The 55552-nt window shown below is 69.2% G+C and carries 54 protein-coding genes (2 of these 54 cut by a window edge); 35 read left to right on the plus strand and 19 right to left on the minus strand.

What is annotated here, in order from left to right; genetic code table 11:
- Nucleotides 1-224 carry the 5' end (the start) of a flavodoxin domain-containing protein gene (locus ACZ5QD_RS18135; RefSeq protein ID WP_045536613.1) on the minus strand. The gene continues 229 nt to the left of window position 1, outside the view, so 224 of the gene's 453 nt are visible here — the first part of the coding sequence; the start codon lies at nt 222-224; its stop codon lies beyond the left edge, outside the window.
- A gap of 270 nt (nt 225-494) precedes the next feature.
- On the opposite strand from ACZ5QD_RS18135, the gene ACZ5QD_RS18140 reads away from it, so the two are divergent.
- The 3 genes from ACZ5QD_RS18140 to ACZ5QD_RS18150 all read left to right on the plus strand — a co-directional run bounded on the left by ACZ5QD_RS18140 (nt 495) and on the right by ACZ5QD_RS18150 (nt 2464).
- Complete coding sequence (locus ACZ5QD_RS18140; RefSeq protein WP_006894423.1) at nt 495-884, plus strand: SHOCT domain-containing protein; 390 nt, start codon at nt 495-497, stop codon at nt 882-884.
- A 162-nt stretch (nt 885-1046) separates the two neighbouring features.
- Entirely contained in the window at nt 1047-1922 is an 876-nt protein-coding gene (locus ACZ5QD_RS18145) for a DUF3558 family protein (protein WP_006894424.1), read from the plus strand.
- Nucleotides 1919-2464, plus strand: coding sequence for a DUF3558 domain-containing protein (locus ACZ5QD_RS18150; protein ID WP_006894425.1), 546 nt, complete (start codon nt 1919-1921; stop codon nt 2462-2464). The genes ACZ5QD_RS18145 and ACZ5QD_RS18150 overlap by 4 nt, the downstream gene beginning before the upstream one ends.
- A 29-nt stretch (nt 2465-2493) precedes the next feature.
- Here ACZ5QD_RS18150 and ACZ5QD_RS18155 read toward each other — a convergent pair whose 3' ends face one another.
- Nucleotides 2494-3315, minus strand: coding sequence for an acyl-[acyl-carrier-protein] thioesterase (locus ACZ5QD_RS18155; RefSeq protein ID WP_006894426.1), 822 nt, complete (start codon nt 3313-3315; stop codon nt 2494-2496).
- A 131-nt stretch (nt 3316-3446) separates the two neighbouring features.
- On the opposite strand from ACZ5QD_RS18155, the gene ACZ5QD_RS18160 reads away from it, so the two are divergent.
- The 5 genes from ACZ5QD_RS18160 to ACZ5QD_RS18180 are packed head-to-tail and all read left to right on the plus strand — an operon-like array spanning nt 3447 to nt 9067.
- Complete coding sequence (locus tag ACZ5QD_RS18160) at nt 3447-5129, plus strand: FAD-dependent oxidoreductase (protein WP_222111200.1); 1683 nt, start codon at nt 3447-3449, stop codon at nt 5127-5129.
- Nucleotides 5129-6367, plus strand: coding sequence for a glycosyltransferase family 4 protein (locus ACZ5QD_RS18165; protein ID WP_006894428.1), 1239 nt, complete (start codon nt 5129-5131; stop codon nt 6365-6367). Before ACZ5QD_RS18160 ends, ACZ5QD_RS18165 begins: the two co-directional genes overlap by 1 nt.
- Before the next feature lie 3 nt (nt 6368-6370).
- Nucleotides 6371-7102, plus strand: a complete 732-nt coding sequence (locus tag ACZ5QD_RS18170; protein WP_006894429.1) for a class I SAM-dependent methyltransferase — start codon at nt 6371-6373, stop codon at nt 7100-7102.
- Nucleotides 7103-7104: 2 nt separating this feature from the next.
- Entirely contained in the window at nt 7105-8160 is a 1056-nt protein-coding gene (locus tag ACZ5QD_RS18175; RefSeq protein WP_278126161.1) for a prenyltransferase, read from the plus strand.
- A 55-nt stretch (nt 8161-8215) separates the two neighbouring features.
- Entirely contained in the window at nt 8216-9067 is an 852-nt protein-coding gene (locus ACZ5QD_RS18180; RefSeq protein ID WP_006894431.1) for an LLM class F420-dependent oxidoreductase, read from the plus strand.
- Nucleotides 9068-9069: 2 nt separating this feature from the next.
- On the opposite strand, the gene ACZ5QD_RS18185 is transcribed toward ACZ5QD_RS18180, so the two are convergent.
- Nucleotides 9070-9729, minus strand: coding sequence for a class I SAM-dependent methyltransferase (locus ACZ5QD_RS18185; protein WP_006894432.1), 660 nt, complete (start codon nt 9727-9729; stop codon nt 9070-9072).
- 44 nt (nt 9730-9773) lie between these two features.
- Between ACZ5QD_RS18185 and ACZ5QD_RS18190 the strand changes: the two genes are divergently transcribed.
- Entirely contained in the window at nt 9774-10739 is a 966-nt protein-coding gene (locus ACZ5QD_RS18190; protein WP_197462931.1) for an NADPH:quinone oxidoreductase family protein, read from the plus strand.
- Here ACZ5QD_RS18190 and ACZ5QD_RS18195 read toward each other — a convergent pair.
- Nucleotides 10684-11718 carry a TIGR03617 family F420-dependent LLM class oxidoreductase gene (locus tag ACZ5QD_RS18195; protein ID WP_464366993.1) on the minus strand — a complete coding sequence of 345 codons (1035 nt, stop codon included), beginning with the start codon at nt 11716-11718 and terminating at the stop codon, nt 10684-10686. The two genes, ACZ5QD_RS18190 and ACZ5QD_RS18195, sit on opposite strands and share 56 nt — an antisense overlap.
- A 43-nt stretch (nt 11719-11761) precedes the next feature.
- Nucleotides 11762-12670, minus strand: a complete 909-nt coding sequence (locus tag ACZ5QD_RS18200) for an amidohydrolase family protein (protein WP_464366994.1) — start codon at nt 12668-12670, stop codon at nt 11762-11764.
- Nucleotides 12671-12863: 193 nt separating this feature from the next.
- Here ACZ5QD_RS18200 and ACZ5QD_RS18205 point away from each other — a divergent pair, with 193 nt between their 5' ends.
- The gene (locus tag ACZ5QD_RS18205; RefSeq protein ID WP_464366995.1) at nt 12864-14174 is read left to right on the plus strand and encodes an ion channel protein; all 1311 of its coding nucleotides are present in this window, start codon (nt 12864-12866) and stop codon (nt 14172-14174) included.
- Nucleotides 14175-14181: 7 nt separating this feature from the next.
- Entirely contained in the window at nt 14182-15885 is a 1704-nt protein-coding gene (locus ACZ5QD_RS18210) for a SulP family inorganic anion transporter (protein WP_464366996.1), read from the plus strand.
- An 8-nt stretch (nt 15886-15893) separates the two neighbouring features.
- Here the strand turns inward: ACZ5QD_RS18210 and ACZ5QD_RS18215 are convergent, their stop codons facing one another.
- The 5 genes from ACZ5QD_RS18215 to ACZ5QD_RS18235 all read right to left on the minus strand — a co-directional run bounded on the left by ACZ5QD_RS18215 (nt 15894) and on the right by ACZ5QD_RS18235 (nt 20257).
- Nucleotides 15894-16568 (minus strand): PaaI family thioesterase, encoded by a 675-nt coding sequence (locus tag ACZ5QD_RS18215; protein WP_006894438.1) that lies wholly within the window; start codon nt 16566-16568, stop codon nt 15894-15896.
- Nucleotides 16569-16617: 49 nt separating this feature from the next.
- Nucleotides 16618-16980, minus strand: coding sequence for a carboxymuconolactone decarboxylase family protein (locus tag ACZ5QD_RS18220; protein ID WP_039866654.1), 363 nt, complete (start codon nt 16978-16980; stop codon nt 16618-16620).
- A gap of 72 nt (nt 16981-17052) precedes the next feature.
- Complete coding sequence (locus tag ACZ5QD_RS18225) at nt 17053-17925, minus strand: NAD(P)-dependent oxidoreductase (protein ID WP_006894440.1); 873 nt, start codon at nt 17923-17925, stop codon at nt 17053-17055.
- Nucleotides 17922-18653: an SDR family oxidoreductase gene (locus ACZ5QD_RS18230; protein WP_006894441.1), complete on the minus strand. Its 732-nt coding sequence runs from the start codon at nt 18651-18653 to the stop codon at nt 17922-17924. The genes ACZ5QD_RS18225 and ACZ5QD_RS18230 overlap by 4 nt, the downstream gene beginning before the upstream one ends.
- Before the next feature lie 122 nt (nt 18654-18775).
- A complete protein-coding gene (locus ACZ5QD_RS18235; RefSeq protein WP_045536635.1) occupies nt 18776-20257 on the minus strand; it encodes an aldehyde dehydrogenase in 1482 nt (493 codons plus the stop codon).
- Nucleotides 20258-20320: 63 nt separating this feature from the next.
- Here ACZ5QD_RS18235 and ACZ5QD_RS18240 point away from each other — a divergent pair, with 63 nt between their 5' ends.
- From ACZ5QD_RS18240 to ACZ5QD_RS18275, 8 genes are all read left to right on the plus strand, one after another.
- Nucleotides 20321-20917 (plus strand): TetR/AcrR family transcriptional regulator, encoded by a 597-nt coding sequence (locus ACZ5QD_RS18240; RefSeq protein ID WP_006894443.1) that lies wholly within the window; start codon nt 20321-20323, stop codon nt 20915-20917.
- A 34-nt stretch (nt 20918-20951) separates the two neighbouring features.
- Nucleotides 20952-22199, plus strand: coding sequence for a cytochrome P450 (locus ACZ5QD_RS18245; protein WP_045536666.1), 1248 nt, complete (start codon nt 20952-20954; stop codon nt 22197-22199).
- Complete coding sequence (locus tag ACZ5QD_RS18250) at nt 22196-23029, plus strand: SDR family oxidoreductase (protein ID WP_045536637.1); 834 nt, start codon at nt 22196-22198, stop codon at nt 23027-23029. Before ACZ5QD_RS18245 ends, ACZ5QD_RS18250 begins: the two co-directional genes overlap by 4 nt.
- On the plus strand, nt 23026-24426 hold the full coding sequence (locus tag ACZ5QD_RS18255; RefSeq protein WP_006894446.1) for a cytochrome P450: 1401 nt from the start codon (nt 23026-23028) through the stop codon (nt 24424-24426). Before ACZ5QD_RS18250 ends, ACZ5QD_RS18255 begins: the two co-directional genes overlap by 4 nt.
- Entirely contained in the window at nt 24426-24617 is a 192-nt protein-coding gene (locus tag ACZ5QD_RS18260; protein WP_045536639.1) for a ferredoxin, read from the plus strand. Before ACZ5QD_RS18255 ends, ACZ5QD_RS18260 begins: the two co-directional genes overlap by 1 nt.
- 1 nt (nt 24618) lies before the next feature.
- Nucleotides 24619-25209, plus strand: coding sequence for a nuclear transport factor 2 family protein (locus ACZ5QD_RS18265; protein WP_006894448.1), 591 nt, complete (start codon nt 24619-24621; stop codon nt 25207-25209).
- Nucleotides 25206-26456, plus strand: a complete 1251-nt coding sequence (locus tag ACZ5QD_RS18270) for a hypothetical protein (RefSeq protein ID WP_156150426.1) — start codon at nt 25206-25208, stop codon at nt 26454-26456. The genes ACZ5QD_RS18265 and ACZ5QD_RS18270 overlap by 4 nt, the downstream gene beginning before the upstream one ends.
- 169 nt (nt 26457-26625) lie before the next feature.
- The gene (locus tag ACZ5QD_RS18275; RefSeq protein WP_045536642.1) at nt 26626-27570 is read left to right on the plus strand and encodes a hypothetical protein; all 945 of its coding nucleotides are present in this window, start codon (nt 26626-26628) and stop codon (nt 27568-27570) included.
- Nucleotides 27571-27636: 66 nt separating this feature from the next.
- Here ACZ5QD_RS18275 and ACZ5QD_RS18280 read toward each other — a convergent pair whose 3' ends face one another.
- A complete protein-coding gene (locus tag ACZ5QD_RS18280; protein WP_045536644.1) occupies nt 27637-28521 on the minus strand; it encodes a PaaI family thioesterase in 885 nt (294 codons plus the stop codon).
- 137 nt (nt 28522-28658) lie between these two features.
- Between ACZ5QD_RS18280 and ACZ5QD_RS18285 the strand changes: the two genes are divergently transcribed.
- The 8 genes from ACZ5QD_RS18285 (at nt 28659) to ACZ5QD_RS18320 (ending at nt 38828) form a co-directional block, all read left to right on the plus strand.
- On the plus strand, nt 28659-29447 hold the full coding sequence (locus tag ACZ5QD_RS18285) for a TIGR03084 family metal-binding protein (RefSeq protein WP_062367396.1): 789 nt from the start codon (nt 28659-28661) through the stop codon (nt 29445-29447).
- 48 nt (nt 29448-29495) lie between these two features.
- Nucleotides 29496-31217, plus strand: coding sequence for an acyclic terpene utilization AtuA family protein (locus ACZ5QD_RS18290; RefSeq protein WP_062367421.1), 1722 nt, complete (start codon nt 29496-29498; stop codon nt 31215-31217).
- Nucleotides 31218-31220: 3 nt separating this feature from the next.
- A complete protein-coding gene (locus ACZ5QD_RS18295) occupies nt 31221-32381 on the plus strand; it encodes an acyl-CoA dehydrogenase family protein (RefSeq protein WP_045536648.1) in 1161 nt (386 codons plus the stop codon).
- Nucleotides 32378-33979, plus strand: a complete 1602-nt coding sequence (locus ACZ5QD_RS18300; protein ID WP_006894455.1) for an acyl-CoA carboxylase subunit beta — start codon at nt 32378-32380, stop codon at nt 33977-33979. The genes ACZ5QD_RS18295 and ACZ5QD_RS18300 overlap by 4 nt, the downstream gene beginning before the upstream one ends.
- Before the next feature lie 11 nt (nt 33980-33990).
- On the plus strand, nt 33991-36009 hold the full coding sequence (locus ACZ5QD_RS18305) for an acetyl/propionyl/methylcrotonyl-CoA carboxylase subunit alpha (protein WP_464366997.1): 2019 nt from the start codon (nt 33991-33993) through the stop codon (nt 36007-36009).
- Between the two features lie 47 nt (nt 36010-36056).
- Nucleotides 36057-37214: an acyl-CoA dehydrogenase family protein gene (locus tag ACZ5QD_RS18310; RefSeq protein WP_006894457.1), complete on the plus strand. Its 1158-nt coding sequence runs from the start codon at nt 36057-36059 to the stop codon at nt 37212-37214.
- 223 nt (nt 37215-37437) lie between these two features.
- The gene (locus ACZ5QD_RS18315) at nt 37438-38229 is read left to right on the plus strand and encodes an enoyl-CoA hydratase family protein (protein WP_062367394.1); all 792 of its coding nucleotides are present in this window, start codon (nt 37438-37440) and stop codon (nt 38227-38229) included.
- Entirely contained in the window at nt 38229-38828 is a 600-nt protein-coding gene (locus tag ACZ5QD_RS18320; protein WP_006894459.1) for a TetR/AcrR family transcriptional regulator, read from the plus strand. Before ACZ5QD_RS18315 ends, ACZ5QD_RS18320 begins: the two co-directional genes overlap by 1 nt.
- A 17-nt stretch (nt 38829-38845) precedes the next feature.
- Here the strand turns inward: ACZ5QD_RS18320 and ACZ5QD_RS18325 are convergent, their stop codons facing one another.
- Complete coding sequence (locus ACZ5QD_RS18325) at nt 38846-39019, minus strand: hypothetical protein (protein WP_346074709.1); 174 nt, start codon at nt 39017-39019, stop codon at nt 38846-38848.
- A 24-nt stretch (nt 39020-39043) separates the two neighbouring features.
- Nucleotides 39044-39352: a hypothetical protein gene (locus ACZ5QD_RS18330; protein WP_006894461.1), complete on the minus strand. Its 309-nt coding sequence runs from the start codon at nt 39350-39352 to the stop codon at nt 39044-39046.
- Between the two features lie 84 nt (nt 39353-39436).
- Between ACZ5QD_RS18330 and ACZ5QD_RS18335 the strand changes: the two genes are divergently transcribed.
- The gene (locus ACZ5QD_RS18335) at nt 39437-39937 is read left to right on the plus strand and encodes a flavin reductase family protein (RefSeq protein ID WP_006894462.1); all 501 of its coding nucleotides are present in this window, start codon (nt 39437-39439) and stop codon (nt 39935-39937) included.
- A gap of 100 nt (nt 39938-40037) precedes the next feature.
- Here ACZ5QD_RS18335 and ACZ5QD_RS18340 read toward each other — a convergent pair whose 3' ends face one another.
- The 3 genes from ACZ5QD_RS18340 to ACZ5QD_RS18350 all read right to left on the minus strand — a co-directional run bounded on the left by ACZ5QD_RS18340 (nt 40038) and on the right by ACZ5QD_RS18350 (nt 44580).
- Entirely contained in the window at nt 40038-41150 is a 1113-nt protein-coding gene (locus ACZ5QD_RS18340; protein WP_222111188.1) for an NDMA-dependent alcohol dehydrogenase, read from the minus strand.
- A 168-nt stretch (nt 41151-41318) separates the two neighbouring features.
- The gene (locus ACZ5QD_RS18345; protein WP_006894464.1) at nt 41319-42818 is read right to left on the minus strand and encodes an aldehyde dehydrogenase family protein; all 1500 of its coding nucleotides are present in this window, start codon (nt 42816-42818) and stop codon (nt 41319-41321) included.
- A gap of 157 nt (nt 42819-42975) precedes the next feature.
- Entirely contained in the window at nt 42976-44580 is a 1605-nt protein-coding gene (locus ACZ5QD_RS18350; RefSeq protein WP_006894465.1) for a sigma-54-dependent Fis family transcriptional regulator, read from the minus strand.
- A 118-nt stretch (nt 44581-44698) separates the two neighbouring features.
- Between ACZ5QD_RS18350 and ACZ5QD_RS18355 the strand changes: the two genes are divergently transcribed.
- A complete protein-coding gene (locus ACZ5QD_RS18355) occupies nt 44699-45583 on the plus strand; it encodes an exodeoxyribonuclease III (RefSeq protein ID WP_006894466.1) in 885 nt (294 codons plus the stop codon).
- Between the two features lie 14 nt (nt 45584-45597).
- On the opposite strand, the gene ACZ5QD_RS18360 is transcribed toward ACZ5QD_RS18355, so the two are convergent.
- Complete coding sequence (locus ACZ5QD_RS18360) at nt 45598-47340, minus strand: cytochrome c biogenesis protein DipZ (RefSeq protein ID WP_222111187.1); 1743 nt, start codon at nt 47338-47340, stop codon at nt 45598-45600.
- Nucleotides 47341-47492: 152 nt separating this feature from the next.
- Between ACZ5QD_RS18360 and ACZ5QD_RS18365 the strand changes: the two genes are divergently transcribed.
- Nucleotides 47493-48158, plus strand: coding sequence for a fasciclin domain-containing protein (locus ACZ5QD_RS18365; protein ID WP_006894468.1), 666 nt, complete (start codon nt 47493-47495; stop codon nt 48156-48158).
- Between the two features lie 16 nt (nt 48159-48174).
- Here the strand turns inward: ACZ5QD_RS18365 and ACZ5QD_RS18370 are convergent, their stop codons facing one another.
- Nucleotides 48175-49572 (minus strand): cryptochrome/photolyase family protein, encoded by a 1398-nt coding sequence (locus ACZ5QD_RS18370; RefSeq protein WP_222111186.1) that lies wholly within the window; start codon nt 49570-49572, stop codon nt 48175-48177.
- Nucleotides 49573-49637: 65 nt separating this feature from the next.
- Between ACZ5QD_RS18370 and ACZ5QD_RS18375 the strand changes: the two genes are divergently transcribed.
- The 5 genes from ACZ5QD_RS18375 (at nt 49638) to ACZ5QD_RS18395 (ending at nt 54396) form a co-directional block, all read left to right on the plus strand.
- Entirely contained in the window at nt 49638-50966 is a 1329-nt protein-coding gene (locus ACZ5QD_RS18375) for an NAD(P)/FAD-dependent oxidoreductase (RefSeq protein WP_433820359.1), read from the plus strand.
- On the plus strand, nt 50963-51706 hold the full coding sequence (locus tag ACZ5QD_RS18380; RefSeq protein ID WP_433820361.1) for a DUF1365 domain-containing protein: 744 nt from the start codon (nt 50963-50965) through the stop codon (nt 51704-51706). The genes ACZ5QD_RS18375 and ACZ5QD_RS18380 overlap by 4 nt, the downstream gene beginning before the upstream one ends.
- Nucleotides 51703-53037, plus strand: a complete 1335-nt coding sequence (locus ACZ5QD_RS18385) for a class I SAM-dependent methyltransferase (protein WP_433820363.1) — start codon at nt 51703-51705, stop codon at nt 53035-53037. The genes ACZ5QD_RS18380 and ACZ5QD_RS18385 overlap by 4 nt, the downstream gene beginning before the upstream one ends.
- A 65-nt stretch (nt 53038-53102) precedes the next feature.
- Complete coding sequence (sigK, locus tag ACZ5QD_RS18390) at nt 53103-53657, plus strand: ECF RNA polymerase sigma factor SigK (RefSeq protein ID WP_039866663.1); 555 nt, start codon at nt 53103-53105, stop codon at nt 53655-53657.
- The gene (locus tag ACZ5QD_RS18395; protein WP_006894474.1) at nt 53650-54396 is read left to right on the plus strand and encodes an anti-sigma factor; all 747 of its coding nucleotides are present in this window, start codon (nt 53650-53652) and stop codon (nt 54394-54396) included. Before sigK ends, ACZ5QD_RS18395 begins: the two co-directional genes overlap by 8 nt.
- Nucleotides 54397-54400: 4 nt before the next feature.
- On the opposite strand, the gene ACZ5QD_RS18400 is transcribed toward ACZ5QD_RS18395, so the two are convergent.
- Nucleotides 54401-55552 carry the 3' portion of a CynX/NimT family MFS transporter gene (locus tag ACZ5QD_RS18400; RefSeq protein WP_039866605.1) on the minus strand. 102 nt of this gene lie beyond the right edge of the window, so 1152 of the gene's 1254 nt are visible here — the last part of the coding sequence; its start codon lies beyond the right edge, outside the window; it ends in the stop codon at nt 54401-54403.

The following is a 55552-nucleotide window of genomic DNA, read 5'->3' on the forward strand; positions in this document are numbered from 1 at the left end:
TCGTCCAGTTCGTCCGCGAACGGGAGCGCGCTGGAGGGCAGTTCGCCCTCGCCGTAGGTGGAACAGACGACCACCAGGAAGTCGTTCGCGTCGAGATCCTCGACCGCGAACTCCGCCATGTCGTACACCGACGGATCGTGGTCTGCTGCCAATACGTCTGCGATGGCGTCGGCCACGAGCTCGCCGGTGCCGGTCTCGGTGCCGTAGAGGATGACAGCTGACATAGTTGCTTACTCCTGGGTATTGCGGTCTGCGACGACGATTACGGTAGCGTAACCTAATCGCTCAGTCGAATCCCCTACCAGGGACTTTGTTCCCTCATGAGGCCGGGGCGGACCCTTTGCCCCACTGTCGTGACGACCGAGGGGCCCGTGATCGACGCTGCGATGAGGCTCGAGTGGCTGCCGGGACCATAGTCCTTTACGGGTGATGCTGTTGCCCATGAGGTGCCGAGCGTGGATACGATTGACGCCCGTCTAAGAAAGTAGGTCCCCATGGACTGGAGTTCGTTCTGGAACGTGATCTGGTACACGGTGCTGGTCTTCGCCTTCATCGCATACCTGATGGTGCTCTTCATGGTCCTGACCGACCTGTTCCGCGACCACAAGCTGGCCGCCGGATGGAAGGTCGTATGGATCATCTTCCTCATCGTTCTTCCGTATCTCACAGCGTTCGTCTACCTGATCGCGCGCGGGCGCGGCATGACCGAACGCAGTCAGGCAGCGGCGCTGGCCGCGGAGAAGGCGAACCAGGAGTACATCCGGCACGCGGCGGGCAAGAGCTCGCCGGCCGCCGACATCGCGACCGCGAAGTCGCTGCTCGATGCGGGCACCATCACCGAGGCCGAGTACGAGGCCCTCAAGGCCAAGGCCCTCGCGTCCTGAGCTGATCGCATTCGACCCGATGCCCGGGACCTGCTCGTCAGGTTCCGGGCATCTGCGTCTCTCGGGGCACTGCCCGCGTCTCTCGGGCACTGCGTCTTCCGGGCGGAGTCCGCGGGTCCGATTACTGTGGGGGACGATCGGACTGCCACGGGAAGGGGCGTGATGGCGACGCGCATCGACAGCTGGATCTGGGCGATCCGGCTCACCAAGACGCGGTCGGCCGCGGGTGCCGCGTGCCGCGCCGGACACGTCCAGCTCAACGGTGCGACCGCCAAACCCGCGGCGCCGGTCTCGATCGGCGACCGGGTCACCGTGCGGCTGAACGGTCGCGAGCGGATCGTCGAGGTGACGCGGCTGATCAGCAAACGGGTCTCCGCACCGGCCGCGGCCGAGTGCTACATCGACCACAGTCCGCCTCCGCCGCCGCGGGAGGTTCTTGCCAGCCTCCCGCGGCGCGATCGGGGTTCGGGACGGCCGACGAAGCGCGAACGCAGGCAACTCGACCGTTTCCGCTCGGAGATCATGCTGGTGACGCTCGCCGCGCTCGCGGCACTGCTGCTCGCCGGGTGCTCGGGCGGCGGTTCCGACTCGGCAGATGTCTCCGAGACGCCGAAGGCGGGAACGGGTCCGCAGTTCGCGCGATGCGGTGGGCTCACGACCGACGACGTGGTCCGGATGTCGGGCATGGCGGGTCTGCGGCTGGCGATCGACAACCCCTCGACGTGTGAATGGCGCGCCGACGCGCAGCGCAACGGTTCGGTCTCGTTCAACTGGTACCGCGGCTCGCCGATCGGACGCGAGCGAGGGACCGAACAGCTCAGCCGCGACACGACGCAGGACTACGAGATCGACGGCAATCCCGGCTTCCTCGCCCATACCGCGGGCATCTGCGAGATCGGCGTCGCGTGGGACGCCGACTTCATCGAGATCTCGCTGGCGTCGCCGATCAGTCCGGGCGCCGGTCCCACCATCGCCGAGGACCAGCTGTGCGGCGCCGCGAAGAGCATCACTGAGAAGGTCGTGAAGGGGGCGGCATGACGTCGATCCGGAGGCGGGCGACCGCGGCGGTGCTGGGCCTGGCAGCGGTCGCGGCGTCGGCAGCGTGCACGGTGGACGGACAACCCGTCCGCGAGGGAGGAGCGGTCGGTTCCGACACCGGCCACGTCGACACCAGCCGTTTCGACAAACTGCTCGCCGAGTGCGAGGTACTGCCCGCGGCGACGATCGCGAAGGCGGTGGGCGGAACCACCGCCGAATCGAACTTCTTCGGAGCGAACTGCCGTTGGTCGGTGCTGCCGCAGCAGATCGACGTGACCTTCAACTGGTTCGAGTGGGGCGATTACAACCTGGAGAAGGAGACCGCGCAGCATCTCGGCTTCACCACCGAGAACATCTCGGTGCAGAGTCAAGCGGCCTTCACCCAGCGCGACCCCGCGAGGCCGGCTGTCTGCGGAGTGACCGCGAAGTCGCCCGCGGGCGGGATCTTTACGTGGTGGGTGGAACCGGAGGGGCAGCAGGCCGGTGACGCCTGTGCCGCGCCGGTCAAACTGATGGAGTTGATCCTGACCGGCGCCAACTAGTCCGCGCGGGATTCACGGCGCGGAATGATTCACGGCGCGGGAATCGACGCCACCGAGACCGACGCCGCCACCTGCGGTTCGCCGGCGTCGTCCGGGATGACGAACCAGATCAGCAGGGTGCCGTCGAGCCGCTGCCTGCGGATGGTGACGCGCGTGCCGGGGGTGATCGGACGCAGGTACTCGATGATCGCCCGGTGCGGTCCGTCGATCAGGTCGGCGTGATGGACCAGCTCGTCCTCGACCGCTTCGAAATAGGCGGCGTTGTTGAGGTGTTTGAACGGGTCGAAGTCGGTGATCCGCAGGACGTGTTCCCGGTCGGGCAGTTCCAGTGCTTCGGCCGCCGGCGGGGTGGCGGGATTCATCGCCTTCCAGCGCAACCGGTGCTCGTCCGTCATCGCGGTGAGCGTCTCCATCGCGAGATCGCTGATGCGTGCGGGCGTTCCCGACTCGGTCATGTTGATCCAGAAGGCCTCGGTCTCCACGAGGCCGTCGGGCCGCGGCTCGGGATTGAACCGGTTGGTTCCGCCCTCGGCGGTGATCCGGACGCGCATGTTGGTCCACCGCGTCGACAGTGCGCCGCACCACCGTTCCATCCTCAGCTCCGACGGCCAGGTGATCGGTTCGAGGACGTCGATCACGGTCCGGCGGATGATCCAGAAGGGATCGGTGTCGGCGAACGGAAGGACGGCGATGTTGTCGTTCGCGACGTCCTGCAGATATCGAGCGATCCCGTCGAGCCGAACTCTCATGTCCTGGTCGATGTCGCCGGTCCGGACGCGGTATCCGGCCGAGTAGAAGTCGGCTCCCGGCTTGCGGTCCTCCAGGGGCCGGTAGGCCTGCGGTGCGGTCATTCGGGTGGGGACTCCTCTGCTTCGTCCGGAGACGGGGATACGCTTCGGGCATGGCGGGGGTGTGACCTCGAATACGGTACTCTCGGAGAAACTAGAACACGTTCACCCTTGAGCTCGAAGGGATGTCCCAGATGACGCACGTAATCACGCGATCCTGCTGTAACGACGGATCTTGCGTTGCCGTCTGCCCGGTCAATTGCATTCATCCGACACCGGACGAACCGGACTTCCTCACCGCCGAGATGCTCTACATCGACCCGGAGACGTGCATCGACTGCGGCGCCTGCATCGACGAGTGTCCGGTGAGCGCGATCTATCCGGACGATCAGCTGCCCGAGAGGGAAGAGCCCTTCCTCCAGATCAACGCCGACTACTACAAGGACCACGACGTCGAAGGCGGACTCGTGCGGCATCCCAAGCCGCCGCAGCTGCCCGACACCGAACTCCGTGTCGCCATCGTCGGAGCCGGGCCCGCCGCCTTCTACGCTGCCCAGGAGCTGGTCAAGAAGGCCCAGGTGCGCGTCGACATGTTCGACCGTCTGCCCACCCCGTACGGGCTGGTCCGGGCCGGAGTCGCCCCCGACCACGCGCAGACGAAGGGGGTCGAGGAGACCTTCGCCGCGGTGGAGCGGAAGCGGAACTTCACCTACCACCTGGGCGTGGAGGTGGGCGAGCACATCACCCACGACGAACTGCGCGAACGCTACGGTGCCGTCCTCTACGCCGTCGGCGCCGCACACGACCGCCGCCTCGACATCCCCGGTGAGGATCTGGCGGGCTCGATCGCCGCGACCGACTTCGTGGCCTGGTACAACGGCCACCCCGACCACGCACAGCGGGAGTTCGACCTCAGTGCCGAGCGCGCGGTGGTGATCGGCAACGGAAACGTGGCGCTCGACGTGGCGCGCATCCTGGTCACCGATCCCGACGAGCTCGCACGGACGGACATCGCCGACCACGCACTCGACGTCCTCCGCGCGTCCAAGGTGCGCGAAGTGGTGGTCGTGGGACGGCGCGGTATCGAGCACGGCGCCTTCACCAACGGGGAGTTCGTGTCGCTGGCCGACCTCGAAGGCGTCGACGTGGTGATCGACGAATCGGAGTTGACGCTGTCCGAAGAGACGGCGGCCGCGCTGGCCGACGACTCGCTGGACTCGGTGATCGCGACCAAGATCCGCCTGGCCCGGGAGTTCGCCGCGATGCCGCGGACCGAGGGGAATCGACGGATCGTATTCCGCTTCCTGACCTCTCCGGTGGAGATCAACGGTGACGGTGCGGCCGCCTCGGTGAAGCTGGTGCGCAACCGCTACATCGGCGACGGCGGGATCGAGCGCACCGACGAGATCTCCGAGCTCGACGCCGGGCTGATCGTCCGGTCGATCGGATACCGGAGCCGGCCGATCAAGGGCCTGCCCTTCGACGAGGGCCGGTCGGTGGTCCCGAACGCCGACAGCCGCGTCCTCGACGGGTCGGCCGGGGATCCGATTCCGGGCGTCTTCGTCGCCGGCTGGGTCAAGCGCGGACCCACCGGGGGCATCGGCCGGAACCGGCTGTGCGGCGAGGAGGCCGCGGCGGCGATCCTGGCCGACTTCGCCGCCGGCGCGCTGACGGATCCCGCGGTCGACAACTCCGACGTCGCCGACCTGGTGGCCTCTCGCGGCGCACATCGCGTGGATCTGGCCGGCTGGAAACGCATCGACGCGGCCGAACGCGAGGCCGGGTCGGAGTCCGGCCGCCGACGGGTCAAGTTCGTCTCCGTGGAGGAGATGACCGGCGTGGCCGGTCAGGCCGATCCCGTCGGACAGGCCCTCTAGTGCGGATCGCGCTGCTGTCGTACCGCAGCAAACCGCACTGCGGGGGCCAAGGCGTGTACGTCCGCCACCTCTCGCGGGAACTGGTCGCACTCGGCCACGACGTGGAGGTCTTCTCCGGACAGCCGTATCCCGAGCTCGACGCCGGAGTCCGGCTCACCAAGGTGCCGAGCCTGGACCTGTACGGCGAACCCGAACCGTTCCGGACTCCGCGGCTCGGCGAGTATCGCGACTGGATCGACGTGCTCGAGGTGGCGGCCATGTGGACCGCGGCGTTCGGTGAACCGCTGACGTTCAGTCTGCGGATGGCCCGGCTGCTGCGCGGCCGGCGAGACGACTTCGACGTGGTGCACGACAACCAATGCCTGGGCTACGGGCTGCTCGACATCAAGCGTCAGGGTTTCCCGCTGGTGGCGACGATCCATCACCCGATCACCCGCGACCGTTCGCTGGCGGTGAAGGCCGCCGTGGGACTGAAGAAGATCAGCGCGTGGCGGTGGCATTCGTTCCTGGCGATGCAGGGCCGCGTGGCGCGGCGGATTCCGTCGCTGCTGACCGTCTCGAACAGCAGCGAACAGGACATCCGCGATGCGTTTCACGTGGAGCCGGGCGCACTGGCGACCATCCCGCTGGGCGTCGACGTCGATCTGTACGCGCCCCGCGGCGAGCGGGTCCCCGGGCGGATCGTGTGCGTCGCGAGCGCCGACGCACCGCTCAAGGGGGTCTCGTACCTGCTGGAGGCGGTCGCCAAGGTGGCCGTCGAACGGGACGTGCACCTCACGCTGGTGTCGAAGCTGGATCCGGATGGCCCCTCGGCGCGGCTGATCGACGAACTGTCCATCGGCGAGCGGGTGTCGGTGGTCTCCGGACTCGACGACGCCGAGCTGGCCGACCTGTTGGCGAGCGCGGAGATCGCCTGTGTGCCCTCGCTGTACGAGGGCTTCTCGTTGCCCGCGGTGGAGGCCATGAGTTGTGGCACACCGCTGGTGGCGACTCGTGCGGGCGCGATCCCGGAGGTGGTCGGCGAGGACGAGTCGGCCGCCCTTCTGGTTCCTCCCGGCGATGCCGGCGCTCTCGCGCAGGCGCTGCTCCGGCTGCTCGAGGATCCGGAACTGGCGGCGCGCACGGGCGCGGGCGGTCGCGCCCGTGCCACCTCGAGGTACAGCTGGTCGGCAGTCGCCAAAGCGACAGCGGATCGATATCGGGCGGCCGTCGACGCCGCCGCGGGCGAAGGGAACTGACACGTGCTCACTGTGGATTTCGACCGTCTCGCCGTCGGACCGGGAGTCAAGGCCATCGACATCGGCGCCGGTCAGGGCCGCCACTCGTATGAGATGCTGCGCCGCGGTGCGGAGGTCATCGCCTTCGACCAGAACGAGAAGGACATGGCCGACGTCGCGGAGATGTTCGGCGCGCTGGCCGCGGCGGGGGAGGTTCCCGAATCGGGCGTCGCGCGTACCGAGGTCGGCGACGCGCTCGCGCTGCCCTACGACGACGAGTCCTTCGACGTCGTGCTGATGTCGGAGATCCTGGAGCACATCCCCGACGACGAGGCGGCCATCGCCGAAATGGTCCGCATCCTCAAACCCGGCGGGTCGGCCGCGGTCACCGTTCCCCGCTACTGGCCGGAGAAGGTGTGCTGGGCGCTCTCGGACGAGTACCACGAGGTGGAGGGCGGCCACGTCCGTATCTACCGCGAGTCGGAGCTCGCCGACAAGCTCGCTGCGGCGGGCCTGGAGATCACCGGCTCGGGACACGCGCATGCCCTGCACGCGCCGTATTGGTGGCTCAAGTGCGCGGTCGGCGTCGACAACGACCGCAATCCGCTGGTCCGCGGCTATCACAAGATGCTGGTGTGGGACATGATGAGTAAGCCGTGGGTCACCCGCGCGGGCGAGCAACTCTTGAATCCGCTCGTCGGGAAGTCGGTGGCGATCTACTTGCGCAAGCCGGCCGGACTCGCCGAATCCGCGTAACGATGGCCGTCCCCTCCGTGTCCGGCGTCCTGACGCCTGCGCAAGTGCGCGCGACCGGAGCCGCGATCGTCGGAATGCAGGAGCCCGACGGTGCGCTTCCGTGGTTCCCGGGCGGCAAGACCGACCCGTGGGATCACGTCGAGTCGGCGATGGCCTTGTCGGCGAGCGGCTACCTCGACGCTGCTCGTGCGGCGTACGAATGGTCGGCGCACACCCAGCGCGACGACGGTTCCTGGCCGATGGAGCTGCGGGCCGGGCGGGTCGTCGACCCCGGCGTCGACAGCAACTTCTGCGCCTACATCGCGGTAGGAGTGTGGCATCACTATCTGATCACCGGTGACGAGGCCTTCCTGTGGAGCATGTGGCCCACGGTGCGTGCCGCTCTGGACCGGGTGTTGATGTTCCAGCGCGGCGACGGGGCGTTCCGATGGGCGGCCGACTACCGGACCGGAGCCATGTTCGACGACGCCCTCCGGACCGGCAATTCGAGCATCTACTCGGCGCTGTGCTGCGGTATCCGCATCGCGGGCGAGGTGGGAGCCGACGCCGGCACGTGGGAGCGTGCGCGCGGTGACCTCGCGGTGGCGTTCACCCGGCCCGACGAGGTCTTCGTCCCGGCCGGCAAGCATTCGATGGACTGGTATTACCCGGTTCTCGGCGGGCCCCTGCGCGGCGATGCCGGCCGCGCGCAGATCGATGCGGAGTGGGAGAGGTTCGTGGTTCCCGGACTGGGAGCGCGGTGCGTGGACCATCGCCCGTGGGTCACCGGCGCCGAGACCAGCGAGCTCGCGCTGGCGCTGGAGGCGCTCGGCGACGTGGATCGCGCGGCGGCGATGGTGGAGTCGATTCAGCACCTGCGTGATCCCGACGGTTCGTACTGGACCGGGCTGGTCTTCGCGGACGGTAAGCGCTGGCCGGTGGAGCGCAGTTGCTGGACGTCGGCTGCGGTGATCCTCGCGGCGGACGCGATCAGCCGTGCGACACCCGCCGGCGGCATCTTCGCCGAACTCGACGACGACCGTCTCGCAGCCGATGAACCGGTAGCGCAAGGGCGATGATTGGACTAGTGTCCAGTCTAGCGTCCAGTGAGGGCGTCTGAGTTCGGAGGGCCAAGTGGATTACGGAATCGTGCAGTTCACCAGCGACCGCGGTCTGCGACCGCACGAGTTGGCGCCGCTGATCGAGCAGGCGGGCTTCGCCGCGTACTACGTGCCCGAGCACAGTCACATCCCGACCAGGCGCGAGGCGGCCCACCCGCGGACCGGCGACGCGAGTCTCCCCGACGAGAGGTACACCCGGACGCTGGACCCATGGACGTCGTTGGCGGCCGCGGCGGCGGTCACCTCGCGCATCGAACTGTCGACGGCGGTGGCGCTGCCCGTGCAGTCGGACCCGCTGACCCTCGCGAAGACGATCGCGACCCTCGATCACCTGTCGGGCGGACGCGTGCGCCTCGGCGTGGGCTTCGGCTGGAACCTGGACGAGTTGTCGGACCACCACGTCCCGGCGGGCCGCCGGCGCACGATGCTGCGCGAATACCTCGAGGCGATGCGCGCCCTGTGGACGCAGGACGAGGCCGAGTACCACGGCGAGTTCGTCGATTTCGGTCCCAGTTGGGCGTGGCCGAAACCGTCCCGGACCATCGGGGTGTCGGTGGGCGCGGCGGGCACCGAGAAGAACTTCACGTGGATCGCGCGCAATGCGGACGGTTGGATCACGACACCGGGCGAGACCGACATCGACGAGTCGGTGGCCCTGCTCAAGACGATCTGGGCCGACGCGGGACGCGACGGCGCACCGCAGATCGTCGCGCTCGACATGCGGCCGGACGCCGAGCGTCTGGCGCGGTGGGACCGGATCGGAGTCACCCGCGTCCTCTACGGGCTGCCGGACGAGAACGCCGACACCGCGCGCTCGTATCTGGAGAAGCTGGCGGGCAAGCTCGGACTCGGAGTCGCCGCGTAGGCTCAGCGGATCCGCCGCAGGACGCGCAGTGAACCGTGCGCGGACTGCTCGGTGAACCGGCCGGAGTCGAGGGCCTGACGGTAGATCTCGTACGGCGGCCGCCCGCCGTCGTTCGGGTCGGGGAAGACGTCGTGGATGAGGAGTGCGCCGCCGGCGCGGACCCACCCGGACCACCCGTCGTAGTCGTTCTGCGCGGCTTCCATCGAATGGCCGCCGTCGATGAACACGAAATCCACCTCGCGTCCCCAGACCCGCGCGGCGGCGGTCGAGGGCGCGAGCAACCCGAGCACAGTCGATTCCAGCCCGGCGTCGTACATCGTCCGCCGGAAGCGGGCGGCCGTGTCGAGCAGTCCGCTGTGACTGTCGACGAGTTCGGTGTCGTGGTACTCCCAGCCCGGCTGATGCTCCTCCGAACCGCGGTGGTGGTCGACGGTGACCACCAGGGCGCCGTGTGCTTCGGCGGCGGCGCCGAGGAACACCGTCGATTTTCCGCAGTAGGTGCCGATCTCGACGCCGATGCCGACCGAGTCGGGCTGCGAGAGATACGACGTCGCCGCCTCGTGCAGTGCGAGGGCCTCATCGAGCGGCATGAAGCCGGGCGCTTCGTCGGCTACGCGCAGACGCTCGTCGGACAGTCCGTTGGTGGGGGAGGTCAATGCCATCGTTCAATCGTATAGACAGGTGTCCGACGGTTACCGTGGAAGTCATGAAAGCACAGGTGATCGTCAATGAAGTGGGCCCGGAAGGCCTGGAACTGCAAGAGATTCCGGCTCCCGAGCCGCAAGCGGGTCAGTACCTGGTGGATGTGCGGTCGTGCGGAGTGTGCTTCCCCGACCTGCTGATGAGCCGCGGCGAGTATCAGCTGCGGCCGCCGCTGCCCTTCGTTCCCGGCACCGAGGTGGCCGGCGTCGTCGCCGCGGCTCCGGAGGGCGGTCGGTTCGCGGTCGGCGACCGCGTGGTCGTCGCATCGATGCTCGGCGGATTCGGTGAGCAGATCGCCGTGGCCGAACAGCAGTTGTTCCCCTTGCCCGACGAACTGAGCTTCGACGAGGGCGCCGCCCTCGGCATCAACTTCCAGACCGCGCTGTTCGCCTTGAAGATGCGGGCGAATCTGCGGACCGGAGAGACCGTCGGGGTGCTCGGTTCCGCGGGCGGCATCGGTGTGGCCTCGATCATCGTCGCCAAGGCACTCGGCGCCCGGGTCGTCGCGGTGGTGCACCGGACCGGCAACGAGGAGATGCTCCGGGCGCTGGGCGCCGACGAGGTCATCGCACTGACCGAGGGGTGGAAGGACCGGGTCCTCGAGCGCACCGGGGGAGGCGTGGACGTGCTGATCGATCCCGTCGGCGGTGAGGTCTTCGACGAGGCGCTCCGCACCGTCGCGCCCGACGGCCGTTTCGTGGTGATCGGCTTCGCCGCCGGCGGCATCCCGACGGTGAAGCTCAACCGCGTGCTCTTCCGGAACATCTCCGTCGTCGGCGCGGCCTGGGGCGAATACATCCGGACGCACCCCGAGGTGCCCGGGCTGCTGCACGAGGACATCGTCCGGTTGGTCGGGGAGGGGATGCGACCGCCGGTGAACCACGTCTACGAACTCGCCGAACTGCCGCGGGCGCTCACCGATCTGGCCGAGGGTCGCGTGCGGGGCAAGGCGGTGGTGCGGATCTCGTGACCGAGGCCTCCCGGACCGCGGCGGCGAGGTCCGCGAGCAGTGCCGGATCGGCGCGGTAGGGCGTGTTGAAGCCCAGCCGGTCCACCCACGGTCCGTACCGATCCACCAACTCGGCAGCGCCCGAGCCGATGTCGGCGGCGGTGACCGCGACGGCGTCGACCAGCGCGTCGTCGACCATCTGAGCCATCGCCGTCCAGTCGCCTGCGCGTGAGAGCTCGTGCAGCCTGGGGCCGAGCTCGGCGCGGCCGACGGCTTCGAGCACCGGATGGTAGGCGGGCGTGGAGCCGTAGAACGCGACCTGCGTCCGCACGGCTTCGCGCGCCGCCGCGCGGTCGGCTGCGTCGCGCCCGGTGATCACCATCGCCGAGTGGTGGACCTCCGGGACCCGGCGCCGCGCCGACGCCGCGCCTGCGGCCAACGCGGGCAGGGTGGTCTCACGCAGGAACGCGGGCGGGCACAGCGGATGCGAGAGGAATCCGTCGGCCGTCTCGCCCGCGACCGCCGTCATCCTCGGCCCCACGCCCGCAAGCCAGATCGGCGGCGGACCGAAGCCCTCCACCTCTCGCGCGTCGGGCCGGAACAGCGGCGGCATCAGCGTGTGCTGGTAGAACTCGCCGCGGTGGTCGAGGCGGCCGCCCGTCTCCCAGCTGTCCCAGATCGCGCGGATCGCAGTGACCATGTCGCGGATCCGGTCGGCGGGGCGGCTCCACGGCATCCCGTATCGCCGGGTGATGTGCGGCTTGATCTGAGTGCCGAGGCCGAGCACGAACCGCCCGCGTGAATAGGCCTGCAGGTCCCATGCGGTGGTCGCCAGCAGCATCGGGTTTCGGGCGAACGCGATCGCCACCGAGGTCCCGAGCCGTACCCGCTCGGTGCGTTCCGCGGCGAGCAGCAGCGGCAGGAACGGATCGTGGGCGCCTTCGAAGGTCCACACTCCGTCGTATCCGGCCGATTCGGCGGCGGCCGATGCCGCGCCCATCTGCTCCAATCGACAGACGATCGTCGTGTCGACATACACGGTGTCAGCCGATTCCGAAGAGCGCGGCGGCGTTGTCGTGGAACACGCCGCGCAGCCAGCGGTCGCCGAGGTCGAGCCGGGCGCAGGCGGCGAGCGCCTCGGTGTAGCTGTACGGAATGTTGGGGAAATCGCTGCCGAAGAGGATCTTCTCGCCGACGTCCCGAAGCCGGCCGAAGAGCTCGCGGGGGTACGGCGCCGACTCCTCCGAGAACGCGGTGAACGACATCGTCGTGTCGAGCCGGACGTTCTCGTACCGTTCGGCGAGTGCGAGGAAGGGCTCGTACTCGGGGGTGCCCATGTGCGCGACGATGAGCGGCAGGCTCGGGAACCGCCGCAGCAGTTCGTCGATCGGTTCCGGGCCGGTGAACTCGCCCGGTGCCGGACCCGAACCGCAGTGGATCACCACGGGGATCTGCGCGTCGTCGATCCGTCCCCACACGCCGTCGAGCAGCGGATCGATCGGCGAGTACGCGCCGACCTGGATGTGCGACTTGAAGATCCTCGCTCCGGCGTCGATCGCCTCGGAGACGTACGCCGCGGCCCCCTCCTCCGGGTAGAAGGTCGCCGTCTGCAGGCAGTCCGGGTGCGCCGACGCGAACTCCGCCGCCCAACTGTTGAGCCATCGGGCCATATCGGGTTTGTGGGGATAGATCATCGACGAGTACGCGCGCACACCGAACGCGCGCAGCGTCTCGACGCGGCGGTCCTCGTCGGCCCGGTAGGCGATCGGCCACTGCCTGCCGAGCATCGGGCCGGCGGAGTCGAAGTACGCCCAGACCTTGTCCATCACCCGGCGCGGCATGAAGTGGGTGTGCACGTCGATGAGACCCGGAATGCCCAGCTCTCGCCAGACGCGCTGAACGGCTTCGGACTCCTCGGCGGAGAAGGGCTCCATGCGATGATCGTCACACATGGCCTCGACGCTACCGAACGGCCGATCGGTGGCCGGCGGACCGGTGGGAACGATCGAGCCGGGTGGGTCATTCGCCGCGGGTGACGCCTCCGGATCCGCCGGCCCACAGTGACCGACCATTGCAGTGACCGACCATTGGGTTACCGACCATGCCGGACGCGTGGGTCGCGCGACGGGCGACGAAAGGACTGCGATGGACGAAACCGGGTCCTGCGCCGCTGCAACGCCGACGGTCCGGCCGCCGGTCGCGCAGATGATCGCGCTGACCCCTGTCGGGATCGCGGTCGGCGCGTTGTGCGCGCTCGGGCTGTGGGGCGTCTCGGCGCTCGCGGAACTGGTTCAGAAACTGGTCTGGGACGATCTCAGTGCCGCGCTCGGCGTGTCCGGCGACAACGGCTGGTTCATCTTCGGGACGCTCACCGCTGTCGGTCTGCTCGCCGGACTCGTGATCCGGTACCTGCCGGGCCATGCCGGCCCCGATCCGGCGACGGAGGGACTCGTCTCCACTCCTCTCGAAATACGCGTGCTCCCCGGCCTCGTGCTCGCCACCGTTCTGACCCTGTCCGGCGGGGTGAGCCTGGGGCCGGAGAACCCGATCATGGCGATCAACGCCGCGATCATCGTCGGGCTGGGTGTCCGGCTCGTGCCGAAGCTGGGGCAGAAGGAGTGGATGGGGCTGTCGACCTCGGCCACGATCGGCGCGATGTTCGGGACACCGGTCGCCGCGGCGCTGATGCTGTCCGAACTCAACAGCGGCGATCCCCGCGTCCCGCTGTGGCACCGGCTGTACGTGCCGCTCGTCGCCGCGGCGACCGGTTCGTTCGTGATGCTGCACTTCACCGATCTCGGGCTGTCGATGGGTCTGCCGGACGAGACGATCGGCGGTGTGGTCCACGTGCTCCTCGCCATCGGTGTCGCGGCGGCCGCGGCAACCGTCGGCGTGGTCGGTGCCGCGCTCTTCGACCCCCTGCACCGACTGCTGAACACCCGGTTGCCCGGTCCCGTGGTGCGGCTGACCGTGGCCGGGGCGGTCCTCGGCGGCCTCGGTGCGCTCGGCGGCACCATCACCCTGTTCAAAGGCCTCGAGCAGATGAACGAGCTGCCGGGCGAGGTGGCGACCACCACCGCCATGGGATTCTTCGTGTTCGCGGCGGTGAAGCTGTGCGCGCTGCTGGTCGCCGGGGCGTCAGGTTTCCGGGGCGGCCGGATCTTCCCCGCGGTGTTCATCGGAGCGGCCTTCGGATTCGGCGTTCACACACTCTGGACCTCGATACCGCTGACCCTGTGCGTGAGCGCGTCGGTGGTCGGGATCTCGGTGGCCGCTGCGCGCAACGGCTGGCTGAGTCTGTTCCTCGGGTTGGCGATCGTGCCGCAGATGGATCTCATGGTTCCACTGCTCTTCTCCACGCTCGCGGCGTGGCTGGTGGTGGCTAACGCACCGGAATTGAGTGCTCGGCCGGTCGAGATCCGACGAGGTTCGCAGAATGCGGAGAGGAACGTCTGAGGTGGCCGTGTCAGCGATCATGCGCCGGATCCGAAAGATCTCGCGGCCGAGACCAGCGGATGCCGTATCCGGTCTGGTGACCGCGTTGTTCTCCATCCCGGAGGGGATGGCGTACGCGTCGATCGGTGGATTCAATCCGGTCAGCGGTCTGTATTCGGGGATGCTCTCGACACTCGTGGGGTCGATGTTCGCCCGGACCGCGTTGATGGTCACCACGCTGACCAGTGCTATCGCACTGTCGTCGCAGAGCGTGCTGTCCTCGGCCGGCCTCGACCCGCACGACGTCGGGAACATCGCGATGCTGACGGTGGCGGTCGGTGCCGTGATGCTGGTGATGGGTCTGCTGCGCGTCGGCGCGATCATGGACTTCGTCTCGAGCGCCGTGATGACCGGATTCACGGTCGGCATCGCCGTACAGATCGTGGCGGGGGTGCTCGGCGACGTCACCGGCTACGACCCGGAACGGCACAACACCGTCGTGAAGTTCGTCGAGGTGCTCGGACACGTGCCCCAATGGTCGGGGGCGTCGGTGGCGGTGGCGCTCGGCACCGTCGCGGTATGGGGAGTTCTGCAGTTCGTCAGACCGGTCAAGTCGTACGCCACGCTGATCGCTCTCGTCGCGGTCACCGCGGTGGCCGCGGTGACCGGCGCCGACACGGAGACCGTCGGTGATATCGCGAAGGTGCCGAACAGTCTGCCGCCGTTCACGTTTCCGGATCTGAGTGCATTCCCGAACCTCGTTCTCGGAGCGTTCGCCATCGCCCTCGTCGGTCTCGCTCAGGCAGCGGGCATCTCGGCGGCGGTGCCGAACCCGGACGGATCGAAGGCGAGTGCGTCCGGGGACTTCTCGGCGCAGGGTGCGGCCAACATCGTCGGCGGCTTCTTCGGATCGCTGCCGACCGGCGGCTCCCTGTCCCGCACAGGTGTCGCGGTCTCCGCGGGCGCGACGAGCCGCTGGGCGGGCGTCTTCGCCGGTGCGTGGCTGGTGGTTCTCGTGCTGATCGCCGGCGCCGCCGCGCAGATCATCCCGATGCCTGTCATCGGGGGACTGCTGTTCGTCATCGGGTTCGAGTTGATTCAGGGTCGATGGGCCGACGTCACTCTGGTTCTGCGCACGGCGCCGCTGAGCGCCGTCGCGATGGTGGCGACCTTCCTCGCGACGACCCAGATCCCCCTGCAGTACGCGATCCTCGTCGGTGCCGGAATCTCGCTGGTGCTCTACTGCGTCCAGGCGGCACGCAGCGCCCGGCTGCTGGCGCTGGTCCGAGACGACGAGGGCTGGTGTCTGGAAGAACCGCCGAAGACGCTGCCCGCCAACGGAATCACCGTGCTATACTACGCCGGCGTCGCGCTGTTCGCAGAAGTGCCCCGCATCTCAGAGACGTGGCCGGCGCCGCCCTCCGCACCGGGCCGGTTCGTGGTGATTCTGAACGTACGCGTCCTGCCCGACGTGCCGTCGGCGACACTGCAGAAGCTGCTGCGCGCGAAGGCCGAGGCATTGCGGAAGTCGGGCGGGCGTCTCATGCTCGCAGGCGTCAGTTCCGCGATGATCGACGCGGTGACGCGAGCGGGCCTGGTCCGAGCGCTGGGCGAGGAGAATGTCGTGCCCGCGTCCCGGCATGTCTTCGGTGGTCTCGACACCGCCTACGCCGAAGCCCAGCGCTGGCTCGCGGAGACCGACGGGAACGGTCCGGACACAGGTACGTCCTGACCTCGTCGTCAGGCGTCGTGATCTGCGGCGGTCGCTGCACGCAACTTCGCGATCTGATCCCGGGACGGGAGATTCCTCGGTGAGACCATGATTCCCTCCGCCGTCACCGTCGGACCGTCCGCGTCGCAGAGTTCGGCCCGCACGAAGACCTTCCGGCCCTCCGATCCGGTGGTGCGGGCGCGCAGATCGACGTCGCCGAGAGGTGTCGGGCGCAGGTACTTCACGGTGAGCGTGCCGGTGAAGCAGGGGGTTCCGTTGCCGACGCTGGCCGCTTCGCCGAGCATCTGATCGAGCAGCATGGCCGAGATCCCGCCGTGGACCAGGCCGGCCGGGCCCTCGTACGCGGCGCCGAGCCGTACCCGAGCGGTGGCCGTCCCGTCGTCGTGGTGGTCGACCCGCAGCGGGGGAGCGATGGCGTTGCGCACACCCACGGCCGCGTTGCCCCAGGGCATGCCGGTGAAGTCGCGGGTGAACGGCACTCCGTAGCTGCCCGGCTTCTGCGCTGCGCGCAGTGAGGCGGTGACCGCGTCGATCCGCCGGCGCGCGTCGTCCAGATCGTCGTCGGGCACCTCGGTGCGGATCACCGCGTCGATCAGCGCGCGGACCGACTCGGTCAGCGGTTCCACCACGGCGAGCTGCGCAGCGATCTCGTCGGCGCTGAGATCTACCAATCGAAAGTCCATGCCGGTCAGCCTATGGTCGTGTGCGGTCTCGACGGGCGCGGGTTCGGGCTCAGTGCTCGGACTTCCGGTGCTTGCCGGCGACCTCGCCGAACATCATCGTCATCTTGGTGCCCAGCGGCCAGCCGACGTAGTAGCAGAGGAACAGTCCGATCTCGTTCAGCTCCTCCGGCGTGAGTTCGCCGTTGCCGAGCGCCGCCGCCGCCTGGATCTCGGCGACGTCCACCTGACCGTTGGCGGCCAGCGCGCCGAGGAGTACCAGCCTGCGGTCGCGGTGGGTGAGGCCCTCGCGGCTCCACACCTCGCCGAAGACCTGATCGGCGGTGTGCGCGAAGAAGTCGCCCGGACCGTCGGACATCTCCCAGCCGTACACCTCCGACATCGTCGCCAGGCCCTTGCGGCGTTGCTCGGTCATCGGGGGCAGATCGTCTTGCGGGGTCGGGTTCACAATGCTCCTTCGGTTCGGTTCATTTCGCTGCGCGCCGGATCAGCCGTCGCGGCGTGTGTCGTGGGCGGAATGGGGCACACCGAGTCCGGCGGCCAGATCGGTGAGGGCGCGGCGGCCCAGCGGGAGGTCGACGCCGAGCCGGTCGGCCAGTGTCAGTGCCAGGGTCAGGTCCTTCTCGCCGAGATCGCGGACGTGCGTGAAGACACCGAACCAGAAGTCGTCGGGAGCGATCGGCCCGGTGGTGTCACGAAGCATGATCGCGCCCGCACCGCCGGTGATCGCATCGGTGTGCCGGACCACTCGCCCGAGTTGTGCGATGTCGATTCCGGCGGCCTCGGCGAGTCGGGACGCCTCGGCCGTGGCGGCGAAGGAGACGAAGTGCAGCAGGTTGCGGGCCAGCTTCATCCGCGTTCCGTCGCCGGCCGCCGGGCCGGCATGGACGATGAGATCGCCCGCCGGCGCGAGTGCGGCTCTGGCCCGCTCGTAGCCGGCGCGATCGCCGCCGATCATGATCGCCAGCCGGCCCTCCGCAGCCCCGGGGGCGCCGCCGGAGATCGGAGCGTCGAGCACGACGATCCCGTCCGCCGCGCACGCGGCGGCCTGCTCGGCCGCCGTCTCGGGGGCGATGGTGGAGTGGATCGCGATGAGCGAGCCCGGCGCCAGGTGCGGGCGCAGTTCCCCGATCACCTCGCGGACCTGGGCGTCGTCGCGAACGCAGATGCTGACCAGATCGCTGGCGGACGCGAGTTCGGGCAGACCGTCCACGGCGACCGCGCCCGCATCGACCAGGGTGGCGACGGCATCCGGAGAGAGGTCGAAGACGGTGGTCGGAGCGGATCCGGCCAGGCGCGCAGCCATCGGACCGCCGATGTTGCCGAGCCCGACACAGCCCAGCCGCAGTGCCTCGCTCATGAGCGGATGACCTGTCCGCCGTCGACGTTGAAGATCTGTCCGGTGATCCAGGACGCCTCGTCGGACAGCAGGAACAGACACATGCCGACCAGATCCTGCGGCGTGCCCATCCGCCCCAGCGGGAGCTTGGCGACCATGTCGTCGACCATCGCGGCGGGAGTGGTGGAGCGGGTGGCCTCGGTGTCGATGGGGCCGGGGGCGATCGCGTTGATGCGGATGCGCTGACCGCCGAGTTCGACGGCGAGCTGCTGGGTGAGGCCGTTGACGCCCACCTTGGCCAGACCGTAGAAGCCGCTGTACAGCCAGGCCGCCGTCGACGACTGGTTCACGATCGCCCCGCCGTGCCGCATATGCGGGTAGCAGGCGCGGGTCACGTTGAGCGCACCGTCGAGGTTCACGCTCATGAACTTCTTGTAGTAGTCCCACGGCACGGTGGTCAGGAAGTCGAGCTTCATGCCGCCGTAGATCGCGGCGTTGTTGACGAGCGCGTCGATCTTCCCGCGTTCGTCAACGACGGCCGTCGCGAGCGATGCCGCGGAGTCGGGGTCGGAGACGTCGGTGTGCACGTACATGCCTCCGATCGCGTCGGCCACCGACCGTCCGGCGTCGTCGTTGACATCGGCGATCACCACGTACGCGCCCTCGTCGGCGAGTGCCCGGGCGTAGGCCTCTCCGATGCCTCCGGCGGCGCCGGTGACGATGGCGGTCTTGTCGGCGAATCTGGTCATTGGTGTTCCTTCGGGGTGTTGTGGGGTGTGGGCGGGGGTGGAGGTTTCGACTCGCTTCGCTCGCTCAACCAGCGGGCGGGGCAGGCCGGCGGGAGAGGTGGGAGCGGGAGGGGCCGACCTCCCTATACGGGTGTGGCGACCGCCTTGATCTCGAGGTACTCCTCGAAACCGGCGCGGCCCATCTCTCGCCCGATTCCGCTCTGCTTGTAGCCGCCGAACGGGACGTCGGCGGAGTACCAGATGCCGCCGTTGACGCTCATCGTCCCGGTGCGGACGCCGTCGACCACGGCGTTCACCCGTTCCGGCGATGTGCCCCACACGGCGCCCGACAGTCCGTAGGGGGAGTCGTTGGCGAGATCGATCGCGTCGTCGTCGCCATCGTGCGGGATGATCACCAGCACCGGGCCGAAGATCTCCTCCTGTGCGACGCGAGCGGAGTTGCCGACGCCGGAGATGAGCGTCGGTTCGACGAAGAAACCGCGGTCCAGTCCGGCGGGCCGGCCACCGCCGATCTCGATCACGCCGCCCTCCTCGCGTGCCAGACGCAGGTAGTTCTCGACGCGCTCCCGCTGCCGGGCGGAGATGAGCGGTCCGCAGACCGTTCCCGGGTCCGTCGGGTCCGCCGCGGACAGGCCCGCCATCGCGTTCTTGGTGAGTTCGACGGCGGCCGCGAGCTTCTCGCGCGGCACCAGCAGACGGGTGGTGATGGCGCAGCCCTGCCCGGCGTGAGTCACGACGGAGAACGCCGCCATCGAACAGGCGGCTGCAAGGTCGGCGTCGTCGAGCACGATGAAGGCCGACTTGCCGCCGAGTTCCAGAAAGACCTTCTTGAGCGTGGGCGCGGCGGCGGCCATCACCCTGCGGCCGGTGTCGGTGGAACCGGTGAACGAGACGAGATCGACGCGGGGGTCGGTGCACAGTTGCTCACCGAGTGCGTGGTCGGTGGAGGTGACGATGTTGACCACGCCCGGAGGGAAGTCGGTCTCCTCGGCGATCACCTTCCCGACCAGCGCGGCGCACCACGGGGTGTCCGGGGCCGGCTTCAGGACCACGGTGCAGCCGGCGGCGAGCGCCGGACCGATCTTGGCGAAGTTGATCTGGTGCGGAAAGTTCCACGGTGTGATCGCGCCGACCACACCGATCGCCTCGGCGCGCAGCTCTCGCCGGTTCTTGATGCCCATCGGGCTCGCCTCGCCGAGATCGGTGATCCACGAATAGCTCTCGGCGAGGTCGGCGAAGTACCCGAGATCGGTGATCGGCCCCACCAGCTGCGGGCCGTGCGTCAGGAACGTGGGACAGCCCACTTCGGCGACCGTCAGCTCCCGCAGTTCGTCCGCGTGCGCGAGCAGTGCGTCGCGCAGTTGCCGCAGGCAGTGGGCGCGGAAGGCGTGGTCGCGCGACCAGTCGGTCCGATCGAAGGCTCGGCGGGCGGCCTCGATCGCCCGATCCATGTCGGACGCGGTGGCTTCGGCCGCCTGGCCGATCACCTCCTCCGTAGCGGGGTTGACGACGTCGAAGACGCCGCCGGAACCGGGGATCAGGGCGCCGTCGACGAGCAGGTCGGTGGCGGTGTCGGGCCTGAGTGGGAGGCTCGCTCGGGTCATTGTCAGAACTCCATCTGGACAGGTGTCTGGACTTCGGTTCAACCGTAGAGTAGCGTGCGTCACATGTCCACCCCAGTCGAGTCCGCCGGTGTCGCGGCCGAGTCCACCCGGCGGCGCCTGAGCCCGCAGCAGGCCGAGAAGATCACCAAGATGACCGAGGCGGCCGTCGAGATCCTCGCCGCGGACGGCTTCGATGCGCTCTCGGTACGTGACGTCGCGAAGCGCGCGGGGGTGGCGCCGGCCACCGCCTACACGTATTTCAGCTCGAAGAGTCACCTGGTGGCAGAGGTGTTCTGGCGGCGTCTGGCCGCCGGGGTGCCCGAGGTGGACGCCTCCCTGCCCCGGGCCGAGCGCGTGGCGCAAGTGCTGCGCGGAGTCTCGACCGTGGTCGCCGGAGAGGGACAGCTCGGCGGCGCCGTCACCGTCGCACTGTTGGGCAGTGATCCGGACTCCGAGCACCTGCGGTGGCGGATCGGCGGGTTCATTCACGACCGCCTCGCCGCCGCGGTCGGTGACGACCACCCCGATGCCCCTCGGGTGGTGGACGCCCTGCAGATGCTCTACGCAGGCGGACTCGTCACCGCCGGCATGGGACACCTGACCTACGAAGCGACATCCGAGCGGCTGGTCGCGGCCGCCGCACTGCTCTTCAACGATTGATGGGAATGAGACGTTGACCGTCACCGACACCGGAATGCAGGAGTCGATTCCGTTCGACCCGTACGACTACGACTTTCACGAGGACCCGTATCCGACCTACGCGCGACTGCGCCGCGACGCGCCGGTGTACCGCAACACCGACGGCGACTTCTGGGCTCTGGCCCGGCACGACGACGTCTCCGAGGCCTTCCGCGACAACGTGCGGCTGTCGAACAGCTGGGGCGTCTCGATGGATCCGACCTCGTACAACGAGAACGCCGAGTACGCGATGAGCTTCCTGGCGATGGACGACCCGCGCCACCTGCGCCTGCGCAAGCTCGTCTCGAAGGGATTCACGCCGCGCCGGGTCAGCGAGCTCGCACCTCGGATCCACGAGCTGACGAATCGGCACTGGGCGCGTTGCGTGGAGATGGGGGAGTTCGACTTCGTCCACGACTTCGCCGGACTGTTGCCGATGGACGTGGTCTCGGAGCTGCTCGGGGTCGGGCCGTCCGACCGCGCATACCTGCGACGGCAGTCGGATCTGCTGATCCACCGGGAGGAGGGCGTCACCGATGTCCCCGAAGCCGCTGTGCGCGCCTACCTGGAGTTGCACGGCTATTACGCGGAGCTGCTCGCCGACCGTCGCAGACGCCCGGGCGACGACCTCGTCTCCGCGCTGATCGGCGCCGAACTCGTCGGAGACGGGGTGGCCGCGGCGAAGGGCGAGCGCACCACGATGACCGACCAGGAGATCATCGGCTTCATGATGCTCATGGTGGTCGCGGGCAACGAGACCACCACCAAGCTGCTGGCCAATTCCGTCTACTGGGGTCATCGCAGCGGAGGGCAGGTGGCGGGGATCCTCGACGCGGTCGGCGCGGGCGCCGATCCGGCGGCCGTCGTCGGGGACTGGGTCCAGGAGACGCTCCGGTTCGACACCTCCACGCAGATGCTGCTGCGGCGCGTGGTCGACGACGTCGAATACGGCGGCTACACCATTCCCGCGGGCGATCGGATGCTGCTGCTGATCGGTTCGGCGAATCGAGACGAAGAGGTCTTCGGGCCGGACGCGGACCAGTACCGCATCGGCCGTGACAGCAGCCGCACCATCCTCTCGTTCGGACTCGGCACGCACTTCTGCCTGGGAGCGCACCTGGCCCGACTCGAGGCCGACCTCGGCCTCGCCGAGATCGCCCGAACCGTCAAGAGTTTCGACGTCGACGTCGACGCCGCCGAACGCGTGCACTCGGTGAACGTCCGCGGTTTCGCGTCCCTCCCGATGAAAGTGGTCCCCCGATGAGATTTCAGCCCCATCCCGGACGTCGGCCCGTGCTGGTCGCCGGTGCCTCGTCCGGCATCGGCGAGGCCACCGCCCTGGCCCTCGCCGCGGCCGGCCATCCGGTCGCCCTCGGCGCACGCCGTGTGGAGAAGTGTGCCGCGACTGCCGCACGGATCGTCGCCGACGGAGGCGAAGCGGTCGCCGTCGCGCTCGACGTGACCGACGACGACTCCGTCCGGACCGCGGTCGACGCGGCGCAGGAGGCGCTGGGTCCCCTCGAAGTGGTGGTCGCCGGTGCCGGCGATCTCCAGATCGGCCGAGCCCACGAGATGCCGGTGGACGAGTGGGCGGCGCAGATCGATGTGCACCTGGTCGGCGCGTACCGGCTCTACCGCGCGGTGGCGCCCGCGATGATCGCGCGCCGCCGTGGCGACATCGTGTTCATCAGTTCCGACGTCGTCGCCCACCCGCGTCCGTGGTCGTCGGCGTACGTCGCCGCCAAATGCGGTGTCGAGGGCATGGTCGCCACCATCGACATGGAGTTGGAGGGCACCGGGGTGCGCGCCGGTCTGGTGCGGCCCGGCCAGACGATCACGGGCATGGGCATGAATCTCGATCAGAAGCAGACCGAGGCGATGCTCAACGACTGGATCGCGTTCGGCCTGGCCCGGCACGGCAACTTCCTCACACCCGAGAATCTGGCTTCGGCTGTCATGGCGATGATCTCGATGCCGCCCGGCGCGCACATGCGATCGGTCGACGTCGAAGCCGAGGGCGAGCTCGTACCGCCGGAATCGTCCACCCCCGCCCAGCCCGAACCGGTCGCGCATTCGGAAGGAGCACCGGCATGACCACGAGCGCATCTCACACTGAACCCTCTGACCACGCAGCATCCTCCGACCCTGCAGCATCGATCCGCGTATCCGGCGGAGAGGGCGAGCACGGACACCTCGACGAGCTCGCCACCGATCCGATCGGCCTGTTCCGGCGTGTCCGGGCCGAGCACGGCGACGTCGGGATGTTCCAGCTCGCCGACCGGGAGGTGGTCCTGGTGAGCGGTGCGGCCGCGAACGAAGAGTTCTTCCGCGCGCCCGACGAGGTGCTCGATCAGGGCGCCGCGTACCCCTTCATGACTCCGATCTTCGGTGAGGGCGTCGTCTTCGACACCAGTCCCGAGCGGCGCAGCGAGATGCTGCACAATCAGGCGCTCAAGGGGGCGCACATGAAGCAGCACGCGGTCACCATCCCCGACGAGGTGGAACGGATGATCGCCGGCTGGGGCGACGCCGGCGAAATCGATCTGCTCGACTTCTTCGCCGAACTGACGCTGTACACCTCGTCGTCGTGCCTGATCGGACGCAAGTTCCGCGAAGAGCTGTCGGGCCACATCGCGCACCTCTATCACGAGCTGGAGAAGGGCACCGACCCGATCGCCTACGTCGACATGCACGCCGACATCGAGAGTTTCCGCCGACGCGACGCCGCGCGCGCCGAGTTGGTGGAGTTCATCGGCGGCGTGATGGACCGCCGTATCGCGAACCCGCCGGCCGACTCCGCCGACCGGGATCTGCTCGACGTGCTGGTGTCGCTGAAGAACGACGACGGTTCGCAGATGTTCAGTCCGGACACCGTGACCGGCATCTTCATCTCGATGATGTTCGCGGGCCACCACACCACTTCGGGGACGGCGGCGTGGACGCTGATCGAACTGCTCAAACATCCGGACCATCTCGCCGAGGTCGTCGGCGAACTCGACGGGATCTACTCGGACGGCGTCGAGTACAGCTTCGCTGCGATGCGTCAGATCCCGAAGCTGGAAGGCGCGATCAAGGAGGCGCTGCGACTGCATCCGCCGCTGATCATCCTGATGCGCCTGGTTCAGGAGGACTTCGAGGTCGGCGGGGTCACGGTTCGCGCCGGACAGTCGATCGCGGTCTCGCCTGCGGTCTCGAACCGGCTGCCGGAGGACTTTCCGGACCCGGACTCCTTCGATCCCGCTCGGTACGAGCAGCCGCGGCAGGAGGATCTGGTCAATCGCTGGACGTGGATCCCGTTCGGTGCCGGACGGCATCGCTGCGTCGGCGCGCAGTTCGCGATGATGCAGTTGAAGGCGATCTTCTCGGTGCTGCTGCGCAACTATGAGTTCTCCCTGGTTCAGGAGCCGGACAGCTACCGCAACGACCATTCCAAGATGGTCGTGCAGTTGCAGCAGCCGTGCCGCGTCGCCTATCGGCGGCGGGAGCGGTGATGCGCGTCGTCGTCGATCTGGATCTGTGTCAGGGACACGGGATGTGCGAGTTGGAAGCCCCCGACGTCTTCGAGGCGGGCCGTGACGCGGTGACGATCCTGAACGAGAACCCTGACGAATCGCAGCGCGCCGAAGTGGAGGCCGCTGTTCGGTTCTGCCCGACCCAAGCACTGAAGATCGTGGAGGAATGACATGGCTTTTCCCCGTGCCGAACTGGACGAGATGAAGCAGCGTTGGCTGGATGCCAACGTCGAAGCCGAGAAGGCGGGCGACTGGCGCCCGCTCGCGGATTTCTACACCGAGGACGCCACCTACGGCTGGAACTACGGTCCGGAGAAGGACTTCATGGCCGTGGGCCGCGACGAGATCCGAGAGATCGCGCTCGGCCAGGAGATGGAGGGCCTGGAGGGCTGGGAGTATCCGTACCAGGCGTGGGTGATCGACGAGCGGACCGGCGACATGATCGGGCTGTGGCGCCAGGTGTACTCCGGCGCCGGGAACCCAGTGAGCGGGCCGATTGACGTCAGCACTCGAGCCGACGGTTCCCACTACGCGGTGCACGGCATCGGCGGGAGCTGGTTCCGTTACGCGGGGAACTTCCAGTTCGGCTGGCAGCGCGACTTCTTCGACTTCGGGAACGTCTCGGCACTGTTCCTGGAGATGCTGACCGATCAAGCCTGCAGTGACGGCATGCTCAAGCGCATCGAGAAGTCCGCGCCGGGGAACCTGCCCGGTTGGTATCCGCTCGGGCAGTCGCCCGTCGGCCTGTGGGACCTGCCGTGAGCCTGGCCGGACTGACCCGCGCGCAGTTGGTGGCTCTGGTCCCGGAGTCGCTGCTGTCGGGCCAGCTGATCGATCGGTCCGGGATGGCACACCTGATCGCGGCGTTCGGCCGCGAGGGCATGACCCAGGTCGCCATCGAGGAGTGGATGGCGGCCAGCCCGGTGTACACGGGGCGGATGCGGACCGCGCTCGGGATCGAGGGCGACGGGGTCGAGGACATGTTCAAATGCCTGCAGCTCGATATCGGTGCGCCGCCGCAGTTCATGGACTTCCGCTACCGGATCGTCGATCGGTACCACGGCTCGTTCGTGCTCGATCACTGCGGCGCGCTTCTCGACGTGGAGCCGATGGGCGACGAGTACGTGACGGCCATGTGCCACGACATCGAGGATCCGACATTCGATGCGACCGCCATAGCGACCAATCGGCGCGCGCGGATCCGTCCGGTGCACCGACCGCCCCGCGTACCCGCGGGCCGGACGCCGCACTGCGAGTGGACGGTGACGATCGAGCCCGACCGCGAGGAGCTTCCGTTGCCGGAGGTCACCGAGCCGACTCTGCGAACCCGGGCGGCGTCGATCGCCCTCAGCCCGATCGACGGGTCCGCCGGCGACGGTCTCGCCGATTACCGCGGTCCGCTCGTCGAGGACCTGGCCTTCGACGAGTTCTCCACCTCCGCACTGGTGCGGATCGCGGAGGAGACGGCCTTGCAGCACCAATTGCTCGCGATCGGATTCCTGGCATCCGTGCGACGCCGGACCGATGCTGCGCGCGCGGACGAGATCCTCGAGAAGCAGCTCATCGGCATCGCGGGGATCACCGCCGAACGATTGTCGGCCGCGCTGTTCGACGGTCGGTCCGACGCGACGGCGCTCGCCGGCGTTTTGAACGCGCACCCGGTGTTCGGCCCCGAGCAGTACACGGGGGTGGTCGCGCAGGTGCGCGAAGACGGTGACCGCGTTCGCGTGCGCATTCGAGTGGATTCGCCTGCGGTGGAGGACGGCGCGTGGATGCGGCTGTTGGCCGCGGGCCGGCTCGGTGCGATCGCGTCGGCGGTGCGGGCGGTCGAGCCGACGTGGGTCGTCGAAGAGAGTGCCGTGAACGGCGACGAACTCGTGGTGACCGTCGGCCGCGGCGATCCGCAGCCCGAGTGCGACGAGGTCGCCATCGTGCGCTTCTCGGCCGGGTCGTCGTTCACCTTCGCCGACCGCGGTCCGTCGAAGCCCCTGCCGCTCTCGGTGGTGTGAGGAGAGGGGCGCGCCTGTGGACGTGTGCCTCGGGTAGACGCGAGGCTCGGCGACAGATCCTCCGTCCCGGACGGGGGATCTGTCGCTGAGTGGCGCTGCTGCGGATGGCGGATCGCGGGCTGTGGACGGCGGATGGAACCGTCTAGGGCCCGGTCGCGTCTAAAGAGATATGTGGCCTGCAGATCGATACGGACTCATCTGGCGCGGCGTCGCCCTGGATTCCGGAGTCACCGAACGCGAGATCCGGGAGGCCGTTCGCAGACACACGCTGATACCGGTGGGACGGGGCGTGTACGTGACGCGTGAGTCGCTCGGTCCGGACCCGGGGCAGGCGCTGCGGGACCGCTATCGGCTCCGGTGCGTGGCGGCCGCTGTCGGAACCGCCCGCGACTGCGGCAACGTGCTCAGCCACGAGTCTGCGGCCGCAGTCCTCGGGCTCGGGACTCTGCGCCCCGATCTCACGAGCATTCACCTCACCAACGGTCGCAGCAACGGCGGTCACCGTCGACCCCACCGCGTGATACACAGCGGGGGACTGCGCGACGACGAGGTCGTCGAGGTCAATGGGCTCGCGGTGACGTCGATCTCGCGGACCGCGGTCGACGTGGCGCTCTCGGTGCCGGACTTTCCGCGGGCCCTGTCGGTCATGGACAGCGCACTGCGGCTCGGTGCGGATCGCGGCGTACTGCTCGCGGAGCTGACACGGCCGCGGCGCGGAGTCGCCCGGGCGCGTCGGGCGCTGCGTCATGCGGACGGGCGGTCGGACAACCCCGGCGAGTCGTGGGGGCGGGCACAGATGATCGAGGCCGGACTGCCAGTTCCCGAGCTTCAGACCCGCTACCGTCTGCCGAGCGGCCGGACGGCGATCTGCGACTACGACTGGGACGGGTCCGTGGTGGCGGAGTTCGACGGTTTCGGAAAGTACCGGCGGGAGATGCGGAAGCCGGATCAGTCGGCTGACGACGTGGTGATCGCCGAGAAGCTGCGCGAGGACGAACTGCGCGCCCTCGATCTGCACGTGGTGCGGTGGACGACCGAACACTTGGCGTCCGGGCAGATGGTGCCGCTGCTGCGGCGGCAGCTGTCGCGGTTCGGGATCGTCCCCGCGGCATAGCGGACGCGAGGCTCGGCGACGAAACCCCCGTCCCGGACGGGGGATCTGTCGCTGAGTGGCGCGACGTCAGACGTCGAAGCGCGCGTCGGCCGTCGCCCGTCCGAGGAGTCGGTCGCCGTCGTACATGCGGGCGTCGAAGAGGCAGAGACGGCGCCCGAGCTTGACCGGCACGACGTCGATGCGCACGCGGCGGCCGTCGACGACGGGCGACCGGTGGAATTCGCAGGTGAAGTCGATCAGCTGGTAGCCGCCGCCGGCGCGGACATTGCGCTGGGCTCCGAACGAGCACGCCTGGGCGAGCATCGCGGCGATCACTCCGCCGTGCATGGTGCCCATGAGGTTGCGCATCCACGGCGCGGTGGTGAACTGCACGTCGACGGAGCCGTCGTCGCCGGTTCCCGTGACGCCGCCGTCGAGGATCTCTGAGATCGGGCCCATCGGGAGCGAACCGTCGATCAGCTTCGCGACCACCTCGGCACCGGAGAGCGACGGGTCGATCCGCTCGACCGCGGGTACGCCGTCGGGTGCGGGCTGTTCCGGATGCCACTGAAGGTCGCCGCTGGTGGGACGACCGACCCGGACGTTGCGGGCGGTGCCGAAGCACACCGTCTCACCCGCGGACCCGGCGATGGTGACCGACGTGGTGCCGAACGCGTCGTCGTGCATGCGGAGGTCGGCGCTCGCGCGGAGCACGTCGTGGGGCGCGGGACGCCGCACCATCGACATCGTGAGCCGTGCCTGCATCGACGACGACGCGGCGTCGAGCCGGTAGAAGGGGACGCCACCGACGTCGTCGAAGAGCACCGTGAGAGCCGGCAGTTCGATGAGGCCGCGGTGATCGGTGACGCCGCTGCCGAGCTTCTGGACCAACACCGGTGCGTCGACGTCGGTGTCCCGGCCGATGGCGAACGTGGTGAACGGGTCGGCGATCGGCGGGGCGTGACTCGTCATGGGTCCGTCCTATCAGGGGACAGCGCGCGGGGCGAAACTCGCGGACTCGGATGAGACCGGTGCCACTCGCGCGGGGTCCGGAAGAGAAACAATCATTCACGCTTGATTTGTTTGCCGATCCGTGTGACGCTGGGCGCATGGCGATCGTCGATGAACTCGTTCAGGCATTGCAGGCGGAATCGGAATCCCTCGACGGCCTCGTCGCGGAGCTCTCCGACGAACAGTGGGCCACCCCGACGCCGGCCCAGGGGTGGACGGTGGCGCACCAGATCGGTCACCTGCACTGGACCGACCGCGTGTCCCTGCTGTCGATCACCGATCCCGCGGGGTTCGGCGACCTCGTCGAGCAGGCGATGGGCGACCCGTCGGGCTTCGTGGACGCGGCAGCGGAGACCGAGGCGGCCAGGCCGCCCGCCGAACTCCTGGCCGACTGGCGCAAGACGCGCGACCGGCTCGGCGGTGCGTTGGTCGCGGTCCCGGAGGGCACCAAGCTCACGTGGTTCGGTCCGCCGATGTCCGCGGCGTCGATGGCGACCGCGCGGATGATGGAGACCTGGGCACACGGTCTCGACGTCGCCGACGCGCTCGGTGTGAAGCGTCCCGAGGGCGACCGCATCAAGAACGTGGTGCACCTCGGGGTCCGAACCCGCGATTTCGCGTACCTGGTCAACGGGCTCGACGCCCCGGCCGAACCGTTCCGCTACGAGATCACCGCGCCCTCGGGCCGGCTGTGGACGTGGGGACCGGAAGACGCGACCGACATCGTCCGCGGCCCGGCGGTGGACTTCTGCGAACTCGTGACTCAGCGACGGCACCTCGACGATCTGAACCTCGAGTTCATCGGCGACGAGGCCGCCGCGTGGTCGCGGATAGCCCAGGCCTTCGCCGGACCTCCCGGCGCCGGCCGAGCGCCCCAGAGGTCCTGAGCGCCGGCCGCACCCGCACCCCACACGCGTGAAACACCAGGAGGAATGATGTCCGACGCATCGCGTCCGGTCCGGATCGGCAACGTCTCCGGCTTCTACGGCGACCGCTTCAGCGCGGTCCGCGAGATGCTCGAAGGCGGCGATCTCGACTTCATCACCGGCGACTACCTCGCCGAACTCACCATGCTGATCCTCGGCCGTGACCGCATGAAGAACCCCGACCTCGGTTACGCGAAGACCTTCCTGCGGCAGATGGAGGAGAACCTGCACCTCGTCGCCGAGAAGGACGTCAAGGTGGTCGTCAACGCCGGCGGACTCAACCCGCACGGCCTCGCGGTGGCGCTCAGGGAACTGGTCGACCGCCTCGACGTGGATCGCCGGGTCGCCTTCGTCAACGGTGACGACATCGTCGGGCGGGCGGGTGAACTCGGGCTGGGATCACCGATCACGGCCAACGCCTACCTCGGCGGATTCGGTATCAAGACAGCGCTCGACGCGGGCGCCGACATCGTCGTCACCGGCCGTGTCACCGACGCCTCGCTGGTGGTCGGGTCGGCGGCGTCGGTCTTCGGCTGGGGCTACGAAGACCTCGATCAGCTCGCGGGTGCGGTGGTGGCCGGGCACATCATCGAGTGCAGCGCCCAGGCCACCGGCGGCAACTATTCGTTCTTCACCGAGATCCCGGACATGACGCGGCTCGGCTTCCCCATCGCCGAGGTGCACGCCGACGGCAGTTCGGTCATCACCAAACACGAGGGCACGGGCGGCGCGGTGCAGGTCGGAACGGTCACGGCGCAACTGCTCTACGAGATCGGCGGGCCGCGGTACTACAACCCCGACGCGACCGCGCGGATCGACACCGTCGAACTCGCGCAGGAGAGCACCGACCGCGTGCGGGTGAGCGGGGTGCGGGGAGAGGCGCCGCCGAAGGACCTTAAGGTCTCGCTCAATCACCTGGGCGGCATCCGCAACGAGTTCGAGGTGGTGCTCACCGGCCTCGACATCGAGGCCAAGGCCGAGCTGTTCCAGAAGCAGTTCGAGGCCGCGCTCGGGCAGCGTCCCGCCGAACTCACCTGGGAGCTGGTCCGCCTCGACCGTCCCGACGCCGACACCGAGGAGCAGGCCAGCGCGATGCTGCGCTGCGTGGCCCGCGACACCGACCCCAAGAAGGCCGGACGGCAGTTCACCGGTGCGGCAGTCGAACTCGCGCTCGCGAGCTACCCGGGTTTCACTCTCACCGCACCTCCCGGCAACGGTTCGCCCTACGGCGTCTTCGAGCCCGGCTACGTCGACGCCGCGCTGGTTCCCCACCAGGTGAACCAGCCCGACGGGGTCACCGTGCGAATCGATCCGTCGCCCCTTCGCGCGGAACCGATCGTCGACGAGAGCGTCCCGGCGGCGGCGTCGTCGACCGACTGGGGCGAGACCGTCGACCTTCCGCTCGGCACCGTGGCCGGTGCCCGATCGGGGGACAAGGGCGGCAGCGCCAACATCGGGCTCTGGGCCCGGACCGACGACGAGTACGCATGGCTCGACGAGACGCTCAGCGTCGCCAAGCTCAAGGAACTGCTGCCGGAGGTCGCGGACCTGACCGTGCATCGGTACCCGCTTCCGAATCTGCGGGCCGTCAACTTCGTGATCGAGCAGGTGCTCGGGCGCGGCGTCGCCGAGAACGTCCGCTTCGATCCGCAGGCCAAGGGGCTGGGAGAGTGGCTGCGCTCGCGCGTGGTACCGATCCCGACCCGTTTCAGCAAGACAGAAGGGAACTGATCCGTGCCCATCGCCAGTGACATCTGGGATTCACCGGAACGGCGTGAACTCCGCGCGAGTATCGCCGGTTTCGCCAAGCGGCACATTCTGCCGTATCAGGACGAGTGGGAGCGCGAGGGACTGATTCCGCGCGAGACCCACCTGGCCGCGGCCGAACTGGGACTGTTCGGTCTCGGCGTGCCGGAGGAGATCGGCGGCAGCGGCGGCGACCTGATCGACTCGATGATCCTGGTGGAGGAACTGCACTGTCAGGGCGTCGCGGGCGGCGTCTTCGCCTCGCTGTTCACCCACGGCATCGCTCTGCCGCATCTGATCGCCGCGAACGACCCGGCCCAGATCGACAAGTGGGTCCGGCCGACCCTGGCGGGCGAGAAGATCGGCAGCCTCGCGATCACCGAACCCGGTGGCGGCAGCGACGTCGGCCACCTGCGCACCAGCGCCGTGCGCGACGGGGACCACTACGTGGTGAACGGCTCCAAGACATTCATCACCTCGGCGGTGCGTGCCGACTTCGTCGTCGCGGCGGTCCGGACCGGAGGGCCCGGCGCCGCGGGAGTCTCGCTGCTGGTGATCGAGAAGGGCACGCCGGGATTCGAGGTGGCGCGCAAGCTCGACAAGATGGGCTGGCTCAGTTCCGACACCGCGGAACTGTCGTTCACCGACGTCCGCGTGCCGGCCGCGAACCTCGTCGGTGCCGAGAACTCCGGCTTCGCGCAGATCGCGCAGGCCTTCGTCACCGAGCGCGCCTCGCTGGCGGCCCAGGCGTACGCGAGCGCGCAGCGGTGCCTGGACCTGACCCTCGACTGGGTGCGGAACCGGGAGACCTTCGGCAAGCCGCTCATCTCCCGGCAGTCCGTGCAGGACACGGTCACGGAGATGGCACGCCGGATCGACGTGGCGCGGACCTACACCCGGGCGGTCGTCGAACGGAAGGTGTCGTCGGGCGACGACCTCATCGCCGAGATCTGCTTCGCGAAGAACACCGCTGTCGAGGCGGGCGAGTGGGTGGCGAACAAGGCGGTCCAACTGCACGGCGGAATGGGTTACATGCGGGAGTCGGAGGTGGAACGCCAGTACCGCGACATGCGCATCATCGGCATCGGCGGCGGCACCAACGAGATCCTGACCGGACTGGCGGCGAAGCGATTGGGGTACCAGGCATGACGGTTCTGAGGAGCAAGATCGACACCTCGTCGGCGGAGTTCGCGGCCAACGTCGAGGCGATGAACGCCAAACTGGCCGAACTCGAATTGGAGTTCCGCAAAGTCCGCGCCGGCGGCGGCGAGAAGTACGTCGAGCGGCACCGCAAACGCGGGAAGATGACCGCGCGCGAGCGAATCGAGCTGCTGGTCGACGAGGATTCGCCTTTCCTGGAACTCTGCCCGCTCGCGGCGTACGGCTCGCAGTTCACTGTGGGCGCCTCGGTGGTGGTCGGCATCGGCGTCGTCGAAGGCACCGAATGCCTGATCGTCGCCAACGATCCGACGGTCAAGGGCGGCACCTCTAACCCGTGGACGCTGCGGAAGATCCTCCGGTGCAACGACATCGCCCGGCAGAACCGGCTCCCGGTCATCTCGCTCGTGGAGTCCGGCGGTGCCGACCTCCCGACGCAGAAAGAGGTCTTCGTCCCCGGCGGACGGATGTTCCGCGATCTGACGCAACTGTCGGCGGCGGGCATCCCGACCATCGCACTGGTCTTCGGCAACTCCACGGCGGGCGGTGCCTACGTCCCCGGAATGAGCGATCACGTCGTGATGATCGAGGACCGTTCCAAGGTCTTCCTCGGCGGCCCGCCCCTGGTCAAGATGGCCACGGGTGAGGAGAGCGACGACGAGGAACTGGGCGGCGCCAAGATGCACGCCCGCGTCTCCGGACTCGGCGACTACCTCGCGGCCGACGAGCAGGACGCGGTGCGGATCGGCAGGCGGATCGTCGCCCGCCTCAACTGGCGCAAGCAGGGACCGGAGCCGATCGCCGAGCCGGTCCGCGAACCCCGGTACAGCCCGGAGGAGCTGCTCGGCATCATTCCTCCCGATCTGAAGATCCCCTTCGACCCGCGCGAGGTGATCGCGCGCGTCGTCGACGACTCCGACTTCGACGAGTTCAAACCCGAGTACGGCACCTCGCTGTGCACCGGCTGGGCCCGGATCCACGGCTACCCGGTCGGTATCCTCGCGAACGCGCAGGGCGTGCTGTTCTCGGCCGAATCGCAGAAGGCCACTCAGTTCATCCAACTGGCCAACCGCAGCAACACGCCGCTGCTGTTCCTGCACAACACCACCGGCTACATGGTCGGCAAGGAATACGAGCAGGGCGGCATCATCAAGCACGGCTCGATGATGATCAACGCGGTGTCGAACTCGACGGTGCCGCACATCTCGATCCTGATGGGCGCGAGTTACGGAGCGGGCCACTATGGCATGTGCGGCCGGGCGTACGACCCCCGCTTCCTGTTCGCGTGGCCCAGCGCCAAGAGTGCGGTGATGGGCGCCGCGCAGCTCGCGGGCGTCATCTCGATCGTCTCCCGTGCGGCCACCGAGGCACGCGGCGGCACCGTGGACGAGGAGGCCGACGCCGGAATGCGCGCCATGATCGAGGCGCAGATCGAGGCCGAGTCGGTGCCGATGTTCCTGTCCGGGATGCTCTACGACGACGGCGTCATCGACCCGCGCGACACCCGGACGGTGCTCGGCCAGGCGCTCTCGGCCATCGCGTCCGCCCCGGTCGAGGGCACCAGCAACTTCGGCGTCTTCCGGATGTGAGGAATCTGCACATGACTACAGCCATCTCTCAGAAGCCGATCACCAGCGTGCTCGTCGCCAACCGCGGCGAGATCGCGTGCCGGGTCTTCACCACCTGCGTCACGATGGGCCTGCGCACCGTCGCGGTGTACTCCGATCCGGACGCCGACGCCCCGCATGTGCGGGCCGCCGACGCCGCGGTCCGACTGCCGGGTTCCACCTCGGCCGAGACGTACCTGCGCGGTGAGAAGATCATCGCCGCCGCACAGGCGGCGGGCGCGGACGCGATCCATCCCGGGTACGGATTCCTCTCGGAGAACGCCGAGTTCGCGCAAGCCGTGATCGACGCCGGACTGACGTGGATCGGTCCGCCGCCCGCCGCGATCACCGCGATGGGCTCCAAGGTGAACGCGAAGGCGCTGATGGAGGGCGCCGGTGTGCCGGTGCTCAAGGACATCGATCCCGAATCGGTCACCGCCGATGATCTTCCGCTGCTGATCAAAGCCTCCGCGGGCGGCGGCGGACGCGGCATGCGGATCGTCCGCGAACTGGGCGAGTTGAGCGACGCCGTCGCCGCGGCCCGGCGCGAAGCGGAGTCGGCGTTCGGCGATCCGACCGTGTTCTGCGAGCCGTACATCGAGCGCGGCCACCACATCGAGGTCCAGGTGATGGCCGACGACCACGGCCAGATCTGGGCGGTCGGCGAGCGGGAATGCTCGATCCAGCGCCGGCATCAGAAGGTGGTCGAAGAGGCTCCGGCACCGCTCGTGGAGCGGATCGGTGCCGACATGCGCGACAAGCTCTTCGCGGCCGCACGCAAGGCGGTCGAGTCGATCGGCTACCGAGGCGCGGGCACCGTCGAGTTCCTCGCCGACGAGACCGGCAAGTTCTTCTTCCTGGAGACCAACACGCGACTGCAGGTGGAGCATCCGGTCACCGAGCTGACCACCGCCGTCGACCTCGTGGAGTGGCAGCTGCGCGTGGCCCGGGGCGAGCCGCTGGGACAGATTCCGGCGACCGCTCCGGCGGGCGGCGTCGGCCACGCGATCGAGGTGCGGCTCTACGCCGAGGATCCCGCGCACGACTGGCAGCCGCAGTCGGGCACCGTCGCGCGCATCGACCTCCCCGCCGCCACCCGGTTCGGGCTGCTGGAGCGGCCCGGGGTCCGCGTGGACTCGGGAATCACCGACGGCAGCGAGATCTCGACCTTCTACGATCCGATGCTCGCCAAGGTGATCTCCTGGGCTCCCGACCGCGACCAGGCGGCGGCCGTGCTGGCCCGTGCCCTCTCGGACGCGCGCATCCACGGTGTCGTCACCAACCGCGACATGCTCGTGAACACCTTGCGCGAGGCCGACTTCCTCGCCGGCGCGACCGACACCGGCTACCTCAGCGACGAGCGGATCGCCGAGTTGTCGCGGCCGCTCGCCGGCGACGGCGTGGACGTGGTGGCGGCGACCGTCGCGGCGCTGGCGCAGTCGGCGCGCAACCGCGCCGACGCCCGTGCGGTCCCGGCGGCGCCGTCGGGCTGGCGCAACATCGCCTCCGACTACCAGCGCAAGACCTACCTCGCCGCCGATGGGACCGAGATCGTGGCGCGGTATCGCTTCGGGCGCGACGGGCGAGCCGAACTGCCCGATCTGGACGATGCGACCGTGGAGTCCGTCGAGCCCACCGAGGTGGTGCTCTCGCGCGGCGGCGTGGTGCGCCGCTACGAGGTGAGCGCGGTCGGCGACCGGGTGTTCGTCGACTGGCCGGGCGCATCGGTGACACTGACCCGCGCACCGCGGTTCGTCGACCCGGCGTCCGTGGAACGGCCCGGTTCGCTGCTGGCGCCGATGCCCGGTTCGGTGATCCGGGTGGCGGTGGCCGAAGGCGATCGCGTGACGGCCGGACAGCCGCTGCTGTGGCTCGAAGCGATGAAGATGGAGCACACCATCAAAGCACCCGCCGACGGCGTGGTGTCCGTCCTCGCGGTGGAGCCGGGACGGCAGCTCTCGGTGGGCGATGTGCTCGCCGTGATCACCGAAGAGGAACCTTCCGCGGAGTGAGCCCTCGCGGGACCAGACCTATCTCCAACCGAACTCCAGGAGCCCCAATGAGTTTCATCGAGACCGAAGAGCAGACAGCGCTGCGCGAGGCCGTGGCCGCGCTGGTGAAGAAGTACGGCCAGCAGTACTTCAGCGACTGCGCCCGACAGGGACGCAAGACCGACGAACTGTGGCAGGAGGCCGGCGAACTCGGCTTCATCGGCGTCAACCTGCCGGAGCAGTACGGCGGCGGTGGCGCCGGAATGTACGAGCTCGCGATCGTGATGGAGGAACTCGCCGCCGGCGGCAGCGGGCTGCTCATGATGGTCGTCTCGCCGGCCATCTGCGGCAACATCATCGCCCGCTTCGGAACCGACGACCAGAAGCAGCGGTGGATCCCGGGCCTCGCCGACGGCTCGATCACCATGGCCTTCGGCATCACCGAACCCGACGCCGGATCGAACTCGCATCAGATCACGACCACCGCTCGCCGTGACGGCGACGACTGGATCCTCAACGGCCGCAAGGTCTTCATCTCCGGCGTCGACCAAGCGCAGGCGGTGCTCATCGTGGCGCGGACCGAGGATGCCAAGACCGGCAGGCTCAAGCCCGCGCTGTTCATCGTGCCCACCGACACACCGGGCTTCGAGCATCAGATCATCGACATGGAGATGCTGAACCCGGAGAAGCAGTTCACCCTCTTCCTCGACGACGTCCGGCTCCCGTCCGACGCGCTGGTGGGATCCGAGGACGCCGCGCTGAGTCAGCTCTTCGCCGGTCTCAATCCGGAGCGGATCATGGCCTCCGCGTCGGCGATCGGCATGGGCCGCTACGCGCTCGACCGCGCCGTCGAGTACGCGAACGATCGGACCGTCTGGAAGACGCCGATCGGGGCGCACCAGGCGATCGCTCATCCTCTCGCGCAGGGCAAGATCGAGCTCGAGATGGCCAAGCTGATGATGCAGAAGGCCGCCACCCTGTACGACGCGGGCGACGACTGGGGCGCCGCGGTCCCCGCCAACATGGCGAAGTACGCGGCGGGCGAGGCCACCGCCAAGATCGTCGACCAGGCCATCCAGACCCTGGGCGGCAACGGTCTCACCGTCGAATACGGTCTGGCCGCGCTGCTCCCGCTGTCGCGCCTGACGCGCATCGCTCCGGTGAGCCGCGAGATGATCCTGAACTTCGTCGCGCAGACGAGCCTGGGACTGCCGAAGTCGTACTGATCCCGTTTCGCCGCCCTTTCCAGCGGACGTCGCGGGGTTTCGACTGCGGCTCTCGCCCTTTCAGGTTCGTCGAGTAGCGAGGAACAGAGTGAGGAGCGTATCGAGGCCGTTGACCTGCGCGGTCTCGATACGCCCGACTCGCTTCGTTCGCGGAGAATCGACAATCCGGTAGTTGCGACCAGCCGAGTACGGGCCTTCCTCATCGACCTTCAGAAGGAGAACCATGACCGACGACATCCTCGTCCACACCGCCGTAGACGCGTCCGTCCTCACCGTCACGCTCGACTCACCCGCCAACCGCAATGCGCTCAGCTCGGCGCTCGTCGCGCAGCTGCAGACGGCGTTCGATGCCGCGACCGACGAGGAGATTCGGGCGGTCGTGCTGACGCACACCGGCGGGACGTTCTGTGCGGGCGCGGATCTGGGGGAGGCGCTCAAGCGCGGTCTGAGCCCCGAGGAGGCGACCGCCGAGGGCGGTCGTGCGATGGTCGGACTGATCCGCACCGTCCTCGAACTCGACAAGCCGGTGATCGTCGTCGCCGACGGACACGTCCGTGCCGGTGGACTGGGGTTGGTCGGCGCGGCCGACATCGCGCTCGCCGGACCGGCCGCCACCTTCGCTCTCACCGAGTCCAGGCTCGGCCTTGCGGCCTCGATCATCTCGATCCCGTTGCTGGCCAAGATGTCCGCCCGGGCAGCCGGCCGATACTTCCTGACCGGAGAGAAGTTCGGCGCCGACACCGCGGCCGGGATCGGCTTGGTGACCGCCGCCTGCGCCACGGACGACGACCTCGCCGCTGAACTCGACAGTGTGCTGGAAGGCATCCGCAAGGCGTCCCCGCAAGGACTGTCGGTGAGCAAGAAGCTGACCACCGCGGCGCTGCTCGACGGCTTCGACGTGCAGGCGCAGGCGCGCGCCGAGGAGTCGATGCGACTGTTCGCGTCCGACGAGGCGCGGGAGGGAATGACGGCCTTCCTCAGCAAGCGTCGACCGGAGTGGGACACTAGCCGCTGATGAACGCGCCACTCCGTGAACCGCAGCAGGACCGGTCCCGAGCCACTCGGGAGCGGCTGCTGGCGTCGACTGTCGACTTGCTCGCGACCCGTGGCTGGGCCGCGACGACGGTCGCGAAGGTCGCGGAGGAGGCCGGTGTCTCACGAGGCGCGGCGCAACATCACTTTCCGACGAGGGAGGCGTTGTTCACCGCGGTCATCGAGCAGATGTACGACGACATGACCGAGGACGTCGGACACTCACTGGAGAGCATCCCGTCGGGCCCGGGCCGGATCGCCGCGGTGGTGGAGCAGGCCGTCTCGATCTATACGGGAACGTCGTTCAAGGCCGCGCTTCAGGTGTGGGCCGCCGCGGCGTCCGATCCCGCCCTCGCCGACGTGATCCGTCCGCTGGAGGCCAAGATGGGCCGAGCGGCCCACGCCTTCGTCGTCTCCGGACTCGACCCCGACGGGACCCGCCCGCAGGCCTACCGCCTGGCGCAGATCACCCTCGACCTCGCCCGCGGCTTCGGCCTGGCCGACACGCTGACCGACGATTCGCGCAGACGCGCCGGGGTCCAGGCGGCGTGGGTGGAGCAGCTGACCGCGGCTCTGGACTGATCGCGTCGGGGCGCGGGTCAGGAGTGCGCCATCACCTGCAGGGCGATCACTGCCAGTGCCAGCGCGGCTTCGATCGTCAGCATCACCACCTGCTGCTTCCAGCTGAGGCCCACCCGATGTACGGCCCTCGCGCAGATCAGGACCAGGGCGATGGCGAGGGCGATCGTCGACGCGAGCAGCGCCGCGTTCACGTCCCAGCCGGTGATCAGGCTGACTCAGAGGAACACAAAGGGCAGCGTCACCGACGACAGTGCGCCGAAACTCGTCCGCACGGCGTGCGCGAACTCGTGACGGCTCATCATCACGCCGTGGACCACCGTGTGAGCGAGGACGTCTGCGGTGAAGACGGCGAGCACCGTGCCTCCGAGCGTCACGGCGAGGGTGGCCAGCGCGGCGGGGGCGCTCACGTCCCCGTGCGCTCGGATCGCCAGCGTCACCGAGAGCGTCGCGAAGACGAGATAGATGGACTCCTTCAGAACCGCAGCCTGTTCCTCTCGGGTCGGCTGCGCGCGGGTGCCAGACATGCACAGAGCGTAGTCGGGCCCGCCGCGGCGTAGGGTCGGTCGTGGTGGCCGGGTAACGGCCACGCGCGAGCAGAAGGGGCGGGCATGGACGACGGTCCGGTGCGCGGTTTCGAAGCGATGATGGCCTCGATCGACTCATCCGTCTACCTGGTGACGGCAGCCGCCGACGGTCGCCGAGCGGGTTGCCTGGTGGGTTTCGCCGCGCAGATGAGCATTGAACCGGAGCGGTTCGTGGCCGGGATCTCACGGCAGAACCACACCTATCCCATCGCTGCGGCGGCCGGTCACCTCGGTGTGCACGTGGTCTCCCGCGAGCACCTGGATCTGGCGCGACTGTTCGGCGGAGAGACCGGCGACGAGGTCGACAAGTTCGAGCGCTGTCGATGGGTTCCGGGACCGCACGGCGTGCCGATCCTGTCCGACGCCGAGGCCTGGTTCGTCGGCCGAGTGCTGGCTCGGCACGACGTCGGCGACCACACGTGCCACGTCCTCGCTCCGGTCGCCGGCGGCGGGTCGGCCGGCGGGCGCGGAGGCTTGGCGGGACTGGCCGACGTCGACGACCTCGAACCGGGGCACCCGGCCTGACGCACGGCGGGAGGACATCCTCCTCGCGACCGGCGAATGGAAACCGCGGGCCCACCGGTGTCGATCACCGATGAGCCCGCGGAGTTCGGGGGGACGAGGCCTACGACTCGTGCATGATCACGCCGCGGATGTTCTTCCCGTCGCGCAGATCCTGGTAGCCCTGATTGACGTCCTCCAGTGAGTAACGCTGGGTCACCAGCTCGTCGAGCTTCAGCTGACCGGCGTCGTACAGGCGCAGCAGCTTCACGATGTCGTACTGCGGATTCATCGAACCGAAGAGCGTGCCCATGATCGTCTTCTGGTTCAGCGTCAGATCCGCACCGGAGACCTGGACGGTGAGCTTGGCGGGGTCGGCCAGACCGGTGATGACCACCTTGCCGCCCTTGCCGATGACGGCGGTGGCCGCCTGGACCACCGGGACGTCGACGGTACCGACCAGGATGAGGGCGGCGTCGGCGCCCTTGCCCCAGGTCAGCTCGGTCACCTTCTCCTGCGCCTCCTCGGCCGTCGCGAAGGCGTGCGTGGCGCCGAACTTCAGCGCCTCGGTGCGCTTCATCTCCACCGGGTCGACGACGACCACGTACTTGCAGCCCGCGCTGACCGCGCCCTGAACCGCATTGATGCCGAGGCCGCCGATGCCGTAGATGACGGCGGTGTCGCCCGCGCGCAGATTGCCCGCGTTGACCGCTGTGCCCCAACCGGAGGGGACGCCGCAGCCGACGAGGACCGCGGTCTCCAGCGGGAGCCACTCGTCGACCTTGACGACCGAGTGCTGCGAGATGGTCGCGTACTCGGAGAACGTGCCGAGCATGCACATGGCGCCGAAGTCCTGGCCGTCGCCGTGGAAGCGGAACGTGCCGTCGGGCATCGATCCCTCGAGGATCGTCGCGCCCATGTCGCACAGGTTCTGCCTGCCGGTGGAACAGTAGCGGCACGTACCGCAGTTGGGGATGAAGCTGCACACCACGTGGTCGCCGGGCTTCACCTTGGTCACGCCCGGTCCGACCTCCTGGATGATGCCCGAGCCCTCGTGACCGCCGACGATGGGGTAGCGCGGCGGAAGGTCGCCGTCGGTGAGGTGCAGATCGGAGTGGCACAGGCCGGCGGCGGTGTACTTGATCAGCACCTCGCCCGCGCCCGGGCCGTCCAGGTCGAGTTCCATGATCTCGAAGGGTTTGCCGGGCTCGAGGAGTACGGCGGCTTTGGTCTTCATGGTGGGTTCCTTAAGGGTTGGTGGGGTGGGGTTGGTGAGTGGGTTGTTGGTTTCGACTCGCTGCGCTCGCTCAACTGGCCTGTGGGGGACTCGCTCAACTGGCGGGCGGAGGGGAGTCGCTCAACCAGCGGGCGGAGGGAGGGCCTGGGCGGGTACGCCCCGCGCGAGTCAGAGGGCGATGTTGACGGACTTGGTCTGGGTGTAGAGGTCCAGGGCGGAGTCGCCCAGTTCGCGGCCCCAGCCGGACTGCTTGAAACCGCCGAAGGGGAGGGCGGTGTCGAAGCCGTTGTACTGGTTGACCCACACCGATCCGGCCTTCACCGCCGCGGCGGTGCGGTGCGCCTTCGAGATGTCCTTGGTCCAGATTCCCGCGGCGAGTCCGTAGATCGAGTCGTTGGCAGCACGGGCGACGTCGTCCTCGTCGTCGAACGGCAGGGCGGCGACGACGGGGCCGAAGATCTCCTCCTCCACGATCGAGAATTCCGGCTTCACGTCCACGAAGACGGTCGGTTCGATGAAGTAGCCCTTGTCGCCCCAGCGGCCGCCGCCGGTGAGAGCGCGTGCCCCGTCTGCCAGGCCCTGCTGGATGTAGCTGTTGACCCGATCGAACTGCTCCTGCGAGACGAGCGGTCCGAGTTCGGTGGTCGGATCGAGACCGGGGCCGATCTTGGCCTGCGACGCGGCGTCGGCGACAGCCTGCGTGAACTCGTCGAAGATGCTGCGCTGCACGAACAACCGGGTGCCCGCGACGCAGCACTGACCGTGGTTGAACATCCACGCCGCGACCGAACCGGCGACGGCCGACTCGATGTCCGCGTCGGCGAAGACGATGTTGGGGCTCTTGCCGCCGAGTTCCAGCGACACCTTCTTGAGATTGCCGGTCGCGGCCTGGACGATCTTCTTACCGACTTCGGTAGACCCGGTGAAGGCGACCTTGTCGACGTCGAGGTGAGCCGACAGCGCGGCGCCTGCGTCGCCGAATCCGGTGACGATGTTGACCACGCCGGGCGGGAAGCCGGCCTCCTCGAAGACCTCGCCCAGCATCAGCGCACTCAGGGGCGTCTGCTCGGCAGGCTTGAGGACCACGGTGTTTCCGGCAGCGAGCGCCGGAGCGAGCTTCCACGTGGCCATCAGGATGGGGAAGTTCCACGGGACGATCTGGCCGCACACGCCCAGCGACTCACGTCGGGTGTAGGCGTGGAACTGGGCGTCCGGACCGGCGAACGGCATCGACGGGGTGATCGACGAGCCCTTGATCTTGGTGGCGAGCCCGGCGTTGTAACGCCACACGTCCGCCGACCAGGAGACGTCGACCGCTGTCGCGATGGTGACCGACTTGCCGTTGTCGAGCGCCTCCAGCTGCCCGAAGATCTCGGCTCGCTCGGAGAGGATGTCGCCGACCCGCCAGATCAGGCGTTCCCGTTCGTTCGGCTTCATCCGGCCCCACGGGCCCTCGTATGCGGCGCGCGCCGCGGCCACGGCGCGATCGACGTCGGCCGCCTCACCGTGCGCCACCCGGGTGATCACCTCGCCGGTGGCCGGGTCGTGGGTCGCGAAAGTGCGGCCCGACGCCGCGTCGACCCACTGGCCGCCGATCAGCAACTGGCGGTCGCGGGACACGAAATCGGCTACGGCCGGATGAAGGGCCGAATTGAGGGTGGCGGTCATGGAAGCCTCCTGACGAGATGGGCACGTCGCGCACCGCGTGATGCGCGCCACTGAATGAGTGCCCCTCATTTGTCACATGCCGCCGCGAGCCCGCCGTGTGCAGAAACTGAACAGTGCCGGTGGACACGGCCTGTACACGGACCGGGTACGCGCCGTGTCAGCGGGAGATACCCAGCGCCCGGATCCGGGCGTACAGGGTGGTGCGGGAGACGCCGAGCGCCTTGGCGGCATGCGATTTGTTGCCGTCTGCGGCGTCGAGCGCATCGATGATGGCCTGGCGTTCGGCCTGCTCCAGACCCATCAGACGGGAGGCGCGGGAACTGCCGCGGTAGCCCTCCGGGAGGTCGGCGGCGGTGAGTTGCCTGCCGCCGCGCGCCAGGGTCGTCTCGGCCGCGGCACCGAGCACCACCGACATCTCGGTCAGGTTGCCCGGCCACTCCTGGCAGGCCAGCGCGTCTGCGGCGTCCGGACCGAGTTCCAGACGGCGGTCGCAGCGCTCCAGCATCCGCTGGGCCAGGGAGACGATCTCGCTGGTGCGCTGCCGCAGCGGCGGCAGGGTGACGCGGGTGCGGCAGCAGCCCACGAGCGCGGCGAGGCCCGCGGCGCCGCCGGTGACCGGCTCGCAGACGACGACGATCGGCGGGAGATCGGGCCGATGGGCGGCTATCGCCGCCTGCAGCAGGCGGATCGAGCGATCGTCGAGGAGATCGGCGCCGTCGACGACGAGACCGTGGCCCGCGGAACGGGCTTCCCGGATCGCCGCCGCGACATCCGGCGGCGTGCCGTCGAGCAGGGCCGCGGCGACGTCGAGTCGCACCCGGCGATCGTCGGGGATCAACGACTGCGCCTCGGTGGTCCGGCCCGTGCCGGGCTCGCCGCAGATCGCGACCGACGCCGCGGCGGCGCGCGGCACCGGATCGGCGGGTGTCCGATGCCCGACGCGGGGACGCAGGCGGAATACGGCGGCGTGCCGTACGCCGTCGACTCGGTCGATCTCGATGTCGGCCTCGATGCCGGACACCAGGGTGATGGTCCGGCGCCGCTCGGAGCGGTCGTGGAGCATCGCGCGGAGCGACCCGAAGTCGGCGGAGCCGAGCAACTGGGCGGCCAGGGCGTTGGTGAGCTGCAGGTCGTCGCCGACCGCGGCGACCGCGACATCGCGGCGCGACGAGGTCTTCTCGAACGCGGCGATCACCGCACGATGGTCGGCGTGCGTGCGGTTCAGGAGCCGTTCGGCGATGTCGTCGACGAGCCCGCGCACCAACGGCACCGACAGCGGGTTGATCTGCGGGGCCACCTCGGTCATGCAGATCGCGCCTGCGACGCGGCGGGTGGCCGGGTGTACGATCGGCCGGCCGAAGCAACTCAGCGACCGGAACTGCTCCAGGTAGTGCTCGGATCCGTTGATGACCACGTCGCCGCGCACCTCGACGGTGGTGCCCAGCGCGGTGGTGCCCATCCGAGACTCGTCGCAGGCGGCGCCCTCGACGGCGCCCACCGACTCCAGATGCCGCTCCAGTGTGCTGTCGGCCGAGACGCGCGAGACCATGCGGCAGTCCTGATCCACCAGCAACAGCGCCGTGGTGGTGCCGCTGAGCATCGATGCGGCCCGCGCGAGCACCGGCCGCGCGGCGTCGAGCAACCGGTCGTCGGCGATGTCGCGGACGGCCGGCCGGAACGGCGAGTCGGGGGACAGGCCGGACTGGGTGACGCGACGCCAGGACGCGGCGATCACGTCACGCTGGGGAAGTGGGGTGGTCACGACACCACTGTGACATGGATCATGCGCGGTCGGTAGGTCCGGGCGATCGCACTCGGTCGCACTCGATCGCGCCGGGCGGTCCGCGTCGCCGTGCGCCGTCCCGGCTACGGTTGGTCGCATGCGAGTGGCGACCTGGAATGTGAACTCGGTGAGACAGCGAGTGCCCCGGCTGCTGCCGTGGCTGGACGAGCGGTCGCCCGACGTGGTGTGCCTGCAGGAGACCAAGGTCACCGACGAGGCGTTCGCGGCCGAACTGGGTGACGAACTCGCCGCACGCGGCTACGAGTTCGCCCACGCGGGGCAGGGACAGTGGAACGGCGTGGCGCTGCTGAGCAGGGTGGGGCTCGACGACGTCCGGATCGCATTCCCCGGCGCACCCGGTTTTCCCGACCCCGAGTCGGCTCCGGAAGGGCGGGCGGTCTCGGCGGTGTGCGACGGGGTGCGCGTGTACTCGGTGTACGTCCCCAACGGCCGCGAGGTCGGCTCCGACCACTACGCGTACAAACTGGCGTGGCTCGCGAAGTTGCGGGAGGCCGTCGAACCGGAGGCGGATTCGACCGTCGTCTGCGGCGACTACAACATCATCCCGACCGACGACGACTGCTTCGATCCGGCGGCCTTCGTCGGTCACACGCATGTCACCGACGCCGAGCGTGCGGCGTTCGAGGCGCTGAAAGGCGCCGGTCTGCACGACGTGATGCGGGAGCACTGGCCCAGCGAACGGATCTACACCTACTGGGACTACCGTGCCGGAATGTTCCACAAGGATCTCGGCATGCGGATCGACTTCCTGCTGGCCGGAGGCCCGGTGGCCGCGCGCGCCCAGGCCTGCTGGGTGGACCGCAAGGCCCGCAAGGGCACCAAGCCCAGCGACCACGCACCGGTGTTCCTGGATCTGGACACCGCGCCTGACGGCGACGTGGGTCCGGTGGTCCCGCCGCCTTCGCGTCCGGCACAGGTGAAGCCGGGGTCGGTGAAGCTGCCGCACTCGGTGGCCGACTGAGGGCTCTCGGGTTCTCAGCCGTAGGTGAACGAGAAGACCTCGAGGCCGGGGGACGGTGCCAGTTCGAGCCGCCCTCGCCGACTGCCGGTCCCGTCGACGATCTGATGGAGGGTCGGCGGTCCGCTGATGGGGATCGTCGAGGAGGAGCCGTCGTCGCGTCTCACGGTGATCGTCCCCGTCCCGCCGGCGACGACGTACACGTTGCGCGCACGGTAGTTCAGCGAGATCGCCGCATCGCGACGCGCGGTGGCACCCTGACGGTCGAGCGTCCACCGGCCGCGCAGGGCGAAGGAGTCGGGGGCCGGGCTCTCCGGAAAGTCGAAGTCCGCGGTGCCTGCCGAATAGGGGGTGGGACCCGCGTAGTTCCCGGCCTTGCCGATCCCGAGGTACGTCTCCGCCGTGGTCGGCTCGGTCGGCGTGGTGTCGGCGCGCTCGGTGGGCGGCGGTAGCGTGCTGTCGGGCCGGGCGTCGGCGAGCAAGTCGCGGATCATCCGCTCCGACGTCGCGTACCCGCCTTCACCGAACTCGATGTGCCGCACCACTCCGGTGGAGTCGATGAGGTACTGGGCCGGCCAGTAGCTGTTGCGGTAGCCGGTCCAGGTCGAGAACGCCGGATCGAGCGCTATCGGGTAGTCGATGCCCAGGCGTTCGGCCGCGGCGACGACGTTCGACGGCACCTTCTCGAAGGCGTACTCCGGGGTGTGGACCCCGATCACCTCCAACCCGCTGTCGCGATACGTGCGATACCAGTCCACGACGTGCGGAATGGATCGCTGGCAGTTGATGCACGAGTACGCCCAGAAGTCGATGAGGACCACTTTTCCGCGCAGTTGTGACAGCGGCAGAGCGTGGTCGCCGGGGGTGTTGAACCAGTCGGTGATACCGGTCAGCGGCGGCGCCGTACCGCAGCTCTGCAGACGATCGGCTCCGTCGGTGCAGTTCGAGAGTTCGCGATTCGCGTCGGTGACGATGCCTCCGAGATCGAGCCGGCGATTGAGATCGTCGGTGCCGCCCACCGAGTCCTGCAGGGACCCGGTGTAGTCGGGGATCGCCCGCTGGAGCGCGGCCGGGGCGTCGAAGACCAAGCCGACGGCGAGGCCGATCGTCACCAGTCCGCCGATCACGCGGATCAGCCGTTGCCTGCGCCGGAAGGCGCTCACCCGTTCGGCGATCCGCCGACCGGCCAGCGCGAACACCAGCAGCGGGAGCGTCGAACCCACCGCGAAGGACAACGTCAGCGCCACCGTGGAGAGCCCGATCGATCCCGTCGCACCGGCGACCACGATGGCCGCGAGCACCGGACCGGCGCACGGAACGTAGAGCACACCCAGTGCCAGCCCGAGCCCGAATCCGGACCGCCCGCGGGCCACCGGCCGCTGCGGCAGCCGGGCGAAGGGCTTCTCCAGGAGCCGTTCGACGGGCGGAAAGATCAAGCCGAGTCCGATCGAGACCAGCGCTGCCAACCCGATCCACCGGATGGTGTCCTGCGGCAGGTGCAGCAGCGACAGCAGGCTCGACCCGACGAGCGTCACCGCGGAGAAGCTCACGACCAGCCCGGCGATCACCAGGTACGGCCGCGCGCTCTCGGCGAACCGCCGTCTGCGGTCCGGTCGTCCCTGGGACGGCTGTTCGGTCTCCTCCGGGCCGCGGGCGTTCTGCGCGCCGGAGAGGAACAGGACCGGCAGCACCGGAAGGATGCACGGCGAGATGCCGGTGATGAGTCCGCCGACGAAACCGATCGCGATCACTGTGTTCATGACCGGTATTCGGTGGCGTCGACGGCCCGGATGGGTCGGCCCGGCGGCACCGCCGGACAACCGGCCCATCCGAAATCCGGAGGGCGCCGAATGACCCATGTCACTGATGACGACGCCGGCGCCCGTCGGCGTTCGACGAGAAGGAGCAGTCGATGAGAACCAGCAAGACCATGGGTGCCAAGGTTGCGGCGATGGGCTTCGCCCTCGCAGTCGCGGGCACCATGACCGCGTGTTCGAGCGACGACTCGACGAGTACGTCGACCACGGACGCCATGCCGACGACCGCGATGAGTTCGCAGACGATGAAGGCCGATCCGGCCGCGGATCTGGTGGGTCCCGGCTGCGCGGCCTACGCCGAGAAGGTGCCCACCGGTCCCGGGTCGGTGACCGGCATGTCCACCGAACCGGTAGCCGTCGCCGCGTCGAACAATCCGATGCTGACCACGCTCACCTCGGCGGTGTCCGGCGGCCTCAACCCGAAGGTGAACCTGGTCGACACCCTCAACGGCGGTGAGTTCACCGTGTTCGCCCCGGTCGACGACGCCTTCGCGAAGGTCGATCCGGCCACGATCGACTCGCTCAAGACCGACTCGGCGGGCCTGACCAGTCTGCTGACCTACCACGTGGTGCCGGGCCAGCTGAGTCCCGACCAGGTCGACGGCGTCCACAAGACGGTTCAGGGCGACACCGTGGACGTGACCGGCAGCGGCGACGATCTGAAGGTCGACGGCGCGAGCGTGATCTGCGGCGGAGTCCACACCGCGAACGCGACCGTGTACCTGATCGACCAGGTGCTCATGCCGCCCGCCAAGCCCTGATCCGCGCCGGCCGGTCTCAGAGCCGGTGATACCGGGCCAGCGCGACCTCCCGCTCGGCCCGGTGATCGACCATCGGCGGCGGATAGCTCGCCGGGGACGGCGACAGCGGCAGCACCGCGTCCCCGTCCCCGGCGAGCAGCCACGGCCGGTGAACGGCCCGGCCCGCGATGCCGCGGAGTTCGGGCACCCAGCGCCGGACGTAGTCGCCGTCCGGGTCGAACCGCTCACCCTGCGAAACCGGGTTGAAGATCCGGAAGAACGGCGCCGCGTCGGTGCCGCAGCCCGCGGTCCACTGCCATCCGTGCTGATTGGAGGCGAGGTCGCCGTCCACGAGGTGCTTCATGAAGTGTCGGGCACCCCGCCACCAGGGCAGATGCAGGTCTTTCGTCAGGAACGAGGCGACGATCATTCGCACCCGGTTGTGCATCCAGCCCTCGGCCAGCAGCTGACGCATACCCGCGTCGACGATCGGATACCCGGTACGGCCCGCACACCACGCGTCGAAGGCGGCGTCTGCGTCGGGCCCGCTGTGGTACTCCAGGGCATCGAACGCGGCGTGATAGTTGGCGCGCGCGGTGTCCGGGCGCCGATGCAGGACGTCGGCGTAGAAGTCGCGCCAGGCGAGCTCGCTGCGGAGCGCGACGGCTCCCGCGTCACCGCGTCCGCGCAGATCGTGCAGCAGCGTGCGCGGGTGCACGCAACCGAACTTCAGATACGGCGACAATCGGGTGGTCGCGTCGAGGTCGGGACGGTCGCGATCGTCCGAGTACCGGTCGAGCCCGCGCTCGGCGTCCTGCCGGAAGCGCCGCCAGCGCCGCAGTGCGGCCGCCTCACCCGCGGGTGGCAGGTCGACGGATGTCCGCTCGGCGAGGGCGTTGAACTCCAGACGCTCACCCAGACCGTCTGGGTCGATCCAGTCGAGCGTTCCGGCATCGGTGCGTGCCGGAGAATGCCAGCCGTGGTCGAGCCAGGCGCGGCGGTACGGGGTGAACATCCGGTACGGCCCGCCCGCCTTGGTCCGGAGTCGGCCGGGCGAGACGGCGTACGGCGAACCTGTCCGCACCAGCGGCACGGCGCCCAGCGCCGCTTCGACGGCGTCGTCGCGCATCCGGCCGTACGGCCCGAAGTCTTCGCTGATATGCACCGACGCCGCGCCGATCCGGGCGGCCAGGTCGGAGATCACGGCCGCCGGCTCACCGTGGGTTAGCAGCAGGCGGCCGCCCAGGTCGGCGTCGAGGGCGCGCAGGCAATCCGCGAGGAATGCCAGACGCGCCGCACCGGAGGGTCGCCGCAGTCTGTCGTCGATCACGAAGACGGCCAGCGCCGCGTCCGCACGGTCGGCGGCGGCGAGCAGTGTGGGCAGGTCGGTGAGCCGCAGGTCGCGGCGGAACCAGACGATCGCGGGAGCGTTCACCCGACCAGTGTGCGCCGTGCCGGGCCGGTCCCGCCTCGACCCATCCGCGCGTCGGCCGACTCCGAATGCCTGGTGTGACTGACAGTGGAACCTTCGCAGCGCCGGATTTCGCCGAACCCTCCCGCATCGCCGTCGTGGGCGGCGGAGTCGCGGGACTGACCGCCGCGCTCCGGTTGTCGGAACGCCATCGGGTCACCCTCTTCGAAGCCGACGACCGGTTGGGCGGCCACGCGCACACGCATCGGATACCGGAGGCGGACGGAACGCGGGTCGCGGTCGATTCGGGATTCATCGTCCACAACGACCGCACGTACCCGACGCTGCTTCGCCTGTTCGAGGAACTCGGTGTCGCCACCCGGGACACCGACATGTCGATGTCGGTCCGTTCGCAGGCGACGGGACTGGAGTACGCCGGTGCGCTGGGCTTGGCGGGCCTGTTCCCGACATGGCGTACCGCGCTTCGCGGACGCTACCTGCTGATGCTCCTCGAAGTGGTCCGGTTCCACCGGTCGGCGCGCCGCCTGCTGGCCACTGCCGACGACGACTGCCGGCTCGGGGAGTTCGTCGAGCGGACGAGGCTGTCGTCGTACTTCCGCGACAACTTCCTGCTGCCGCTGGTGGCGGCCGTGTGGTCGTGCGACGCGGAGACGGCCGCGGAATACCCGGCCCGCTACCTCTTCACCTTCCTCGACCACCACGGCATGCTCTCGGTGTACGGTTCGCCGGTCTGGCGCACCGTCGTCGGCGGATCGGCCGTCTATGTTCGGGCGATCGCCGATCGCGTCGAGGCGCGTGGAGGTCGCATCCGGTGCGGAGCGCCGGTCACCGCGGTCGCCGACGAGCCCGGCGGGGTCGTCGTCACCGCGAACGGGACGTCTGAGACCTTCGACGGCGCGGTGATCGCCACTCACCCGCATCAGGCGCTGGCCATGCTCCGGTCGCCGACCCGGCTGCAGACCGAGGTGCTCGGCGCCATCGGCTACAGCGCCAAGCCGGCGGTCCTGCACACCGACGAGACGCTGCTGCCGACCGCCGGGCGCGCCCGGGCGTCCTGGAACTACCAGATCCGGTCCGACGGTTCGGCGGTCGCCGTGACCTACGACCTCACCCGGCTGATGCGGTTGTCGCAGGGGCGCGGCGGGCCGCGGTATCTGGTCACCATGGGACGGACCGATCTGGTCGACCCGGCGACGATCCTCGCGGAGATGGACTACGAGCATCCCGTCTACGACGCCGGTTCGGTGGCAGCCCAGCAGCGGCTGCCCGAGATCGATTCGGACCGAATCGCTTTCGCCGGTGCCTATCACGGCTGGGGCTTCCACGAGGACGGCGCAGCCTCGGGTGCCCGGGCCGCGGCGCACTTCAGGGCGACACGGACGGCGCTGCGACGATGACGGCGCCCGCACTGGTCCACACCCGCATCAGCCACATCCGCCGCGAACCGGTGGACCATCGGTTCGCGCACCGGAGCCTGAGCTGGCTCGTGGACATCGACCGCCTGCCGCGCCTGCCACGGGGACTCCGCTGGGCCGCCCGCTTCCGGCCCGAGGACCACTTTCCGTCGCCCGCCGCGGCCGGCGAGACCCTGCGGGGGCGACTGGAGTCGTACACCGACTCCGTCGGAGCCCCGCGGGCCGACGGCGCGGTCATCGCTCTGCTCTCGCCGCGCGTGGCCGGGTACGTCTTCAACCCGCTGTCGGTGTTCTGGTGCCACGACCGCGACGGTCGCCTCCGGTACGTGATCGCCGAGGTTCACAACACATACGGCCAGAGGCACTGCTATCTGGTGCGCACCGACGGCGCGGGACGGGCCGAGGTCGACAAGGAGTTCTACGTCTCACCGTTCAACGACGTGTCCGGACGTTATCGACTCGTCCTGCCCGAGCCCGGCGTCGACGGCCGGATCCGGCTCAGCGTCGTCCTGGAGCGACCGGGCCGCGGCCGATTCACCGCGACCCTCACCGGACGCGCGGAACCGGCGACTCCGGCCGCGGTGGTGCGCGCACAGCTGCGCACCCCGCTCGCCCCGTGGGTCGTCGCGGCCCGCATCCGCCTCCACGGGATCCGGCTGTGGTGCCGCGGCCTGCGCGTGGAGCCCCGACCTCACCCCGACACGAAGGAGCGTTCACGATGACGACCGACGACAGCCGTCGCACCGACGATTCCCGGCACGCCGGCCGCCGCGACCGCATCCCGCGGATCGACCCGGTGCGCTGGCCGGATGTGTCCGCGCCGCCGCACGCCCGCATGTCCGGGCTGCGCGCCTTCGCCGCGGAACGGCTCTTCCGGCGGGCCGCGGCGAGACTGCCGATCGCCGTCGAGTTCCCCGACGGGAGGCGCATCGGCCGGCTCGACGGCCGGATGGTGCCGAGAATGATCGTCCGTGACCCGGAGTCGTTCTTCGCCCGTCTGGGCGCTTCCGGGCTGATCGGCTTCGGCGAGGCGTTCATGGCGGGGGAGTGGACCACCGACGACCTCGTCGGGGTGCTCAGCGCGTTCGCGGCCGACGTGGCCGATCTGGTGCCCGCGCCGCTGCAGCGGCTGCGGTCCTCGGTACTGCCGCGGCATCCCGCGGACGAGGAGAACTCCCTGGCCAACACGCGGTCGAACATCGCCCGCCACTACGACCTCTCCAACGATCTCTTCGCCTCCTTCCTCGATGAGACGCTCACCTACTCGAGCGCCTTCTTCGGCACCGACCGCGACGCGGAACGCGCGCAGTGGTCCGACCTCGCGGACGCACAGCGCGCCAAGATCGACCGGCTGCTCGACGCCGCGGGCGTGGGGCCGGGAACCCGTCTGCTGGAGATCGGGACCGGGTGGGGCGAGCTGTGTCTGCGAGCGGCCCGGCGCGGGGCGCTCGTCCACTCGGTGACGCTGTCGGCAGAGCAGCGAGACCTGGCGCTGCGGCGCGTGGCCGAGGCGGGCGTGGCCGACCGCGTCCGCATCGACCTGCTCGACTACCGGCTCGTGCGCGGTCGGTACGACGCCGTCGTCTCGGTGGAGATGCTGGAGGCGGTGGGGCGTGAGTACTGGCCCGTCTACTTCCAGACCCTCGACCGGCTGCTGGTGGACGGCGGTCGCGCCGCCCTTCAGGTGATCACGATGCCGCACCGGCGGATGCTGGCCTCGGAGGGCACCTACACCTGGGTGCACAAGTACATCTTCCCGGGCGGGCGGCTGCCGTCGATCGAGGCCCTGCGCGAGGTCGCGACCCGCGGCACCGCCCTCCGGCCCGCCGGGGAGTTCGCGATGGGCCTGCACTACGCACGGACCCTGCATCTGTGGCGGGAGCGTTTCCGGTCCGCGGACGAGGCGGTCGGCCGGCTCGGCTTCGACGCGGTGTTCAAGCGGATGTGGACCTTCTACCTCGCCTACTCCGAAGCCGGCTTCCGGTCCGGCTACCTGGACGTGTACCAGCTCCGCTTCGACAAGACGGCGCCCGCGGGGACGCGATCGTCATGATCGCGCCGCTCGCGACGGCTAGGCTGGCGTGCGATGACACACGCCGACTCGCCTGCGGTCCGCCGATGACCGCGGGCGGCGCACAACTGGAGGACCTGCTCGGCCTCGTCGCGTCCGGAGATCGCGGTGCTTTCGCCGACCTCTACGACCGCACCAGCGCGCGGGTGTACGGGATGGTGCTGCGGGTGCTGCGCGATCAGGGGTACAGCGAGGAAGTGACGCAGGAGGTGTACCTCCAGGTGTGGCGCGAGGCCCGGCATTTCCGGCCGGATCGCGGCAGCGCCGTGTCGTGGCTGCTGACCATCGCTCACCGGCGGGCCGTCGACCGGGTGCGGTCGGAGCGATCGGCGTCCGACCGCGACACCCGGTACGGCGTTCGCGAACTGGTCGAGATCACCGCGGGCGTCGAGGAGGAGGTGCTCTCCCGGGAGAACGGGCGGCGGGCGCGTGAGTGCCTCGGCACCCTCACCGCACTGCAGGCTCAGGCGGTGAGTCTGGCGTTCTACGAGGGCTTCACCTATCGCGAGGTGGCCGAACGGCTCACGGTGCCGTTGCCGACGGTCAAGAGCCGCATCAAAGACGGACTGAAGAGGCTGAGGGGGTGTTTGGGCGGTGAGTGAAGACCCGGACTACCTGCGTGAACTCGCCGCGCTCATCGCCCTCGACGCGGTCGACGACGTGGAGCGCGCCCGGATCATGCGGATCGTGGGGAGCGCCGAGGACGGCGACCGACAGATCTTCGAGGCAGAGCTCAGGGCGGTGCGCGAGGCACTCGCCGGAATCAGCGAGGCGACGGCCACACCGCCGCCGGCCGCGTTGCGCGACCGCGTCCTCGACGTAGTCTCGGGCCAGGAGCAGACGGCGCCGGCGGATGAACCCGAGCCGGTCGCCGACCCCGAGCCGCAGTCGCGGCGCATCCGGTATGCGTGGGTGGCCGCCGCGGCCGCGGTGGTCCTGGGGATCGGCGGCGGCGTCGTCGGCTACACGCTCGCCGACCGGTCGCAGCCGGCCGAGCCCTCGCAGGCCGAGCAGATCTTCGCCGCACCCGACGTCCGCACCACCACCGGAACCGTCGCGGGCGGCAAGGCCTCGGTCACGTATTCGCCGTCCACCGGCGAGGGCGTGCTGGTGATGAACGACGTGCCGCGCCCCGAGCCGGGCACGATCTATCAGATGTGGCTGATGGGGCCGAGCGGGCCGAAGCTCGCCGGAACGATGTCGGCCGCGGACGTCGCGCCGTCGACCACCGCGGTCATCACCGACATGCACGGTGCCACCGCGGTCGCATTCACCGTCGGCGACGCCGCGACGCCCGACAAGCTGATCAGCGCCCCGGTCGCGGAACTGCCTCTGAGCTGATCGCTCAGCCGAGCTGGTCCTCCAGGTACCGGGGACGGCAGATCACCCAGGCGCCGCACAGCATCACCACGACGGTGGCGGTGAGGAAGCCGAACGGGACGGTCCATGAATGTGTGGCGTCGTGCAGGACCCCGAACAGCATCGGCCCGGCGCATGCCAGCAGGTAGCCGACGCCCTGGCCGAATCCGGACAGCGACGACGACCCGGTGCTGGTGCGGCTGCGCAGGTTGATCAGCGTCAGCGCCATCGGGAAGGTGGTGGGCCCGATGCCGATCAGGACGGCCCACAGCCACGGCGCTGCCAGCGGCGCCCACAGCAGCCCCGCGAAGCCCGCCAGCCAGCAGGCCGCGAAGCCCAGGGCGAACGGGAACGGATTGGCGAACCGGGCACACAGGACCGGCGCCACCAGCGTGCCCGCGAACCCGATCCCGGAGAACAGCGCGACCATCGCACCACCGAGTGATTCGCTGCCCCCGGCGTCGCTGAGCACCTCGGGCAGCCAGGTGAACATCGAGTAGGTCATCAACGAGGTCATGCCGAACATCAGGGTGAGACCCCAGGCCATGCTGCTTCGCCAGACCGGCAGGCGCGCGGCCTCGTCGACCGCGGGACGCGCCTCGTCGGGCAGATCGTCCTCGGCACGGACGGTGGCCCGTCGTTCGCGCACCACCCACATCCAGGGGAGCAGCGCGGCTAGGGGGACCAGTGCCCACATCGCGAGCGAGGTCCGCCAGCCCGCCGCGTCCGCGACCGGCACGGCCATCGCGGCGGGCAGCGCGGTGCCGATCTGCACGAAGGTGATGTACACCGTGCTGACGAGCGCGATCTTGTCGCTGAAATAGCGCTTCACCAGGGGTGGGATGAGGATATTGCCGACGCCCATGCCGAAGAGTGCGACACCGGACAGGATGAGCAGCGCTGCCACGCCGCCGACGAAGGGGCGGCTGGCGATGCCGACTCCGGTGAGGATCACCGCGGCCAGCGTGGTCTGCTCGATGCCGAAACGCCGGCCGAGGGCGGGGGCGAAGACGCCGGCCAGACCGAACATCAGCGTCGGCAGCATGCCGAGCAGACCGCTGACGGTGTGGCCGAAGCCGAGGTCGTCGGAGATCCGCGCGAGCAGCGGCGTGATCGAGGTGACGGCCGTGCGGAGGCT

Source organism: Gordonia sp. J1A (genome assembly GCF_055393515.1).

Excerpts from the sequence above, each read along its gene's own strand:
- ACZ5QD_RS18140 (WP_006894423.1), top strand. The coding sequence starts at position 495 with ATGGACTGGAGTTCGTTCTGGAACGTGATCTGGTACACGGTGCTGGTC.
- ACZ5QD_RS18145 (WP_006894424.1), top strand. The coding sequence starts at position 1,047 with ATGGCGACGCGCATCGACAGCTGGATCTGGGCGATCCGGCTCACCAAG.
- ACZ5QD_RS18150 (WP_006894425.1), top strand. The coding sequence starts at position 1,919 with ATGACGTCGATCCGGAGGCGGGCGACCGCGGCGGTGCTGGGCCTGGCA.
- ACZ5QD_RS18155 (WP_006894426.1), bottom strand. The coding sequence starts at position 3,315 with ATGACCGCACCGCAGGCCTACCGGCCCCTGGAGGACCGCAAGCCGGGA.
- ACZ5QD_RS18160 (WP_222111200.1), top strand. The coding sequence starts at position 3,447 with ATGACGCACGTAATCACGCGATCCTGCTGTAACGACGGATCTTGCGTT.
- ACZ5QD_RS18175 (WP_278126161.1), top strand. The coding sequence starts at position 7,105 with ATGGCCGTCCCCTCCGTGTCCGGCGTCCTGACGCCTGCGCAAGTGCGC.
- ACZ5QD_RS18185 (WP_006894432.1), bottom strand. The coding sequence starts at position 9,729 with ATGGCATTGACCTCCCCCACCAACGGACTGTCCGACGAGCGTCTGCGC.
- ACZ5QD_RS18190 (WP_197462931.1), top strand. The coding sequence starts at position 9,774 with ATGAAAGCACAGGTGATCGTCAATGAAGTGGGCCCGGAAGGCCTGGAA.
- ACZ5QD_RS18195 (WP_464366993.1), bottom strand. The coding sequence starts at position 11,718 with ATGGGCGCGGCATCGGCCGCCGCCGAATCGGCCGGATACGACGGAGTG.
- ACZ5QD_RS18200 (WP_464366994.1), bottom strand. The coding sequence starts at position 12,670 with ATGTGTGACGATCATCGCATGGAGCCCTTCTCCGCCGAGGAGTCCGAA.
- ACZ5QD_RS18205 (WP_464366995.1), top strand. The coding sequence starts at position 12,864 with ATGGACGAAACCGGGTCCTGCGCCGCTGCAACGCCGACGGTCCGGCCG.
- ACZ5QD_RS18215 (WP_006894438.1), bottom strand. The coding sequence starts at position 16,568 with ATGGACTTTCGATTGGTAGATCTCAGCGCCGACGAGATCGCTGCGCAG.
- ACZ5QD_RS18220 (WP_039866654.1), bottom strand. The coding sequence starts at position 16,980 with ATGACCGAGCAACGCCGCAAGGGCCTGGCGACGATGTCGGAGGTGTAC.
- ACZ5QD_RS18225 (WP_006894440.1), bottom strand. The coding sequence starts at position 17,925 with ATGAGCGAGGCACTGCGGCTGGGCTGTGTCGGGCTCGGCAACATCGGC.
- ACZ5QD_RS18230 (WP_006894441.1), bottom strand. The coding sequence starts at position 18,653 with ATGACCAGATTCGCCGACAAGACCGCCATCGTCACCGGCGCCGCCGGA.
- ACZ5QD_RS18235 (WP_045536635.1), bottom strand. The coding sequence starts at position 20,257 with ATGACCCGAGCGAGCCTCCCACTCAGGCCCGACACCGCCACCGACCTG.
- ACZ5QD_RS18240 (WP_006894443.1), top strand. The coding sequence starts at position 20,321 with ATGTCCACCCCAGTCGAGTCCGCCGGTGTCGCGGCCGAGTCCACCCGG.
- ACZ5QD_RS18245 (WP_045536666.1), top strand. The coding sequence starts at position 20,952 with ATGCAGGAGTCGATTCCGTTCGACCCGTACGACTACGACTTTCACGAG.
- ACZ5QD_RS18250 (WP_045536637.1), top strand. The coding sequence starts at position 22,196 with ATGAGATTTCAGCCCCATCCCGGACGTCGGCCCGTGCTGGTCGCCGGT.
- ACZ5QD_RS18255 (WP_006894446.1), top strand. The coding sequence starts at position 23,026 with ATGACCACGAGCGCATCTCACACTGAACCCTCTGACCACGCAGCATCC.
- ACZ5QD_RS18260 (WP_045536639.1), top strand. The coding sequence starts at position 24,426 with ATGCGCGTCGTCGTCGATCTGGATCTGTGTCAGGGACACGGGATGTGC.
- ACZ5QD_RS18265 (WP_006894448.1), top strand. The coding sequence starts at position 24,619 with ATGGCTTTTCCCCGTGCCGAACTGGACGAGATGAAGCAGCGTTGGCTG.
- ACZ5QD_RS18275 (WP_045536642.1), top strand. The coding sequence starts at position 26,626 with ATGTGGCCTGCAGATCGATACGGACTCATCTGGCGCGGCGTCGCCCTG.
- ACZ5QD_RS18280 (WP_045536644.1), bottom strand. The coding sequence starts at position 28,521 with ATGACGAGTCACGCCCCGCCGATCGCCGACCCGTTCACCACGTTCGCC.
- ACZ5QD_RS18285 (WP_062367396.1), top strand. The coding sequence starts at position 28,659 with ATGGCGATCGTCGATGAACTCGTTCAGGCATTGCAGGCGGAATCGGAA.
- ACZ5QD_RS18290 (WP_062367421.1), top strand. The coding sequence starts at position 29,496 with ATGTCCGACGCATCGCGTCCGGTCCGGATCGGCAACGTCTCCGGCTTC.
- ACZ5QD_RS18300 (WP_006894455.1), top strand. The coding sequence starts at position 32,378 with ATGACGGTTCTGAGGAGCAAGATCGACACCTCGTCGGCGGAGTTCGCG.
- ACZ5QD_RS18305 (WP_464366997.1), top strand. The coding sequence starts at position 33,991 with ATGACTACAGCCATCTCTCAGAAGCCGATCACCAGCGTGCTCGTCGCC.
- ACZ5QD_RS18310 (WP_006894457.1), top strand. The coding sequence starts at position 36,057 with ATGAGTTTCATCGAGACCGAAGAGCAGACAGCGCTGCGCGAGGCCGTG.
- ACZ5QD_RS18315 (WP_062367394.1), top strand. The coding sequence starts at position 37,438 with ATGACCGACGACATCCTCGTCCACACCGCCGTAGACGCGTCCGTCCTC.
- ACZ5QD_RS18320 (WP_006894459.1), top strand. The coding sequence starts at position 38,229 with ATGAACGCGCCACTCCGTGAACCGCAGCAGGACCGGTCCCGAGCCACT.
- ACZ5QD_RS18330 (WP_006894461.1), bottom strand. The coding sequence starts at position 39,352 with ATGTCTGGCACCCGCGCGCAGCCGACCCGAGAGGAACAGGCTGCGGTT.
- ACZ5QD_RS18335 (WP_006894462.1), top strand. The coding sequence starts at position 39,437 with ATGGACGACGGTCCGGTGCGCGGTTTCGAAGCGATGATGGCCTCGATC.
- ACZ5QD_RS18340 (WP_222111188.1), bottom strand. The coding sequence starts at position 41,150 with ATGAAGACCAAAGCCGCCGTACTCCTCGAGCCCGGCAAACCCTTCGAG.
- ACZ5QD_RS18345 (WP_006894464.1), bottom strand. The coding sequence starts at position 42,818 with ATGACCGCCACCCTCAATTCGGCCCTTCATCCGGCCGTAGCCGATTTC.
- ACZ5QD_RS18355 (WP_006894466.1), top strand. The coding sequence starts at position 44,699 with ATGCGAGTGGCGACCTGGAATGTGAACTCGGTGAGACAGCGAGTGCCC.
- ACZ5QD_RS18360 (WP_222111187.1), bottom strand. The coding sequence starts at position 47,340 with ATGAACACAGTGATCGCGATCGGTTTCGTCGGCGGACTCATCACCGGC.
- ACZ5QD_RS18365 (WP_006894468.1), top strand. The coding sequence starts at position 47,493 with ATGAGAACCAGCAAGACCATGGGTGCCAAGGTTGCGGCGATGGGCTTC.
- ACZ5QD_RS18375 (WP_433820359.1), top strand. The coding sequence starts at position 49,638 with ATGCCTGGTGTGACTGACAGTGGAACCTTCGCAGCGCCGGATTTCGCC.
- ACZ5QD_RS18380 (WP_433820361.1), top strand. The coding sequence starts at position 50,963 with ATGACGGCGCCCGCACTGGTCCACACCCGCATCAGCCACATCCGCCGC.
- ACZ5QD_RS18385 (WP_433820363.1), top strand. The coding sequence starts at position 51,703 with ATGACGACCGACGACAGCCGTCGCACCGACGATTCCCGGCACGCCGGC.
- sigK (WP_039866663.1), top strand. The coding sequence starts at position 53,103 with ATGACCGCGGGCGGCGCACAACTGGAGGACCTGCTCGGCCTCGTCGCG.